Origin of the sequence: Enterococcus sp. HY326 (assembly GCF_026157065.1) — a bacterium.
Classification (GTDB): Bacteria; Bacillota; Bacilli; order Lactobacillales; family Enterococcaceae; genus HY326.
In genome coordinates this window covers 861,541-918,863 of record NZ_JANLGQ010000001.1, presented here as the reverse complement: position 1 = coordinate 918,863, position 57,323 = coordinate 861,541, and the positions used below count along the sequence as shown (strand labels likewise).

56 protein-coding genes and 1 other annotated feature are annotated in these 57,323 nt (G+C 40.6%); of the genes, 44 read left to right on the top strand and 12 right to left on the bottom strand.

Going from position 1 to position 57,323, the window contains the following annotated elements; translation table 11 throughout:
* Positions 1 to 90: 90 nt before the first annotated feature.
* Positions 91 to 792 (bottom strand): YoaK family protein, encoded by a 702-nt coding sequence (locus tag ORH16_RS04400; protein ID WP_265456569.1) that lies wholly within the window; start codon positions 790 to 792, stop codon positions 91 to 93.
* Between the two features lie 430 nt (positions 793 to 1,222).
* Between ORH16_RS04400 and ORH16_RS04395 the strand changes: the two genes are divergently transcribed.
* From ORH16_RS04395 to ORH16_RS04320, 16 genes are all read left to right on the top strand, one after another.
* Positions 1,223 to 2,053 (top strand): aldo/keto reductase, encoded by an 831-nt coding sequence (locus ORH16_RS04395; protein WP_265456567.1) that lies wholly within the window; start codon positions 1,223 to 1,225, stop codon positions 2,051 to 2,053.
* 285 nt (positions 2,054 to 2,338) lie between these two features.
* Entirely contained in the window at positions 2,339 to 3,850 is a 1,512-nt protein-coding gene (gene glpK, locus ORH16_RS04390; RefSeq protein WP_265456565.1) for a glycerol kinase GlpK, read from the top strand.
* Positions 3,851 to 3,868: 18 nt separating this feature from the next.
* A complete protein-coding gene (locus ORH16_RS04385; protein ID WP_265456563.1) occupies positions 3,869 to 4,975 on the top strand; it encodes an Ldh family oxidoreductase in 1,107 nt (368 codons plus the stop codon).
* A gap of 185 nt (positions 4,976 to 5,160) precedes the next feature.
* Entirely contained in the window at positions 5,161 to 6,144 is a 984-nt protein-coding gene (gene dhaK / locus ORH16_RS04380; protein WP_265456561.1) for a dihydroxyacetone kinase subunit DhaK, read from the top strand.
* A 33-nt stretch (positions 6,145 to 6,177) separates the two neighbouring features.
* Complete coding sequence (gene dhaL, locus ORH16_RS04375; RefSeq protein WP_265456559.1) at positions 6,178 to 6,759, top strand: dihydroxyacetone kinase subunit DhaL; 582 nt, start codon at positions 6,178 to 6,180, stop codon at positions 6,757 to 6,759.
* Entirely contained in the window at positions 6,752 to 7,120 is a 369-nt protein-coding gene (gene dhaM / locus ORH16_RS04370) for a dihydroxyacetone kinase phosphoryl donor subunit DhaM (RefSeq protein WP_265456558.1), read from the top strand. The genes dhaL and dhaM overlap by 8 nt, the downstream gene beginning before the upstream one ends.
* Positions 7,121 to 7,275: 155 nt before the next feature.
* Entirely contained in the window at positions 7,276 to 7,836 is a 561-nt protein-coding gene (locus ORH16_RS04365) for a nucleotidyltransferase family protein (protein ID WP_265456556.1), read from the top strand.
* Positions 7,837 to 7,941: 105 nt separating this feature from the next.
* Entirely contained in the window at positions 7,942 to 8,505 is a 564-nt protein-coding gene (gene efp, locus ORH16_RS04360; RefSeq protein ID WP_265456555.1) for an elongation factor P, read from the top strand.
* Between the two features lie 290 nt (positions 8,506 to 8,795).
* Positions 8,796 to 10,289: a phytoene desaturase family protein gene (locus ORH16_RS04355; protein WP_265456554.1), complete on the top strand. Its 1,494-nt coding sequence runs from the start codon at positions 8,796 to 8,798 to the stop codon at positions 10,287 to 10,289.
* Positions 10,273 to 11,139: a phytoene/squalene synthase family protein gene (locus ORH16_RS04350; RefSeq protein WP_265456553.1), complete on the top strand. Its 867-nt coding sequence runs from the start codon at positions 10,273 to 10,275 to the stop codon at positions 11,137 to 11,139. Before ORH16_RS04355 ends, ORH16_RS04350 begins: the two co-directional genes overlap by 17 nt.
* 330 nt (positions 11,140 to 11,469) lie before the next feature.
* Positions 11,470 to 12,537, top strand: a complete 1,068-nt coding sequence (locus ORH16_RS04345; protein WP_265456551.1) for an ABC transporter permease — start codon at positions 11,470 to 11,472, stop codon at positions 12,535 to 12,537.
* A 239-nt stretch (positions 12,538 to 12,776) separates the two neighbouring features.
* Complete coding sequence (locus tag ORH16_RS04340) at positions 12,777 to 13,442, top strand: ABC transporter ATP-binding protein (RefSeq protein WP_265456549.1); 666 nt, start codon at positions 12,777 to 12,779, stop codon at positions 13,440 to 13,442.
* 17 nt (positions 13,443 to 13,459) lie between these two features.
* Positions 13,460 to 14,038 carry a TetR/AcrR family transcriptional regulator gene (locus ORH16_RS04335; RefSeq protein ID WP_265456547.1) on the top strand — a complete coding sequence of 193 codons (579 nt, stop codon included), beginning with the start codon at positions 13,460 to 13,462 and terminating at the stop codon, positions 14,036 to 14,038.
* 114 nt (positions 14,039 to 14,152) lie between these two features.
* Positions 14,153 to 14,596, top strand: a complete 444-nt coding sequence (locus ORH16_RS04330; RefSeq protein ID WP_265456545.1) for a DUF3290 domain-containing protein — start codon at positions 14,153 to 14,155, stop codon at positions 14,594 to 14,596.
* Between the two features lie 31 nt (positions 14,597 to 14,627).
* Positions 14,628 to 15,257, top strand: a complete 630-nt coding sequence (locus tag ORH16_RS04325; protein ID WP_265456544.1) for a DUF421 domain-containing protein — start codon at positions 14,628 to 14,630, stop codon at positions 15,255 to 15,257.
* Positions 15,258 to 15,464: 207 nt separating this feature from the next.
* A complete protein-coding gene (locus ORH16_RS04320) occupies positions 15,465 to 17,234 on the top strand; it encodes a glycerophosphodiester phosphodiesterase (protein WP_265456542.1) in 1,770 nt (589 codons plus the stop codon).
* A 167-nt stretch (positions 17,235 to 17,401) separates the two neighbouring features.
* On the opposite strand, the gene ORH16_RS04315 is transcribed toward ORH16_RS04320, so the two are convergent.
* Positions 17,402 to 18,373: a VOC family protein gene (locus ORH16_RS04315; protein ID WP_265456540.1), complete on the bottom strand. Its 972-nt coding sequence runs from the start codon at positions 18,371 to 18,373 to the stop codon at positions 17,402 to 17,404.
* A gap of 45 nt (positions 18,374 to 18,418) precedes the next feature.
* On the opposite strand from ORH16_RS04315, the gene ORH16_RS04310 reads away from it, so the two are divergent.
* On the top strand, positions 18,419 to 18,994 hold the full coding sequence (locus ORH16_RS04310; protein WP_265456538.1) for an alpha/beta hydrolase: 576 nt from the start codon (positions 18,419 to 18,421) through the stop codon (positions 18,992 to 18,994).
* A 38-nt stretch (positions 18,995 to 19,032) separates the two neighbouring features.
* Positions 19,033 to 19,650 carry a TMEM175 family protein gene (locus ORH16_RS04305; RefSeq protein ID WP_265456536.1) on the top strand — a complete coding sequence of 206 codons (618 nt, stop codon included), beginning with the start codon at positions 19,033 to 19,035 and terminating at the stop codon, positions 19,648 to 19,650.
* A gap of 91 nt (positions 19,651 to 19,741) precedes the next feature.
* Here the strand turns inward: ORH16_RS04305 and ORH16_RS04300 are convergent, their stop codons facing one another.
* A complete protein-coding gene (locus ORH16_RS04300; RefSeq protein WP_265456534.1) occupies positions 19,742 to 20,179 on the bottom strand; it encodes a helix-turn-helix domain-containing protein in 438 nt (145 codons plus the stop codon).
* Positions 20,180 to 20,342: 163 nt separating this feature from the next.
* On the opposite strand from ORH16_RS04300, the gene ORH16_RS04295 reads away from it, so the two are divergent.
* The 3 genes from ORH16_RS04295 to ORH16_RS04285 all read left to right on the top strand — a co-directional run bounded on the left by ORH16_RS04295 (position 20,343) and on the right by ORH16_RS04285 (position 22,917).
* The gene (locus ORH16_RS04295) at positions 20,343 to 20,537 is read left to right on the top strand and encodes a hypothetical protein (RefSeq protein ID WP_265456533.1); all 195 of its coding nucleotides are present in this window, start codon (positions 20,343 to 20,345) and stop codon (positions 20,535 to 20,537) included.
* Positions 20,538 to 20,778: 241 nt separating this feature from the next.
* Entirely contained in the window at positions 20,779 to 22,161 is a 1,383-nt protein-coding gene (locus tag ORH16_RS04290; protein WP_265456532.1) for an FtsX-like permease family protein, read from the top strand.
* A 48-nt stretch (positions 22,162 to 22,209) separates the two neighbouring features.
* A complete protein-coding gene (locus tag ORH16_RS04285; RefSeq protein ID WP_265456530.1) occupies positions 22,210 to 22,917 on the top strand; it encodes an ABC transporter ATP-binding protein in 708 nt (235 codons plus the stop codon).
* 133 nt (positions 22,918 to 23,050) lie between these two features.
* Here ORH16_RS04285 and uxuA read toward each other — a convergent pair whose 3' ends face one another.
* The 4 genes from uxuA to uxaC all read right to left on the bottom strand — a co-directional run bounded on the left by uxuA (position 23,051) and on the right by uxaC (position 28,919).
* On the bottom strand, positions 23,051 to 24,118 hold the full coding sequence (gene uxuA, locus ORH16_RS04280; RefSeq protein WP_265456528.1) for a mannonate dehydratase: 1,068 nt from the start codon (positions 24,116 to 24,118) through the stop codon (positions 23,051 to 23,053).
* Positions 24,109 to 25,731 (bottom strand): mannitol dehydrogenase family protein, encoded by a 1,623-nt coding sequence (locus ORH16_RS04275; protein WP_265456526.1) that lies wholly within the window; start codon positions 25,729 to 25,731, stop codon positions 24,109 to 24,111. The genes uxuA and ORH16_RS04275 overlap by 10 nt, the downstream gene beginning before the upstream one ends.
* Positions 25,732 to 26,045: 314 nt before the next feature.
* A complete protein-coding gene (locus tag ORH16_RS04270; protein WP_265456525.1) occupies positions 26,046 to 27,296 on the bottom strand; it encodes a PTS sugar transporter subunit IIC in 1,251 nt (416 codons plus the stop codon).
* Positions 27,297 to 27,503: 207 nt separating this feature from the next.
* On the bottom strand, positions 27,504 to 28,919 hold the full coding sequence (uxaC, locus tag ORH16_RS04265) for a glucuronate isomerase (RefSeq protein ID WP_265456523.1): 1,416 nt from the start codon (positions 28,917 to 28,919) through the stop codon (positions 27,504 to 27,506).
* A gap of 150 nt (positions 28,920 to 29,069) precedes the next feature.
* Here uxaC and ORH16_RS04260 point away from each other — a divergent pair, with 150 nt between their 5' ends.
* From ORH16_RS04260 to ORH16_RS04215, 10 genes are all read left to right on the top strand, one after another.
* Positions 29,070 to 30,161 carry a DUF871 domain-containing protein gene (locus ORH16_RS04260; RefSeq protein WP_265456522.1) on the top strand — a complete coding sequence of 364 codons (1,092 nt, stop codon included), beginning with the start codon at positions 29,070 to 29,072 and terminating at the stop codon, positions 30,159 to 30,161.
* Positions 30,162 to 30,179: 18 nt separating this feature from the next.
* Positions 30,180 to 30,860 (top strand): GntR family transcriptional regulator, encoded by a 681-nt coding sequence (locus tag ORH16_RS04255; protein ID WP_265456520.1) that lies wholly within the window; start codon positions 30,180 to 30,182, stop codon positions 30,858 to 30,860.
* A gap of 237 nt (positions 30,861 to 31,097) precedes the next feature.
* Entirely contained in the window at positions 31,098 to 31,655 is a 558-nt protein-coding gene (locus tag ORH16_RS04250; protein WP_265456519.1) for a GNAT family N-acetyltransferase, read from the top strand.
* A 12-nt stretch (positions 31,656 to 31,667) separates the two neighbouring features.
* Complete coding sequence (arr, locus tag ORH16_RS04245; RefSeq protein ID WP_265456517.1) at positions 31,668 to 32,081, top strand: NAD(+)--rifampin ADP-ribosyltransferase; 414 nt, start codon at positions 31,668 to 31,670, stop codon at positions 32,079 to 32,081.
* 115 nt (positions 32,082 to 32,196) lie between these two features.
* Positions 32,197 to 32,532 (top strand): PadR family transcriptional regulator, encoded by a 336-nt coding sequence (locus ORH16_RS04240; RefSeq protein ID WP_265456515.1) that lies wholly within the window; start codon positions 32,197 to 32,199, stop codon positions 32,530 to 32,532.
* 2 nt (positions 32,533 to 32,534) lie between these two features.
* Positions 32,535 to 33,575 carry a hypothetical protein gene (locus tag ORH16_RS04235; protein WP_265456513.1) on the top strand — a complete coding sequence of 347 codons (1,041 nt, stop codon included), beginning with the start codon at positions 32,535 to 32,537 and terminating at the stop codon, positions 33,573 to 33,575.
* Positions 33,576 to 33,710: 135 nt separating this feature from the next.
* Entirely contained in the window at positions 33,711 to 34,607 is an 897-nt protein-coding gene (locus ORH16_RS04230) for an ABC transporter ATP-binding protein (RefSeq protein ID WP_265456511.1), read from the top strand.
* A complete protein-coding gene (locus ORH16_RS04225; RefSeq protein WP_265456509.1) occupies positions 34,600 to 35,361 on the top strand; it encodes an ABC transporter permease in 762 nt (253 codons plus the stop codon). Before ORH16_RS04230 ends, ORH16_RS04225 begins: the two co-directional genes overlap by 8 nt.
* Positions 35,358 to 36,524 carry a sensor histidine kinase gene (locus tag ORH16_RS04220; protein WP_265456507.1) on the top strand — a complete coding sequence of 389 codons (1,167 nt, stop codon included), beginning with the start codon at positions 35,358 to 35,360 and terminating at the stop codon, positions 36,522 to 36,524. Before ORH16_RS04225 ends, ORH16_RS04220 begins: the two co-directional genes overlap by 4 nt.
* A gap of 84 nt (positions 36,525 to 36,608) precedes the next feature.
* Positions 36,609 to 37,217, top strand: a complete 609-nt coding sequence (locus tag ORH16_RS04215) for a response regulator transcription factor (RefSeq protein WP_265456506.1) — start codon at positions 36,609 to 36,611, stop codon at positions 37,215 to 37,217.
* 55 nt (positions 37,218 to 37,272) lie between these two features.
* Here the strand turns inward: ORH16_RS04215 and ORH16_RS04210 are convergent, their stop codons facing one another.
* The 4 genes from ORH16_RS04210 to ORH16_RS04195 form a co-directional block, all read right to left on the bottom strand.
* Positions 37,273 to 38,259 (bottom strand): polyprenyl synthetase family protein, encoded by a 987-nt coding sequence (locus ORH16_RS04210; protein ID WP_265456505.1) that lies wholly within the window; start codon positions 38,257 to 38,259, stop codon positions 37,273 to 37,275.
* A 150-nt stretch (positions 38,260 to 38,409) separates the two neighbouring features.
* The gene (locus ORH16_RS04205) at positions 38,410 to 38,958 is read right to left on the bottom strand and encodes a Gx transporter family protein (RefSeq protein ID WP_265456504.1); all 549 of its coding nucleotides are present in this window, start codon (positions 38,956 to 38,958) and stop codon (positions 38,410 to 38,412) included.
* A 9-nt stretch (positions 38,959 to 38,967) separates the two neighbouring features.
* Positions 38,968 to 39,399 carry a NusG domain II-containing protein gene (locus ORH16_RS04200; protein ID WP_265456503.1) on the bottom strand — a complete coding sequence of 144 codons (432 nt, stop codon included), beginning with the start codon at positions 39,397 to 39,399 and terminating at the stop codon, positions 38,968 to 38,970.
* A 109-nt stretch (positions 39,400 to 39,508) separates the two neighbouring features.
* Positions 39,509 to 41,479: an NAD(P)/FAD-dependent oxidoreductase gene (locus ORH16_RS04195; protein ID WP_265456501.1), complete on the bottom strand. Its 1,971-nt coding sequence runs from the start codon at positions 41,477 to 41,479 to the stop codon at positions 39,509 to 39,511.
* A 462-nt stretch (positions 41,480 to 41,941) separates the two neighbouring features.
* Between ORH16_RS04195 and pplA the strand changes: the two genes are divergently transcribed.
* From pplA to ORH16_RS04140, 11 genes are all read left to right on the top strand, one after another.
* Complete coding sequence (gene pplA, locus ORH16_RS04190; RefSeq protein WP_265456499.1) at positions 41,942 to 42,877, top strand: extracellular electron transfer flavoprotein PplA; 936 nt, start codon at positions 41,942 to 41,944, stop codon at positions 42,875 to 42,877.
* A gap of 289 nt (positions 42,878 to 43,166) precedes the next feature.
* Positions 43,167 to 44,279, top strand: coding sequence for an FAD:protein FMN transferase (locus ORH16_RS04185; RefSeq protein WP_265456497.1), 1,113 nt, complete (start codon positions 43,167 to 43,169; stop codon positions 44,277 to 44,279).
* Positions 44,280 to 44,302: 23 nt separating this feature from the next.
* The gene (gene menA, locus ORH16_RS04180; protein WP_265456495.1) at positions 44,303 to 45,259 is read left to right on the top strand and encodes a 1,4-dihydroxy-2-naphthoate polyprenyltransferase; all 957 of its coding nucleotides are present in this window, start codon (positions 44,303 to 44,305) and stop codon (positions 45,257 to 45,259) included.
* Positions 45,260 to 45,387: 128 nt separating this feature from the next.
* Positions 45,388 to 47,316 carry a BglG family transcription antiterminator gene (locus tag ORH16_RS04175; RefSeq protein WP_265456493.1) on the top strand — a complete coding sequence of 643 codons (1,929 nt, stop codon included), beginning with the start codon at positions 45,388 to 45,390 and terminating at the stop codon, positions 47,314 to 47,316.
* 14 nt (positions 47,317 to 47,330) lie between these two features.
* A complete protein-coding gene (locus ORH16_RS04170; RefSeq protein WP_265456491.1) occupies positions 47,331 to 47,801 on the top strand; it encodes a PTS sugar transporter subunit IIA in 471 nt (156 codons plus the stop codon).
* Complete coding sequence (locus tag ORH16_RS04165) at positions 47,789 to 48,097, top strand: PTS fructose transporter subunit IIB (protein WP_265456489.1); 309 nt, start codon at positions 47,789 to 47,791, stop codon at positions 48,095 to 48,097. Before ORH16_RS04170 ends, ORH16_RS04165 begins: the two co-directional genes overlap by 13 nt.
* Positions 48,097 to 49,254: a PTS fructose transporter subunit IIC gene (locus ORH16_RS04160; RefSeq protein ID WP_265456487.1), complete on the top strand. Its 1,158-nt coding sequence runs from the start codon at positions 48,097 to 48,099 to the stop codon at positions 49,252 to 49,254. The genes ORH16_RS04165 and ORH16_RS04160 overlap by 1 nt, the downstream gene beginning before the upstream one ends.
* Before the next feature lie 8 nt (positions 49,255 to 49,262).
* Positions 49,263 to 50,225 carry a Gfo/Idh/MocA family protein gene (locus tag ORH16_RS04155; RefSeq protein ID WP_265456485.1) on the top strand — a complete coding sequence of 321 codons (963 nt, stop codon included), beginning with the start codon at positions 49,263 to 49,265 and terminating at the stop codon, positions 50,223 to 50,225.
* Entirely contained in the window at positions 50,222 to 51,634 is a 1,413-nt protein-coding gene (gene gndA, locus ORH16_RS04150) for an NADP-dependent phosphogluconate dehydrogenase (protein ID WP_265456484.1), read from the top strand. Before ORH16_RS04155 ends, gndA begins: the two co-directional genes overlap by 4 nt.
* Before the next feature lie 185 nt (positions 51,635 to 51,819).
* Complete coding sequence (locus ORH16_RS04145) at positions 51,820 to 52,206, top strand: HsmA family protein (protein WP_265456482.1); 387 nt, start codon at positions 51,820 to 51,822, stop codon at positions 52,204 to 52,206.
* An 18-nt stretch (positions 52,207 to 52,224) separates the two neighbouring features.
* Positions 52,225 to 53,739 carry an MFS transporter gene (locus ORH16_RS04140; protein WP_265456481.1) on the top strand — a complete coding sequence of 505 codons (1,515 nt, stop codon included), beginning with the start codon at positions 52,225 to 52,227 and terminating at the stop codon, positions 53,737 to 53,739.
* On the opposite strand, the gene ORH16_RS04135 is transcribed toward ORH16_RS04140, so the two are convergent.
* On the bottom strand, positions 53,734 to 53,907 hold the full coding sequence (locus ORH16_RS04135; RefSeq protein ID WP_265456479.1) for a hypothetical protein: 174 nt from the start codon (positions 53,905 to 53,907) through the stop codon (positions 53,734 to 53,736). The genes ORH16_RS04140 and ORH16_RS04135 overlap by 6 nt on opposite strands.
* A gap of 266 nt (positions 53,908 to 54,173) precedes the next feature.
* Positions 54,174 to 54,429: a binding site (T-box leader), on the top strand.
* Positions 54,430 to 54,540: 111 nt separating this feature from the next.
* Between ORH16_RS04135 and ORH16_RS04130 the strand changes: the two genes are divergently transcribed.
* Positions 54,541 to 55,812 carry an O-acetylhomoserine aminocarboxypropyltransferase/cysteine synthase family protein gene (locus ORH16_RS04130; protein WP_265456477.1) on the top strand — a complete coding sequence of 424 codons (1,272 nt, stop codon included), beginning with the start codon at positions 54,541 to 54,543 and terminating at the stop codon, positions 55,810 to 55,812.
* Between the two features lie 27 nt (positions 55,813 to 55,839).
* Complete coding sequence (locus ORH16_RS04125) at positions 55,840 to 56,742, top strand: homoserine O-succinyltransferase (RefSeq protein WP_265456476.1); 903 nt, start codon at positions 55,840 to 55,842, stop codon at positions 56,740 to 56,742.
* Positions 56,743 to 57,323: the final 581 nt, after the last annotated feature.

Genomic DNA, 57,323 nt, shown 5'->3' with positions numbered 1-57,323 from the left:
ATAAAAATCCTACTAGAAGTCCTGATAGTCAGGCTATTTTCTAGCAGGATTTTTTAATTAATTGAGATTAACCGTGATTACCTAGATTTCTCAAACCTTCGGCACAATATTTTTAAGCTTTTGATTACTGCGGACTCTTAAGAGAATAAAGATGCCAATCAGCAACGTGACAGCTGCCAGCAACACGGCTTTTTCATTGAGAATAGGTACTAATAGGCTGGTGAAAACAGCACCTAAAAAGAAGCTGAGAATGATGACTAAAATATCGCAGCCCTTTTCTAAGGCTTTTTTGTTTTTTTGGGTAATCCCGTCGTAAAAACTTTCAGCCAAAGTGCGGACATTACCGGTCATCATCAAAGAAGTGAAGGGAGCACCTTTTAGTTTGCGGAATTCTTGTAATTGAATGGCAGCTGTAATTGAAATCAAGGCACTTGCTAACCGGTCAGATAAATATGGCGACAAAAAGGCCGTCAAAATAATCAAAATAATTTCAAAAATCATCAGACAAACTGGCCGCAGACTTTCATCGTGATGTTCTGCATAACGTTGCTGAAACAGCCGGGTTAAAATAACCCCTAGCATAAATGCAAATAACGGAATGAGATAGTGAACCAAATCTGCAAAATTACTATTTAAAATATGAATACCCATTAAAATTAAATTGCCGGTCTGCAAACCGGCAAAGACTTCGCCGTGGACCAAATACGTATATGCATCTAAAATGCCTGCAGTTACTGCCAAGAGGGCACCGATTTTTAAAGTTTCGTGGGGTGAAACATCGTTGTTCATCATGATTACCTGCCTTTTCCTCCGCTATTATACTCTGGGAGAAATCATTTTGAAAGTTTTCTCACCTTATTTTTTCAAAAAAGTTAGCCAACTAGATTTTTATGGATTTTGACTGGCATTTTGACGAATCAAAAAACTTCGCTAACAAGTTTGTTTCAAACCTCCGTTTGGTATTTTGATAGGAAAAATCGCAGAAATTGAATCTCAAAGGATATCTGCTAAAATTAAACTAACAGAGATGGTGTCAGGTTTTATTTTTAGACGAGCTTTGAATCAGATTTTTTTGTGATTGAACAGGAACTAATCGCAATTTCACAACATTAGTATCCTTCACCAGACGAGCATTTGGAAACCTTATTTCGTCTTTAATTTTAACCTAAGTTACACTCTCAAAACGGATTCGCAAACTAATTGCAAGGAGGAATTATTGACAATGGAAATGTATCAATTGAATGATGGCTTTGATTTACCAAAGGTTGGTTTTGGGACCTATCGCTTAAATGGAACAGCCGGGGCCCGCAGAATTGGATCTGCTTTAAACATTGGCTATCGCTTAATCGACAGTGCCTTCAATTATGAAAACGAAGGGGTTGTCGGTCAGGCAATCAAAAACAGCAGCGTGCCACGAGATCAAATTACAGTGACTTCAAAACTTCCTGGACGGCATCATCACTACCAAGAAGCCTTGGAAACAATTCAAGAATCAGTCACACGAATGGGTCTCGACTATTTAGATTTGTATTTGATTCATTGGCCAAATCCTCAGAAAGATTTGTACGTCGAAGCCTGGCAGGCCTTGATTGATGCCCAACGTTGGGGCTGGATTCGTTCCATCGGGGTGAGTAATTTTTTACCGGAACACATCGAACGTTTAGAAAAAGAGACAGGCGTTCTGCCAGCTGTCAATCAAGTTGAGCTGCATCCATTTTTCAATCAAGCAGAGCAGCGGAAATTTGATGCCTCGAAAAAAATTATCACGGAGGCTTGGAGTCCTCTAGGCCGAGCCAACGATCTTCTACAAAATGAAACAATTAAAGAAATTGCGACTACTCATCATAAGTCAATTGTTCAAATTATTTTGCGTTGGCATCTGCAGCTAGGGGTTGTACCGATTCCTAAAGCTAGTCATGTTAGTCGCCAGCAGGACAACTTAGCAATTTTTGATTTTACTTTATCAAATGAAGAAATTGCGACTATTAATCAGTTGTCGCGTGCAGATGGCCGTACTTTTGATCAAGACCCAGCTCGTTATGAAGAATTTTAACTGGACATCAGCAAAAAAATAAGCCGGCAGTTATAGAAATAAGTAAACAAATGGACTGCCTAAAAAAAACAAAATTTGATGAAATAAATGAGCAGCTTTTTTGGCTAATTTCTTACTCATTTATTTCATTTTGTGTTAGACTTATAAAGGAACCTCTTTTTTTAACTGGTTTTGTAAGCGCTTAAAATCGAAGTAAGGGAAAATGCGAAATAAGGGTGGTGACTGGTGATTTCAATCCATTTTCCAAGGTTTAGTTTACTAATATTTTAGAAAGAAGGGTATTGAATGTCAGAAGAAAAGTATATTATGGCTATTGACCAAGGAACAACGAGTTCGAGAGCAATTGTTTTTAATAAAGCAGGTAAACCGGTCGGGAGTTCGCAAAAAGAATTTCCGCAATATTTCCCACATGACGGATGGGTGGAACATAATGCCAATGAAATTTGGAATTCTGTGCAATCAGTTATCGCAGGAGCTTTGATTGAAAGTGGTTTGCAACCGACACAGATTGCTGCTTTAGGTATCACGAACCAGCGGGAAACGACAGTTGTTTGGGAAAAAGACACTGGCAAGCCGATTTACAATGCAATTGTCTGGCAATCAAAACAAACTAGTGATATCGCAGAAGATTTAAAACAAAAAGGGTATCAAGAAAAAATTCAAAAGAAAACTGGTTTGATTATTGATTCTTACTTCTCTGGAACCAAGGTGAAATGGATTTTAGACCATGTTGATGGCGCTCGTGAGCGGGCGAAAAAAGGCGAGTTATTATTTGGTACGATTGACACTTGGCTTGTTTGGAAACTGACCGGCGGCAAATCCCACGTCACCGATTATACCAATGCCAGTCGGACAATGATGTATAACATTTTTGATTTGAAATGGGATGAAGAAATTCTGGAAATTCTGGATGTTCCCAAAGAAATGCTTCCAGAGGTGCGTTCAAATTCAGAAGTTTACGGTAAAACTGAAAGCTATCATTTCTATGGCGAAAATGTGCCAATCGCCGGCATGGCTGGTGACCAACAAGCGGCTTTATTCGGCCAAACAGCCTTTGAAGCGGGCTCAGTGAAAAATACTTACGGTACCGGAGCCTTTATCGTAATGAATACCGGTGAAGAAGCCATTCATTCTGACAATGGTCTGTTGACGACAATTGGTTATGGCATTAACGGTAAAGTAACGTATGCATTAGAAGGCAGTATTTTCGTTGCGGGTTCTGCGATTCAGTGGTTGAGAGATGGGTTAAGAATGTTTAAATCCTCACCAGAATCTGAAGAATATGCAACCCGTGTTGAAAATAGCTTGAATGTCTATGTAGTGCCGGCCTTCACAGGTCTTGGTGCGCCATATTGGGACCAAGATGCGCGGGGAGCAGTCTTTGGCTTGACCCGAGGTACGCAAAAAGAACATTTCATTCGGGCAACTTTAGAATCCATGGCCTATCAAACAGCCGACGTGGTGAAGACCATGAATAAAGATTCCGGTGTGGAGATTAAAGAGCTGCGGGTTGATGGAGGGGCTTCAAATAATGACTTCCTGATGAAATTCCAAGCAGACATTTTGCAAACTCCGGTTGAACGGGCCCATTATTTAGAAACAACGGCTTTAGGGGCAGCCTACTTGGCTGGTCTAGCAGTTGGCTTCTGGAAAGATTTAGATGAATTGAAGGCTTTCAACCAAGCCGGCGTGCGCTTTGATCCGACAATGGAGCCTGCCTTGGCAGATAATTTATATGAAGGCTGGCAAGAGGCAGTTGAAGCAACGATGAAATACAAACATCGGCCATTAAAATAAAGAAAGCTGGGAGGCTCAATGACGGATATTTCCTATGAAAGTTTTGAACGCTTAGAAAAATTTATGGATTTAGGCTTTGAAGCAGTCGGGGTACCTAAAGAAGATGCTGCAATCTGCGCAAAAGTCCTAATCGAATCAGATAAGCGGGGCATTGATTCTCACGGTGTTGGCCGCTTTAAACCGATTTATATTGATCGGATTGAAGAAGGCATTCAACATACAACAACTAATCTGCAAATCATTCGGGAAACGAAAACCACCGCCGTGTTAGACGGCGGTGACGGCATGGGTCATGTGATTGGCGTTAAAGCGATGGAAATGGCGCTAGCGAAAGCCAAAGAGTACGGCATGGGTATGGTAGCTGTGCGCAATTCCACCCATTATGGCATTGCCGGCTATTATCCGCTAATGGCGGCTGAAGCAGGCATGATTGGTATCACTGGGACGAATGCTCGACCTTCGATTGCGCCAACTTTTGGTGTTGAAAATATGCTAGGCACCAATCCATTAACCATCGGCTTTCCCACGGATGAAGATTTTCCATTTGTAATTGATTGTGCGACGTCAATTACGCAACGGGGAAAAATTGAACACTATGCCAGAATCGGTAAAACGATGCCTTATGGCTGGGTTATCGATGAAAAAGGTGAAGCCGTCACTGATCCTGATGTTGCTTTAGAAGGATTAGTGAAAGGAACTTGTGCCTTAACACCCCTTGGCGGTATCGGTGAAGAATTGGCTGGTTATAAAGGTTATGGCTATGCGACTGTTGTTGAGGTTCTTTCAGCAGCATTACAGGGCGGTTCATTCTTGCATCAGTTAACAGGAGTTGGTGCACAGGGCGAAAAGCAGCCTTATCATCTCGGGCATTTCTTTATGGCCATTGATATCAATGCCTTCACTGATCCGGCAGCTTTCAAAAAAACTGCCGGCGATATTCTCAGAGACTTGCGGGCTTCCAAAAAAGCTGAAGGAGCCGAACGAATTTATACGGCTGGCGAAAAAGAATATCTAGCTTATTTGGAGCGTAAAGAACACGGGGTACCGTTGAATCCAGCTGTCAAAAAATCATTGGTGGCTGTGCGGGACAAATACCACGTTGACTTCAAATTCAATTGGGAGTAAATGAAAAATTTTAACAGGAGGGATAGGTCCGTCGACAAAAGTTGATGCTCTTATCCCTTTTTTAGTGAAGAGGAACCGACAAATTTTTGCTTATTTTTTTAAGAAAGCGTATGCTTTTACTGTAGAGAAGTAGAAATTATTTTTCTAACAGCAGAAGCAATATTAACCTATTGGAGGCTTTGATGATGAAGAAAATTATTAACGATCCGAAAAATATTGTTGCAGAAATGGTTACTGGTTTGACAAAGGCTTACAGCAGTAAAATCGAATTAGTGCCGGATACTTATGTTGTCAAACGGCTAAAAAATGCCGATCAAGTTGCTTTAGTCAGCGGCGGTGGTAGCGGCCATGAGCCGGCTCATGCTGGTTTTGTCGGCGATGGCATGTTAAGCGCTGCGGTTTGCGGGCAAGTCTTTACCTCGCCAACACCTGACCAAGTACAGGCGGCTATCAACGCTACCCAGACTGGTAAAGGGGTCTTATTGATTGTCAAAAATTATTCCGGTGATGTCATGAATTTTGAAATGGCGAAGGATTTAGCGGAAATGGATGACATCGAAGTTGGCTATGTATTAGTTGACGATGACATCTCTGTTGAAAACAGCACCTATACGCAAGGGCGCCGTGGTGTTGCTGGAACAGTTTTAGTGCATAAAATTTTAGGTGCCTTAGCTCGTAGCGGTCAAAGTGTCAAAGAGTTGGAAAACTATGGCAATGAATTAGTTAAACAAATTAAGACCATCGGCATCGCACTATCTGGCGCAACTGTTCCAGAAGTGGGCAAGCCTGGTTTCGTATTAGCTGAAGATGAAATGGAATACGGTGTTGGTATTCACGGGGAACCCGGCTATCGTCGTGAAAAATTAAAAGCTTCAAAAGAGATGGCCAAAGAAATTGTCGGCAAATTAAAAGAAGAATTTAACTGGCAAGCTGGCGATGAATACGGCGTCTTAGTCAATGGCATGGGAGCGACTCCTTTGATGGAGCAATATGTTTTCTACAATGACGTTGAAGAACTATTGCGGGCGGACGGCATTAACATCACCTTCAGTAAGGTCGGTAACTACATGACTTCCCTTGATATGGCCGGTCTATCGTTGACCTTGATTAAAACCGATGAAAAAATTGTGGCTGCTTTAAATGAACCGGTTGATGTAATCGGCTGGTAAAATTTTCGCAGTTGTTGAAAGGAATTGTTGCAGATGTTTACACCTGAAAAATTAACCAAAGCCATCAGTCTGTTCGATGAAAAAATTGAAACCAATAAAGCCTACTTAAGCGAGCTAGATACGCCAATTGGCGATGGTGACCACGGCAACAACATGGCCCGTGGCATGGAAGCGATTCGCCAGCAGGATTTAAGCGGCAGTGTTTTTGACCAGTTAAAATTAGTTGCGATGCAGCTGATTAGTAAAGTCGGTGGTGCCTCAGGTCCGCTTTACGGTACGGCCTTCATGGAAATGGCCAAAGCCAGTAAAGACACTGAAGATCCCACCACCATTTTAACTGCCGGAATTGCTGGAATTGAAAAACGCGGCAAAGCAACACTCGGTGAAAAGACAATGCTAGACCTATGGATTCCTGCAGTGGCGGCAGTCAAAGCTGGTGATTTAACAGAAGCAAAACTGACAGAATTTGTTGATGCCACCAAAGATTTAGTCGCGACGAAAGGACGAGCATCCTATGTAGGAGAGCGCTCCAAAGGCCACATTGACCCCGGTGCAATGTCCTCAAAATATTTATTTGAAGCCTTCATGGAAGCTGGGGTGTTGGACCATGATTAGCGGTATCGTGTTAGTTTCCCATGTGAAGGAAGTCGCCGAGGGCTTAGAAAAATTGATTCGTGAAGTCGCTAAAGAAGTCTCCATCACCACAGCTGGTGGAACAGAAGACGGCGATATCGGTACCTCTTTTGATAAAATTTCTACGGCATTTGAGTCCAACACAGCTGATGAACTCTTTGCCTTTTATGATTTAGGTTCAGCTAAAATGAATTTAGAGATGGCCATGGAAATGACCGAGAAAAAAATTCTCTTACAGGATGTTGCCTTCATCGAAGGAGCCTATACAGCCGCCGCCTTATTACAGGCGGGCACAAGCCAAAAGGATATTCTCGAACAATTAGCTCCGTTAAAAATTAAATAAACTAGAAAACTAGTAGTTGAATCTTGTGAGGGAGATCCGGCTGCTAGTTTTTTTAGTAGAAGAGCGAAAACATTAAAGAAAAGTTTGATATGCATTCTGAATAAGGTAGTATATGTAAGAGAGATACTAGAATAAAAGTAAAGAGGACTGAGTCTATGACCCACCACCAAATCCAACAGCTAATCCTGCAAAATGAAAGATTACTCGACATCTTGACCATCATAAAAAACTTGGAGTTAGAAGACTGCTGGTTAGCGGCCGGCACCTTGCGAAATTTTCTTTGGAATTATCTGAGTGACCAGCCTTTAATGGCCCATCAGCAGGATGTCGATGTGGTCTTTTTTGACCCTAAGATTAGCTATCAAGAAACGTTGGAGCTGGAGGCCAAGCTCAAAAGGAATTATCCTGAGTATCCGTGGGAATTAAAAAATGAGGTCTATATGCACCAGCACAATCCTGGTGCTGAACCATATCTAAATAGCCAAGAAGCTATCAGTAAATTTCCTGAGACCTGTACAGCGATTGCCGCTCGTTTGTTGGCTGAGGGAGAGCTGGAATTATTTTTACCGTATGGAGCTGTTGATTTACTAAATTTTGAAGTTCGGCCGACGCCTTTTTTTAAAGAGACGCCTGAGCGAATGGCTGTTTATCGTGAGAGAGTGGCGAAAAAAGACTGGCAGAGCTCTTGGACAGCGCTAAAAATCTTTGAAAGTTAGCTGAAAAGCCGGTTTTAACGATTTTTACTAGAATAAATAGCGCTACTTTGCTACAATAGGATAGGATAATTTTGCGTGTAACTCAGCATTGGAGGAGAAAACAACATGATTTCAGTTAGTGATTTAAAAGCAGGGATGACCTTTATCTTAGATGGTAAATTAATTAAAGTTTTGGAAATTAGCCACCACAAACCAGGTAAAGGCAATACCGTTATGCGAATGAAACTGCGGGATGTCCGCACTGGCGCAACGTTTGATACAACCATGCGTCCGGAAGAAAAAGTTGAACGGGCTCATATTGATACGAAAACCGTACAATATTTATATAGCCAAGACGACGTGGCAGTTTTCATGGATATGGAAAGCTACGAACAATATGAAGTGCCTTTAACTTCGATTGAAAATGAAATGAAGTATGTTTTAGAAAATTCAGAATTGAAAATTCAATTTTACGGCACAGAAGTAATTGGTGTTGAATTGCCAACAACTGTTGTTCTGCGTGTCGTGGAAACTCAGCCTTCTATTAAAGGCGCAACTGTAACAGGCTCTGGTAAACCAGCAACTATGGAAACAGGCTTAGTTGTCAATGTACCGGACTTTGTTGAAACAGATGAGCTATTGGAAATCAATACCCAAGAAGGCACTTACGTAAAACGTGCCGGCAAATAATTTCTAAAAACTGCGGTCTCAGCTATTTAGCTGGGGCTTTTTTTGTATTCTCAATTTATTTGCTGTTTTGGAAAAAAATGACAATCATTTATGCTTGGCAGGCTAAAGTCTTTGTTTGTAAGGTTTTAGGATAAAAAATATTGCCAAGCTAAAACAATTTTTCTAGCTGAACAAAATAATTTTGGAAAAGTGAAGCGGTTCTTTTGCTTCTAATAAATAACCCCTCTATAATAAAATTTATCAAGTGATAAAAAAGTAAAAATTGTTTTTTTTAGAATAGGAGAGTCAAAATGAAAAAGGTTATCGTGGTTGGTGCTGGAGTTGCGGGGATTGCGGCAGCAATTCGGTTGCAATATCTAGGTTATGAAGTTGAGATTTACGAAAAAAATGACAAAATCGGCGGCAAGATGAATCAGATTAGCCGAGATGGGTTTCAATTTGATGTAGGGCCGACAATTGTCATGATGAAGGATATTTACGAGGAGGTGTTTACTTTTTGCAATCGTGATCCAAAAGATTATTTTACGATGGAAAAAGTCGATCCGATGCTTCATTTGTATTTTTCTAAAAATGAACCGCTGTCGTTGTCCTCTGACTTGAGTCAGCTGGTGCCAACTTTGGAGTCAATTTCAGAGGCAGATGCTGAAGGCTTTATGGCATTTCTCAGCGATATTTATAAAAGATATTTAATTGCTAAAGAAGCTTTTATTACCAAATCCTTCCGCAGTTTTTGGGATTTTTATAATCCCAAATCGCTGATTGCCGGCTTGAAGCTGAAAACCTTCAATGATGCCTATTCTTCGATTTCAAAATTTGTTGAGGATGAACGCTTAAGAAAAGCCTTAGCATTTCAAACCTTGTACATCGGTGTCTCCCCTTATCAAGGACCATCTTTGTACACGATTATTCCGATGATTGAGCTCTTTTACGGTGTTTATTTTATTAAAGGCGGAATGTACGGTTTTGCTAAAGGTATGGAAAAATTGTTTTTGGAATTAGGCGGCCAGCTACATTTGAATACAGAAGTAGAAGAAATTTTGATTGAGGATGGTTTAACCCGGGGAATTCGTGTGGCTGGTGAGGAAATTTATAGCTCGTCAGTTGTCGTGGGGGCGGATTTTCCCTATGCGATGACCCAGCTGATACCTGATGAAAAAAAGCGGGGCAAATATACCAATCGTAAAATTGATCAGATGGAATACTCTTGCTCTTGTTTCTTGCTTTATCTGGGAGTAGACAAAAAGTATCCAGTGGAGGCAATGCATTCGATTTATTTTGCCGATGATTTTAAGAAAAACGTCGACCAATTGTTTGAAACAGGTGAGTTTCCTGATGACCCGTCCTTTTATATTTATGTTCCCACTAAGATGGATGAGAGTCTGGCGCCGGCTGGTCACGAGGCCGTATATGTGCTAGTGCCGGTACCGGAATTATCTAAATACGACGACTGGTCTGCTGAAAAAGTTGCCCAATATCGTCAACAGATTTTAAACAAGATGAAGGAAGAAACGATTTTTTCTGATATTGATGAACACATTGTTTTTGAAGAACATTTTACGCCGGTTCGTTTTGAAAAAGAGTTTAACGCCTATAATGGCGCTACTTTTGGCTTGAAACCAACCTTGAAACAAAGCAATTATTATCGTCCCCATAACAAATTTGCTTATGCAGACAATTTATATTTTTGCGGTAGTAGCACCCATCCCGGGGCAGGGGTGCCGATTGTGATGCAAAGCGCCAAACTAGCAGTAGAGGAGCTGATGAAAGATGATCCATCAATTTGAGATTCACCAAAAAGATTTTCTGTACTGTGAAGAAATAATAAAGAAGGCCTCCAAAACTTTTTATGCGGCTTTTTCGCAATTACCGGAGCAACAGGCTTGGAGTATTTATGCGGTTTATGCTTTTTGTCGGGAAGCCGATGATTTAATCGACGAGGCTCATGATATTGAAGGCCTCTATCGTTTGGAAGCTGAACTAAAGGATTTTGAAGCTAATAAAGTCCCTGACCGTCCTCTTTGGCGGGCGCTTTCTGTGGTTTTTCTAAATTATGATATGGATATTCAGGCATTTTATGATATGTTGGCGGGGCAAAAACAGGATGCCGATTTCAAACAGCCGCAAACGCAAGCCGAGCTTTCCCAATATGCCTACAATGTAGCTGGCTCAGTTGGCCTGATGCTACTGCCGATTCTTTCAGATAATTGGCGGGAAATCATCCCTCAAGGTAAAAAACTTGGCGAAGCACTACAGATTACCAATATTTTAAGAGATATTGGCGAGGATTATGAAAACGGCCGGATTTATTTACCGGCGGCAGTCATGAAAAGATATGGTCTAACAGAAGAAATGTTAGCCGCCAAAATAATTGGGGCTGAATTAATTTCCGTCTGGGAAGACCAAGCGGCGATTGCGGAAAAATTATATGTTGATAGCCTGAAAATGATGCCAAATATCAATCCAGAAGCCCGTTCTGCCTTATTAGCAGCCAGCTATTACTATCGGGAAATTTTGGTGGTCGTGCGCAATAGTCACTATCAAGTTTTTTCAGAGAAGCCAAAGGTCAGTCATCTACGAAAGTTGTCACTGTTGGCTAAAATTCACCAAGAAGTCACCGAGATTGTCGAGTATTAAGTGACAAACTGCAGCATCAGTTTGCTGAAATCAAAAAAAGTTGGATTGCCTAAGTCTTTTGAAAGAGGCAGTTTAAATTTGATTGTTTCACTGACTGATGCTGTTTTTTCTTTACTTCAAAAATAAACCGCCTACTAAAAATTTTGAAACATAACGGAACTGCTGCTTCAATAGCCTTGAGAGTGTTATTCCAGTGAGGTTTTATAAAATGGTTTCATCAATTACACTATTGGAAATATCAATCGTGAGCAATTGATTAACGCTAAAAAACAGAAGCTGTTAGAATAAATTTATCACTTGATAAATTTTTAATTTTAGGAGCTGGATTCAATGTTTTTAGCCATCAATGAAATTTTACATTCAAAGCTGCGCTATGCTTTGGTAGTTGGGGTGATGTTTTTAATTGCCTATCTGGTGTTTTTTTTAACCGGGTTAGCTTACGGCTTGGCCCAGGATAATCGGACGGCTGTCGACAAGTGGGATGCTGAGTACATTTTACTTTCCGAGGATGCCAATTCAAATTTAAATATGTCAATGATTCCCCTGAGTGAGGTGGATGAATTAGATCAAGAGCAAATTGGTGTTTTAGCGCAAACTGCTGGCGTGATTGCTAAAGTTGGTGACAGCGATGAAAAAATCAATGCAAGCTTTTTTGGCATTGACGCCGAGCAATTCTTAGCCCCGAATTTAATTGAAGGGGAAATGTTTGCAAACGATCAGGAGGCAGTGGCCGACAGCAGTTTAAAAGAGCAATATGGTATTCAACTTGGTGATGAAATTCAATTGGCAGGCAATGATCAGCAGTTTAAAATTGTTGGCTTCACCGACAATGCTAAGTTTAATGTTGCCCCCGTTTTATATACGACCATTGGTGCCTATCAAGCAATCCGCTTTGAGCAGCAGGGGACAGAAGGCCAGTCCCGAATTAACGGAATTGTCCTTAAAGATGATTTGACCGACGTTCCGGAGGGCTTAGAAAAAATTGCCATTAAAGATTTTATTAATGATCTACCGGGCTATAGTGCTCAGGTCTTGACCTTCGGCTTTATGATTGGCTTTTTGATTGTGATTGCGGCGATTGTTATTGGTATTTTTATCTATGTGTTAACGATGCAAAAAATAACTATTTTCGGTGTGATGAAAGCACAAGGGATTTCTGGGCGCTACATTGCTAATTCAGTGGTGGCACAAACTTTTCTTTTAGCAGTTATCGGTGTCGTTTTAGGTCTTTTAGGAACCGTTGCGACGGCTTTGGTTTTACCGGAGGCAGTACCTTTTGAAAGTAATTGGCTGTTCTTTGGCGTCATCAGTCTTTTAATGATTGTGATTGCTGTACTGGGAGCTTTCTTCTCAGTCAGAACGATTGTTAAAATTGATCCGTTGCGGGCCATTGGTTAAATTGATTGCAATTTTTTGTCTTGGCGGCTTCAAACAGGAGGGCAGCCAAGCAGAAATGATTCTATAAAGTGTGAAATGCAAAGCACAGCAAACCAGCTACTCTTTCGCTACTGCGGTTAAAAACAGGAAGCCCCAGCAGCGAAAGTGTGGCGATGTAAACAAAATGACATACGGATGAGGCTAAAACTAAATTTTTGGAAAAAATTTATTACATTAATATGAAGCAGGAGGGATTTTCAATGGAAGCCATTCAGTTTAAAGGCGTCACCAAAAATTTTAAGGATGGCGATGCGACGATAGAGGCGTTGAAGGAGACGGATTTTTCTGTTAACCAAGGGGAGCTGGTGGCTGTGATTGGGCCTTCTGGTTCTGGGAAGAGTACATTTTTGACCATTGCGGGGGGCTTGCAGACGCCGACTAGCGGTGAGGTTTTTATTAATGAAGAAAGCTTTAGTGAGCTTTCGGAAAAGAAACGGGCGAAAACTAGGTTTAAAGAAATTGGCTTTATTTTACAGGCGTCAAATTTGGTTCCATTTTTAACTGTCCAAAAGCAATTTTCTTTGGTGGATCAGGTGAATCATCAACAAAATCGCGAGTTTCGTGATCAGCTGTTGAATCAACTGGGCATCATTGAATTGAAAAATAAATATCCAGAGGAATTATCCGGCGGTGAGCGGCAGCGGGTGGCGATTGCCCGAGCGTTATATAATCAACCGGCAATTATTTTGGCGGATGAACCGACTGCTAGTCTGGATACAGAGCGGGCTTTTGAGGTCGTGGATATTTTAGCGAAGGAAACCAAAGAGAAAAATAAAGCGACGATTATGGTGACCCATGATACACGGCTGATTGATAAATGTGATAAAGTCTATATAATGAAGGATGGACAGTTAAAAGCCAAATAAGTCAGGAGGCGATTTAAGTGGTTCATCGGTATGACAAAGATACTCAAGAACGAATTTTAACTGAGGCCAATCGCTTATTTATGAGTCAAGGCTACCTCGGAACATCGACACGGGAAATTGCGAAATCGGTGGGAATTACGCAGCCGAATCTTTATCATTATTACAAGGATAAAGAAACGCTTTATCGAGCGGTTGTTGAAAAATTATTGCAAACTGTTGGTGTTTCGCTGCGGGAAATTGTTGACAACCCGGGTCAGAATTTTCAGGAAAAATTGACAGAGATGGCGGAATATTTGATTGCCACTCATTTTGTCGATTTATTTATGATGCTTCATGATATGGAAACACAAATGTCTCCAGAAATCAGAAGCGAAATGTTTGTCCTCTGGAATAAATTTTATCGTCAACCCTTTGAGGATTTATTTATCAGCAATCAAAGTGAATTGCGGCCAAATGTTTCACCGAAACTGGCAGCCCGCCACTTTTTCTTAATTTTGGCACCTTATATCAATCAAAAGCGTTCTCCAATGGAGGCCTCGATTGCCACAAATCAGCTGATTGATTTGTATTTACATGGTGTTAGTCAAGAGAGCTGACAACTTTTGAACCAGCGTTTAAAGACGCTGGTTTTTTGCTGCATCAAAGGATTCGTTTTATTGTGCAAAAAGGGGTAATTTCAGTACACTTAAAGATAAAGTGAGGACGACCAGATGACATTTTATGGAATTCATTATTTAGAGAGCCAAGGGAACCTTAGCAATTTGGTAAAATACGGTATTATTTTTGCGGTACTGATTTTTTTCTTAATTGTCTTTATTCGCTATTTAAAATCGCGAATTAATACTAAATATCGCGACTTGAGTTTAATTTTATTTCTCTGTCTGTTTTTTGTGGCCGGCACACAATACAATCAATATGTTCAAACAGAAACTCAGACAGCAAATACTAGCCAAATGGTCAGCTTTATAAAATCAGTAGCTGAACAGCTAGGAAAAGAAGAAGATTCCGTGTATGTGAACAGTACCAATCTGCAAGATCAGCTGGTTTTGGCAATTGATGATAATTATTATGTAGTGGAGCTCAGCACTGATCGCAATTCATTTCGAATTGAGCCGACCTATCTGACGAATACAGAAGTTACCAAGATTGATTAAACAAGTAAGAATAATTTAAAAGGAGATTTCGATGAGTATTTTTAGTCCAGTGATTATCAAATTGGCTTTGGGATTAATTTGTCTAATCCTGCAAATAAATATGTTCGGCAAGGGCAATCTGGCGCCTGCCTCGGCTGTTGACCAGGTGCAAAACTATGTGCTGGGGGGCATTATCGGCGGTGTGATTTACAATGACCAAATCACGATTTTACAATTCGTGCTAGTGCTGGTAGTCTGGACAACGCTAGTGCTGAGTTTGAAATTCGGCAAAGAGCACAATCGCTACATTAAAAATTTTGTCGATGGTCGCCCAACTGTCGTGATTACCAATGGCAAAATTGATGTCGAGGCCTGCTTGCGCCACGGGATTTCTGCCAATGACTTAATGTTTAAGCTGCGCAATGACGGTGTTTATGAAATCAGCAAAATTAAACGGGCTATTTTAGAGCAGAACGGGCAGCTGACTGTGATTGAGCAGGGCGACCCCAACGCCAAGTACCCGATTATCGCCGATGGTCAAATCAATTTGGATGTTTTGGAAATTATCGGCAAAGACAGCGACTGGTTGGAAAAAGAAGTCAGCGAACTTGTCGGCAAAAGCATCGATCAAATTTATTTAGGGGAATATGTCTCGGGGCAGTTAAAGCTTTATGAATATTAGCTTTGGTAAGTGCTCAATAAACGGGGCTCGAATTTTTTTGATTGAAGGCTGAGATAAGATTTTTGAAAACAGAAATTTCAGCAATTGAACTGAAAGAAAGCGAACATAGTGACAAAATCGTTAGCCTTTTCGATTAAACGAATTGGGAAGTGAAAAATAGAGTTTGCTATACTGATAACGAGAAAAATCAGGAGACGGGGTGAACAAATGGCTTTAGGGAAATTTTTTAGACAATCATGGCATATTTATCGTCAAGGCTTTGGGCGGATTATTTTGCTGAATGTGAGTATCCAGCTCTTTTTGGTTATTGGCGTTTCCCCGCTATTGAATTGGATGTTAGAGGAGCTACTGCGACTAAACGGTATCGACTATGTGTCGTTTAATAATGTAATGACAATTCTCGAACAGCCCCTCTTGGTTAGTGGGCTGCTAGTTTTATTTTTTGCATTTATCAGCGTGGTTTACTGTCAGTTTGCTTTTATGTTTTTATATTTCCAAAATATGTTGGAAGATGGCGGAAAAACATGGGGTCAGCTATTATGGCTGGCGGTCAAACGCTTGAAAAAAATTCGGCTGGGGGCTTTTTTCTTTTTGACTGGCTATTTTATTCTGATTTTTCCCTTTGGTAATTTATTTTTGCGCTCATCGCTGTTATCAAAGGTAGTAATTCCCACTTTTATCTTCGAGTATCTCTTGAATAATCTACTCTATATGGCAATACTGGCGCTATTTTTCCTGATTGTCTTTTTTATCGGACTGCGGCTGTTGTTTATTTTACCGGAATTTATTTTGACTGATAGCTCATTAAGACAAGCTATCAAAGCCAGTTTTCAGAAGACGAAAAAACGTGAGCTTACATTGATTGCCCGGGGATTATTGGTGGTGCTGTTTATTTCGGTGGTCACTATTCCAATTTTTTTAGGGGCCTATTACCTGCAAAATTATCTTGATAAATTTGTAGCGATTTCTTTTTATGCAGCATTAGTCAATCTGCTGGTATTGCAATTACTCAGCCAATTTTTATCTGGTTGGGGTCTGACCTGTTACTTGATGATTGTTATGGATGTGGATGTGACTGAAAAAATTCAGTTTTCTGCCGGCAAGCGTCGTTGGCTCAGCGTGGGAATTTTAGTGTTGTTTATGAGTATTTCGACAATTAGTTACAATGCTTCCTATCTGCTGGGCATCACGCTGAAAAGTCCTGTGATGATTTCCCATCGAGGAGTCAATGGTAATAATGGTGTGCAAAATACGATTCCAGCGCTGTTGGATACAATAAAAAGTCAGCCGGATTTTGTGGAGATGGATATCCATGAAACCAAGGATTTAAATTTTGTAGTGATGCATGATGAAAATCTGCGGGCCTTGACTGGCGTCAATCAACCGCCGCATAATCTGACATTGGAGCAGCTGACGGCCTTAACCGCCAGTGAAAATGGTCATTCCGCTAAAGTTGCCAGCTTCGCCGACTATTTTGCGGCGGCTTTAGCGCATAATCAAAAATTGCTAATTGAAATCAAAACCACAAAGATGGATTCACCAGATTATGTTGCCAATTTTTTAGCGGCCTATGGCGATGGGATTGCAGCAAGCGGCAGTGAGATTCATTCATTGGATTACGCAGTTGTGCAAAAGGTCAAAGAGTTGCGGCCGGATATTTTTGTCAGCTTTATTTTGCCCTTCAATCTCTCCTTCCCAAATACAGATGCAGATGCTTACACCATGGAGGAGACAACCTTGACTGATAGTTTTATCCAAAAAGCAGCTTTGCGCCAGAAAAAAGTGTACGCATGGACTGTCAACGAAAGTGATGAGATGGAGAGCATGCTCTTCTTAGGCGTCGATGGCATGATTACCGATGATTTGACGACCTTAAAGCAAGTCGTCAAAGATAATTTAGATGAGCCGTCTTATGCTACCAGAATTTTATCTTATTTGAATCAATTGAATCCAAATAATAGTCACCCAGAAAATTAAAAAAAACTGGCAAGCGCTCCTGATAATATGATGATTTCAAAAAAGTTTTTTGAAAAATCATTTTGTCGAAGCACTTGTCAGTTTTTTGTAGCAGCCAAAATTTATAGTCTCAGTTACGTAAATATCATTTGGTATAAATTGAGCTGATTTTGAAATAGATAGCTTAGTTATTCGTGCTGTTGTTTGGCCAAAATCTGCTCAGTTTCCTCGCGAATATCGCTAAGGTACTGGGGCAGATATAACGGAATATCTTCAAAGGTGTCGCTTTGATTGCTGTAAGCCTCTGGGTCTAGCGAGCCTTCTTTGGTGGCAATCTCAATTAATAGCTGATTAGGCTCCCGATAATAAAGGGATTTAAAAAATTCTCGGTCTTTAATGCCAGAATTTTTGAAATTCCGCTCGTTAATAGCTGCGTCAACTTTTTCTAAATCCGCTAAATTTTCAACGCCAAAGGCAACGTGATGAATCCCACCAACGCCTTGTTGAGCGGGCGGATTTTTCAAATCTTGAATAATGTGAACCTCTTGATAAAAGTCATTATCCAAATTTTCCAGCACTAGCACGTCATTGGGGCTGGTGAAAAAAGTTGTCGTCGTTTTCTTTTGCCAGCCCAATGGCAAAAGCTCCCGGGCAGAAGCTTCTGCATACTGGACCCGCATTTGAATGGCGGAAATGCCTAAAATAGCATGCTCAAGGGGGATTTGCGGCGCTTCATACGGAAAATAATCCTGACGATTTTCAAATTCCTTTAAAGGAACAAGCGCCATCTGGGTATTATCCGGCGCATCAAACCGCAAAATCGGCTGACCCGCAAATTCTTCAATCCCATATTGGCAGACGCCCTGTTCCTCTAAATATTTTTCCCAGAAGTGTAGCGACTCCAAAGTGGGAACCTTCAGAATAGTTCGCTCTAAAGTATTGGTGCCAAAACCTTGTTCTTCCCCCTCCTGCATTTCAAAAAAAGTAATTTCGGTGCCGATGCGCTGTTGATTATCCGAGAAAAAAAGGTGATACATGCTATGATCATCTTGATTGATGGTTTTCATTAGCAGTTTCAGTCCGAGTATATTATGATAAAACTCGAAGGTTGGTTTAACATAACGATTTAAAATGGAAATGTGGTGAATCCTAGCTGACATGGGAAACATCCTTTCTGATGGGAAATTTTTAGGAGGCCGAAATTTATGGAATCATTTTTTCAACAGGGGAAAAATAAGCAACTGGTGGTCGCCTTTCACGGCACCGGCGGCAATGAATATCAATTATTAACCACGCTAGCGACTCTTTATCCTGAAGCCAGTGTCTTAACCTATTTAGGTACTGTCGGAGTAGGCAGCGAGCGCCGATTTTTTGCCCCATTACGTAACGGTCAACTCAAGCGAGCTGATTTTGAAGCGCAGGTCACTGCTTTTTTAATGGAGACTTGGCCAGCTGTTGCCCATGAGGAATATCAAGAAATTATTTTAATCGGCTATTCCAATGGGGCTAACTTTGCCTTAGGATTATTAGAAAAAAATCCTAAGCTAGCTACTACTGCCATTTTACTTCATCCTAGTAATTTAGACTATCATTTTGCCGGCAAGTCTGAGACCAAAGTAATTTTAACCACGGGAGCGCAGGATAGCCAGAGTTTGCCAGGCGATATTGTCCAGCTGAAAAATCAGTTGAGCGGCCATTTCACTGACGTCTATTTAGTCATTGCAGATGGCGGTCACCAATTGACGGAACAGGAATTAACTGAAATTCAAGAGCTAATATGATTTTGTCCGCTGTTTATAAATAAAGGAAGTGATAGCAAATGACAAAATCTCGTTTAGAGGCTTTTACCGATGGCGTCGTCGCCATTGTCCTGACGATTTTGGTTTTAGATATTACAATTCCCGATGACCCCAGCCTGCAAACTCTTTGGGATTTGCGGAATACTTTTTTAGCCTACGCAATTAGTTTTATTTTTGTGGCGGTTATCTGGGTGACGCATCACCGGGTTTTTCAAATGACCACTAAGATTGATTACAGCGTTGTCTGGGCCAATATTTTTTGGCTCTTTTGGCTAACGCTGTGTCCAGCTGTCACTAGTTGGGTTGGCCGCAATCCTGATGCATTTTGGCCAGAATTTTCTTATCTTGTTGTCTATACGATGTGGAGTTTTTCCTTTGGCATTTTGTCAAAACGAATCATAAAAGCCAATGACCCGAATTCCCATGTAGCCAGAGTCCTCACAAGAGATAAACGCAGCCGCTTGTCTTTAGGCATCAGCCTGATTTTACTTGTGGCAGTCTTTTTCTGGCCGCTCGCTGGTCTGCTAGGTCGCTTTCTTGTTTCAGGACTGTGGATTGTGTCTTATCGCAAAGCAGACTATTATTACCACAAACTTTTCGGTGGGGTACACACTGATATTCCTCAAGACGGCACCTAATTTTTTCATAATGCACAAAACAGAGAGCCGGTGAAGGGCAAAAATTTCACCGGCTCTCTGTTTTGTAGAAGACGTGAGTTAAAACTCATCACTATTTGGATAAATAGTTTTTGATGATGTAGTAAATAAGTAGGCAGGACATAAGAAAAATAATGATAATTGTCCCGAAAAAAATTATTGGTACTTTAGCTCTTGCGGGCAAGCGGGCAATTAACGTCAAAATGACTACCAGTACCAATATGTAAGGAGTAGCCTCCTGAAGTACTTCATCACGGGAGACTTTTTTGCTAGGTTTGTCAGAATTTGGTAGTTCTGCTGAATTTGTCTCAGTAATCGTTTCATCTGAAAAGAAATCTAAAGGGATATTGAAAAATTTAGCAATGGCAATCAGCGTTGTCAAATCAGGTAGAGAAGTGTTATTTTCCCATCTGGAAATTGCTTGTCGAGAAATATTCAAGTAGTCTGCCAGAGCTTGTTGTGAAATATTTTGTGTAGTTCTCAGGCTCTTTATTTTTTCGCCAACAGTCATGGGTAAGCCTCCTTGAAAAGTAAGTTTAGCTTTATGATAAAGCATTTATACTGCTATCGCAATCAAGTATTGCACTGGTGCACCAGATGATTGCTAGTTGTTGCTATCCAAACTGGCTAAACTATTCTTAGCAACAAACTGAAAAAATTTTGGAGGCTGACCTATGAAATATTTTAAAAAAGGAATTATTGGATTTGTTATAGTAATAATTGTTTTACTGCTATTTTCTTTTGGGATGAGTGAGGAAACACGGGGGACAATCCTCTTTTTTGGGGGGATAATGCTGATTGTTCTCTTAGCAGCCTTACTGACCGTTTGGGCGTTAAAATCCTTGTTCAAAGATTTGAATCAAAAATAATTTTAAAATCAGCGGGTGGAAACATTTGCTGATTTTTTTGTGAAGGAGATACAGTCGTAACTTAATGAATCAATTCTCTAGCTTGAACCAATCACTTCGTAAAAAAATCCCACGTCGAGATTAAAATCAACTCAACAAGTTTTTCATTCCCCTAAGTCCTAGCTTTCCGCCAGACTAAAGTCCAATTGTTGGTGCTTCTTTTCCGTGGTAATTTTTAAGTAACAAGAAGTGGGGGATTAACATGATAAGTTTGATCAGCAAGCAGTTTCTTAAAAATTGGCAGGTGTGGGGAGCAATTCTACCGATTTTTTTGGTTTCGGGATTGATTTTCAGCACCTCGCTGACAATTTTGGCGGCAATCAATCAGACTGGTACGAGCTCGGCGGTGGATTATGGAGTGTTTTTACAGATGCCGCTAATCATTGGCGGGATTGTCTTAGGGATTTTGACAAACAATGCCATGAAGCAATGCATTGATTTGTTTGACGAGAGCAACGATATTTTGTTGCTTTTAGGGGCATCACCATGGCAGTTGAGCATTCTGATGACTGGACAATTATTAGTGGTGGGAATAATGGGAGCGGTTGCCGGCAGTTTATTTTCTCTGCCAGCGGCTCAGATTTTCTTAGCGATTTTACCGGAGGGGCCGACTAGTCAAGGGCTGGCCAATCTGCCCTTGGAATTTTCGGGACAAGCCGTGTTGCTTGCGTCGCTTATTCAAGTGGGGCTGATTATTTTTATCAGCATGCGTTACTGCCTTAAAAATTATCGTCAACAAAAGGGTGGTTTATCTGCCTATAAATCTTCAAACAGAAAAAAATTCAAAGGTGCTTTTATCGGTCTACTAGGAATTTTGACGAGTCTTGTGGTGACAGTGCTATTGCTGATTAAAGAAGCGCCTAATCCCAATAATACATTGGACTATAACAGCAGTATGAATGACTCAATGAGTTTATTGTTGTTGATCTGGTTGGCGTTAATCGTCGGGATGAATTTTTTGATGGGACCGCTGTTTAAAGCGATTGTCAAAAAAGTCGTTAACTTGCCATCAATCAGTCGTACACCAACAATCCGCTCAGCTTTTTGCAATTTGAAATACAACGAAGAGGGACTGATTAAATTAAGTCGGCCGCTAGTTGTGATTATTTTACTGGTGGGCAACTTTATCGCTCTATTTCTTAATACTAAACTGCTGATTGATGGTGGCGACAATAGCACCAACCTCTCTGATTTATTGATTAGTTTGATTTTTCTCTTTGGTGCCCCAATTATTATCAGTTTGGCCAATATTATTACCTCCACTTGTCTGTTTAAAATCAAAACGAAAGATCAGGCGGGCCGCTACTTTTTCTCTGGCTGTACGCCCCAATGGATTTTTAATTTGAAGGTCATAGAAATTGGGCTGGCCGCTGGAATTTCGATTTTGATAACCTTTTTGGGTACGTTCTTTTTTTCAATTCCATTACTGCGGGTAGCCGCTTTGGGAGGCGGCGAAATTTTTAAAGCCGATTGGAGTTTTAATATATTGATTACCTTTGGTGTTTTCCTGCTGTTTTTTATTTTCTTAGTCTTTTTAAATTTTATCGAAAAAAAATCAACCAAGGCATATCTGAAAACAGCTTAGAACAAGAAAAGATAAATTTATATATTCAGTAGAAAAGGAGCGATTATGATGCATCAGACAGTTATTGAGATTAGTAATTTAGCAAAGGAAATAGAGCTGGCCAAAGGGAATTTATTACAGGTGTTGGCGGATATCTCTTTTGAAGTAAAAGCCGGCGAGTTTATTTCAATCGTGGGTCCCTCGGGTTCAGGAAAAACAACCTTGCTATATTGTATTTCTAGTTTATTACCGCCGACCAATGGCGAAGTTTTAATAAACGGCAAATCACCTTACCAATGGAACCCAACCAAATTAGCAAAATTCCGCCGTAAAGAAATTGGCTTTATCTTCCAAGATTTTCAGTTGATTCCCTCGTTATCGGCTTATGATAATCTAGTTTTGCCAGGTACGCTCAACAGACGCAAAGTTAAAAAACAAGCTGTCGAGGAATTGGCTGCTCGTTTAGAATTGCATGCCGAACTACATCAGTCCATCGACGCCTTGTCCGGTGGCGAGCAGCAGAAGGTAGCGATTGGTCGGACAATTTTGGCAGATCCAGACATTTTATTCTTAGATGAACCCACCAGTGCCCTAGATACCCATTCCCGAAAGTTGGTGATGGCGTTACTGCAGGAATTAGTTGCTCAAGGTAAGACTGTCGTTATGGTCACCCACGATTTGGAATTAGCTGCTCAATCTTCACGGGCGCTGGTTATGAAGGACGGGCAGATGCTGCGAATGGTGGAGGCGCCGAGTTTGGAGACGTTGGTGTTTTAGTAGAAAATGGAAAAAAGCAAGCTGTTGATAAGAGGACGTCCCATAAATCATTTAGGCGTTCTTGTGCAACTGCATGCTTTTTTATTGAATAATTTTATTGTGATTCGGGCAACTTTACGACATTTTTTTGATGCTATCCTTTTTCAAGGGCTTCCCAAATACCCAACAAATAAGCAGCACCCAATGCGCGATCATATAGACCATAACCTGGGCGCCCTGTTTCACCCCAAATCATACGGCCGTGATCAGGTCGGATATAACCGTTGAAACCATTGCTGTGCATGGTTTTCAAAATTTTGTGCATATCCAGAGAGCCTTCACTAGAGAGATGCGGAGATTCATAAAAATCCTTATCATTTCCTAGATATTTTATATTGCGAACGTGGGCAAAAGGAATACGGTCCCGCTGGCAAAATTCTGCTAAAATCTCGTAAAGATTATTTGTCGGGTCTTCACCAATGGAACCAGTGCAAAGGGTAATAGCGTTGGCAGGGCTGTCTACCACATTGCAAATCCAATCTAAGTCCTCTCGGTTTTTCACTATTCTTGGCAAATTGAAAATTGAGTAGGGAGGATCATCCGGATGAATTGCCATTTTAATTCCAACTTCTTCACAGGTGGGGATGATAGCTTTAATAAAATAAGCGAAATTTTCCCGTAGCTTATCTTCATTTACATCTTTGTAAGCATCAAACAGTTCCTTTATATGGGCTAGACGTTCTGGTTCCCAGCCAGGTAAAGAATAATCACCGCTGCTTTCCTCAACTTCTTTAACGATTTCTTCAGGGGATTTTTCGATTCCTGCTTTCTCAAAGGCCATTGTAATTGAACCATCCGGTAAAGCATAATTCAAATCGGTTTTAATCCAATCAAAAATAGGCATGAAATTATAGCAAATCACTTCAACACCAAACTCAGCTAAATTACGAATCGATTCTTTATAATTGGCAATGTATTGGTCTCGTGTGGGTAAACCGATTTTTATATCATCGTGTACGTTGACGCTCTCTATTACTTTCAGAGAGAGTCCAGCCGCATTAATCTGTTGCTTTAAAGCAGAAATTCTTTCTTTTGGCCAGACAGCACCAGCAGGAATATCAAAAAGGGTACCAACGATACCCTTCATACCGGGGATTTGTCGGATTTCTTGGAGCGTAATTTTATCAAATTCTTGTCCATACCAGCGAAATGTCATGTCCATGATTGTTCACCATTTTCCTTAATTAGTTTGTGTAAAGCTTCTTTGACCGCTCCGTGACCTTTAAGGAGCTCTTCCAGATACAATTCAATCTTTTCACCAAGGGAGGCTTGATACAAGTCGATTCCGAAAATTTGCGGATTGTTCAAAATGTTTTTCACGCAGTTGTGAATTTCTACTTGTTTTGAACCAAATTTCAGTGGTGCCAATTGTTCTTGTAATTCTTTTAATAATGGATCAGGACTCAGCTTAAAGGGTTGTCCAGTATCATCAAGGCCAATTAGTAATCTCAGCCAGCCGGCAATTGTAAAAGGAATAAACTTTAATTTTGTCACGTCTAAATTATCAGATTGTAAATATTTTATGATAGTTTCGCCAAAACGTACAGCTAATTTTTGTGAAGTATCGGTGGCAATTCTCTGGGGTGTATCAGGAATCATTGGGTTTGGTAGGCGTTTGGTAATGACCTCATCGATAAAAGCCTTTGGTCGGATAATTTGCGGGTCCTCAACTACGGGAAGCCCTTCTTGATATCCGATCCCCTTAATTAAGTCAACTAAGTCAAGGTTTTTCATTTCTTCAGCAATGGAAGTATAGTGTAATAATTGGCCAAAAATAGCTAAAGCAGTATGCAATGGGTTTAAACAGGTGGTCACCTTCATTGCATCTGCTTTTTCAACAGTCGCCCGGTCTGTGAAAATCACCGCTGCTTTCTCTAAATGAGGTCGGCCGTTAGGAAAATTATCTTCCACAACTAAATAATGGACCTCTTCAGTGTTGGAAAAAGAAGCAATCCGCGTAGCTTTGCTTGTCTCAACAATCAATACATCTGTTATGCCAATTTGTTTTAATTGATTGGCAACTAGTTCAGAAGGATTAGGAGTAATTCGATCAATCATTGTCCAAGGAAAGCTGACTTGCTGTTCATCGGATAAATAACACAAAAATTCTTTGGATACAAAACCATTTTTGACCCACTGTTCAGCAATTTTTAGAACCGCTTGTTGAAATCTTTCTCCATTTCTGGAAAAGTTATCCGTCGAGACCATAGCTATCGGCTGAGCTCCCGCTAAAAACCTTTCTAGTAATAAAGCGGTGATGATTGACATCGTATGAGTAGCATTTTGTGGTCCGTTTGCTATATCTTGTTCAATTACTGGAAGGAACTCATTTTTTGAATTCCGAATATTATAGCCCTTTTCTGTGATGGTCAAGGTTACTAGTTGGACGTTTTTTTCTTTGAAATAGTTGCTGAAGCCCTGTGATTCTTTCAAACCTGGTTGGATAAAGAAACTTTCTATGGTTGAGTTTAAAAGATTTTTTTCCAAATTACCGTTTTCATGCATAACGACTTGAAGAAGATGATTATTGAAACCATGATAAATTTTTTCAATTACTTCTTTATCAAAGGTTTCACCGACAACAATGCCAGCAGACAATTCTTGCTGTTCTAGTAAATCTTGAGCAAGTTTTGCGTGAAATCCACGATAGAGATTGCCGCCACCGATGTGCAACCAGACGGGTGAGCTTGTGGTAGCCTTTTGATAATCAGGTAGTTTCACTCCTTGAGCAATGAATTCCTTTTTAGAATGATAAAAATCACGTATGCTACTCATTCTGTTCCTCCTAGAAATAAGAATTGGATATTGATACGGCCCTTTAATTTGAAAAAAGAACATCCGGATTTTGGCTAACTTCGGGTACACAGTTGCTAAGATAAAAAAAGACTGTGATAGATTGTGGAATTAAAACAAATATCCGACCATTGAACTGAATCAAATAGCGGCTTTAAAGTTGTAAAGCCAAACGATTATGAAATCATTACGTTCAGAACTTTTCTTTAGGCTATAAAAATTCATTTGGCATGGCAGTTTTCCGAATATGTTTTAAATACCTGTCATCACAGTCTTTTTAGTTTCTTATAAGCTAGTTAAGCGTTCATATGTTCTTTCTTTGTTTCTTGATTGACAATGATTTTTACAAACGGCAGATAAATCAAGACGCTTAGTAATAAATTGACAGCCGCTAAGATACCGCCAGTCCAAGACTTAGTTGCCAAAACACCACCAATTATTGGCGGAATATTCCAAGGGATAACAAAAGTTGCTGCGGGTACTAGCCCCATTTTTGTCACGAGATAGGCGACAACACAAAGGATTACCGGTCCGAAAACATAAGGTAAGAATAAAATTGGGTTCAGGACAATTGGGAATCCAAAAATCATTGGTTCATTGATATTAAAGATGGAGGCTGGAGCAGACAATTCAGTCACCGTACGCAAAGTTTTCACGTGACGCCCAACCAAAAGAATGGCAATAATTAACCCGATTGTTGCACCTGCTCCACCAAGATGGACAAATGCAGTCATAAAAGGTTTATTAATTAAGTAAGGAGCTGGATCACCTGCTGCTAGAGCAGAAATATTTGCATCAATTGCTGGTGTATTAATTGTTTCCATAAACGGAGCTAAAATATTTCCGCCGTGTAGACCGAAAAACCAAAGGATTTGGATAGCAAAAGGAATAATAATTGCAGCACCGAGGTTATTGGATAGTCCCATAAAAGGTTTTTGAACCAATTCGTAAAAAGAGTTGACCACGTCTTCAACACCTAAAAAGGCACAAACTAACGGTACTAAACCAAAAAGGGCTAAAGTAATCATTGAAGGAAAGAGTGCTTCAAATGCACGACCAACTGCTGGTGGCACGCCATCAGGCATTGTAATGACAAGTTTATGATTGTTACTTAGCCGAACAAAAATTTCAGTTGCAATGATACCGCAAATTAACGCAACAAATAATCCTTTTGAGTTCAAACCAGTGAGACCACCAAAGATGAAGAAGGCGCTGACTGATACTACGCCACACATCAAACCATCTGCTTTGTAAGAGCGACCTAAATTATAGCCTAAAGCAAAAACAGTAAGTAAAGAAAGAATGTTGAAGGTGCCGTTATTCAACCCAGTACCAAAGGCCAGCCATTTCTCACCGAATAAGTTCATCATAAAATTTTGGTAGGCAGTGATTGGCAGGGTATTAATTAACGTTCCAAAAGAGCCTAAAATCATTAATGGCATTGAGACAACAAAGGCATCACGAATTGCAACTAGGTGACGTTGATTTCCTAATTTAGAGGCAATTGGGACAAAACTTTTCTCCATTAATTCAACAAATTTGTTCATTTTTTTCCTCCTGTATCATCATTCATTTTTGAAATAATTTAGTGGTAAAAAAATTGCAGAAGTGAATCCAATTGTTTTCTTGTTGGTAGCTTTGAAACGTTTTTAAGCTTTTGATAACTTCTTTAAAGAACCTTGAATGGTACAACTAACCAGTTTTCAATCCTCCTTTTAGGTGCTGCTTAATTCCATAGCTTAATGAGTAGCAAGCTATTGCTTAACTAATGAAAAATTAAAATAATCAAGAGCGTTGCGATAAGCGATACTCTCGATAAATTCCTGAATAAAGTCATCATCATCGGGAACTTCTCCTGCTTCAATCCAATTCCCCAAACAATCACAGAGGATTCTTCGGAAATAATCATGGCGAGCATAGGAGAGAAAACTGCGGGAATCAGTTGTCATGCCGATGAAGTTCATCAGAATTCCCTGCTCAGCTAAATCAGCTAGTTGTCGACGATTTCCTCTCAAAGTATCTTGGAACCACCAAGCGGGACCGTGTTGGATTTTACCTTTGATACCTGCTTCATTGTCCTGAAAACAAGCCATGATGGATTCAAGGACAACGTTTTTAGTTCCATCAATATTATAAAGAATCACCTTTGGTAAGCTGTGTTGGTTATTCACTTCATTAAAAAGATAAAGCAGACTTGAGGCAAGATTGCCTTGGTCAATGATGGAATCAAAACCAGTGCCTTTACCTAACCGTTTGACAGCTTCTTGATTGACACTGGCGGCAGCGCCTATGTGTAGTTGGAGAACCCAATCTACTTGATAAATCATCTTCATGATTTCAATTAACAGATAAGTATTCAGATCCTGTTTCTCAATTTGATTTACTTCTTTTCCCTTACGCATTTTTGTGTAAGTGGAAGCTGGATTAGTTGTGATTGCTTGCCAATTGGTATGTACTAATCCCAAATCGGCAGAGCGACAGCCATTTTTTAAAAAGAAATGAATGCGCTTACCAACGAAAGCTAAATAGTTTTCTAGTGACTCGCATCTAAATCCGGATAGCTGATAAATATCTGCAAAAAAGTTGTTATCGCTAATTTCAAAAAAATTATCTAAACGGAGGGTAGGGACGACAGTAAAAACCTTGGCAGATTCTTGGGCTAGCTTTTGATGATATTCTAGACTGCTTAACGGGTTGTCTGTCGTTCCAATCAAATGGACATTGGATTGATGAATAAAATCTCGTGCGCCGTAGCCAAGTTTTCCAAGTTGGGCATTCGCTTTTTCCCAAATTAGCTCGGCATTTTTTTTGTTGATGCTTAGATTGATACCAAAATACATTTCGAGCTCCATATGCGACCATTGGAAGAGTGGATTGCCTGGAGCGCGTTCGATAGTTTCTACCCAGGCTAAAAATTTTTCCTTATCAGAAGCATTGCCACTGATACACTTTTCAGGGATACCATTCGCTCTCATCAAACGCCATTTATAATGATCTTTCTGAAGCCATAATTCCGTTAAATTTGCGTATTTTCGATTGTTATATATTTCGTTAGGCTTTAAATGACAGTGGTAGTCAATCACAGGTGTTTTTTTTGCGAATTCGTGATATATCCTGATTGAGAAAGGATTTCTCAGTAGAAAATTTTCTGTTTGGTAAGTTGTTTTCATTATTAAACCACCTTTTATACTTGTATATTACATTAATAAATTTAGTATTTCAATAAAAAAATGAAAATACTCAATAAAATATTTCGTTTTTGTGTTAAAATCATAAAAGAAAGCGATTTTAATCGTTAGAAAATCGACGAGGTGAAGAAAATGAAAAAAATAGGAATTTCGATTTATCCTAGCAAATCAGAAAAAACGAGAGATGTCTTGTATATTACGAAGGCTGCTCGTTTTGGTTTTTCTAGGCTTTTTATTAGTTTATTAGAAATAACTGGAAATCAAGAGCAGATTCTTGCAGATTTTAAAGAGATTATCGCGGTAGCTAAGGAAAATCATTTTGAAGTGATTCTGGATGTTAGCCCCGCCATTTTTAAGCAATTGCAAATTTCTTATTCAGACCTCGCTTTTTTTTATGAATTAGGAGCGGATGGCATTCGATTAGATTTGGGATTTAGCGGTGTGGAAGAGGCAGAAATGACCCATAATCCCTATGACTTATTGATTGAAATTAATATGAGTCATGGGACAAACTATTTGGAAAATATTATTTCTCGCCAACCTAGAACGGGATATTTAATTGGGTCCCATAACTTTTATCCCCACGCTTTCACTGGCTTGGATTACGATTATTTTCTATCTTGCAACGATAAATTCCGCAAGCAAAATATTCCGACTGCTGCTTTTATTAATGCTCCCTCTGGCACGTTTGGGCCTTGGCCGATGGAAGAAGGTATCTGTACGGTAGAAGCCCACCGTCCGTTGTCGATTGAAACACAAGCGGCCCATCTTTTATTTTTGAAATCAATTGATTGTGTGATTATTGGCAATGCCTATGCTTCCGATAAAGAACTAGCAGCTGTTTCTAAAATCTTCCAAATGAGGACAATCCCCATCAGAGTGAAACTAGCAAATAAACTTTCTGAAATTGAAAAAGAGATAGTTTTAAATCATACCCACATCTATAGAGGAGAGGTCACACCTTTTGTTTATCGGACAAAATCAGATGGGCGTAAAAGATATGCAGACCAATCTGTTCAGCCCAATAATACCGATAACATTAGAAAAGGTGACATCCTGATTGATAATGATTTATACTTACAATATAAAGGTGAATTGCAAATTGCAAAAAAAGACCGGTTAGCGGATGAAAAAGTGAATGTGGTTGGCAAAGTTCTGGAAGAGGACTGGCTGCTGCTGGAAACCATGCAACCTTGGACATCTTTTCATTTAGAGGAAGTTTAACGGAGGAGAGGGATTTACTTGCTTAAGCATATTCCTAGAAAAAAAGAAAGCACTCGCGAGTTTATTTATCGTACCTTGAAACAGAGTATCATTGAATTTTATTTTATCCCTGGTGATAAAATAAGTGAGCCGTCCATCGCTTCCGAGCTGAACGTCAGTCGGACACCCGTTCGAGAGGCCCTGATTCTTTTAGAAAATGAGGGGCTAGTCGATATTCGATCGAAGCAGGGGACCTTTGTTTCGAAGATTGACGTGGCGGATATCCGAAACTTAGTTTTCATGAGGAAAACAGTGGAACGGGAAATCATTGCGATTGCCTGTGAAAAAAGAACGGAAGAGTCGCTGGCTTCGTTAAAGGAGGAGCTACAAGCTCAAAAGGTTTTCTTAAAAATTAAAGATGGCCGTGTATCGATGTTCCTATTAGATAATTCTTTTCATCGTATTATTTATGAGATTGATGGGCATGGGGATGCGTGGAAGCTTCTTCAAAAAAACGGTGGCGCACTGAATCGCTTGCGTACATTGGAAGTTCTGGATATTAATTATACGGACCGACGTTACCAAGAAAATGTCGAATTAGCTGAAATAATTGAAAAGCAGCAGCTTGAAAAAATTTCGGCATTTGTTGATCGTCATTTAGATGCCCTTGAAAATACTTTACCAAGGTTGATGGAGGCATATCCAAATTATTTTTCTTAAGGTGGTATTATTAGCTAAGAGGAAAGATTATTCTTAAAATAACCAACAGTGTTAAAAGGATTTAAAATAGCCCGAAAAGATAAAACAAGTCCTCTTGCTTAGTCAGGGGGACTTGTTTAAATAGCGTTATTTTTAACCAACGGGCTAAATAGTTAAAGGATATGCTAATTAGAATCTATCCAATCATTTTCTAGTCATGGTATACTGTTGAGAAAAATAATTATTGGAGGAATCGTTATGAAGGATTATCTTTCAATGCCTTTGCGGGAGAGTGAAAATTTATTTTTGCTAGCACCGGAATTTTCGATGGCAGAGGAATTGTTTCAGCTTGTTGATGCTCAAAAAGCGCATCTCCGCACTTTTTTGGATTTTGTGGAGACTGTTGATGGGCCTGAGAATCAAACGGATTTTCTTAAAATGAAACTGACAGGTACCGCTAATGGAACGGATCGACTGTTTATTATTGCAGAGGGTCAGAAAATTATTGGTACGATCGATTTGCATAAAATTAATAAACTGACTAAGAAAGCGGAAATCGGCTACTGGCTTTCGAATGAATATACCAAACGCAATATCGTCACAGATGCGGTCAAAAAGATTTGTGAATTTAGTTTTGACACGTTAGCTTTAAATAAATTAGTTATTTATGCGGATAAAGAAAATGTTGGTAGCAATTTAGTAGCACAAAAAGCCGGTTTCAGTTTAGTCGGTTGTCATAAAGAAGATATTTTCATGTATGGAGAATTTCGTGATATGAACGAATATGAATTGCTGCGTTCAGAATTTCAAGCATAGGAGTAGTGGAAAATGACAGATTCAGTTTTAGATCGTGGCCCTTTTTTGCATGGAACCAAGGCTGAGCTCGCCTTAGGGGATTTATTAATGCCCCGACATGAATCTAATTATGAGGCTCAGCGCATCTCCAATTATATTTATTTTACAGCGACACTGGAAGCTGCCAAATGGGGAGCAGAGTTAGCTCAAGGTGCTGGCCGAGAACGAATTTATTTAGTGGAGCCACAAGGCGCATTTGAAAATGATCCGAATGTCACTGATAAAAAATTTCCCGGCAATCCAACCCGCTCTTATCGGTCAAAAGAGCCGCTAAAGGTTGTGGCGGAATTGGCGACATGGGAGCGCCATCCTGAAGAAATGATTGCAAAAATGCAAGCAGGCCTCGCCCAATTGAAAGCAGAAGGTCGAGCTGAAATTATTGATTAATAATTTTCCTGTAGTTTTTTCTACAGGAATTTTTTTTGTATTCCGCAACAAAAAAAAATTTTTATTCTTGCAATGTTGTGTGTCACACACCATAATAAATTTATGAGGTGATTCGATGGAAAAATCATTATCGCAATCTTTTATTACAGAAATGCGGCGGGGGAATTTAACTTTGCTAGTGCTAGCATCTTTGTATCAGCCCCATTATGGATATGAATTGTTGGAGATTTTACAGGATGTTGGCGTCGCCATTGAAGCCAACACGCTTTATCCATTACTGCGGAGATTAGAAAAACAGGAATTATTATCTAGCACGTGGGACACAACTGAGAGCCGCCCCCGCAAGTATTATCAGATTAGTTCATTAGGGGAAGAAATTTTTCGGGAATTATTAGTGGAGTCAAAAAAAATGTCGGTCAGTTTACAAAGGATTCAAGGAGAGGATGAGTAAAAATGAATTGGGTTGAAGCGTATATTAATCAAGTCATCGGTTATCTGCCTGATGGGGAACAGGCAGAAGTCAAAAAAGAATTGTACAGCAATATCATGGACATGTTGCCGGATGATGCAACGGAAGAAGAAATCAAATCAGTCTTAATGGAGATGGGCAGTCCCCGTAAATTAGCAGAAAAATATCGGCAGCATCCCCGCTATTTAATCGGGCCCGCTGTCTATGATGATTATCTGCGGACCTTAAAAATAATTATTCCGCTAACGGCAGCAGTCGGCGCAATCATCGGCGGTATCGTCACTTATTTTGAACAAATTATCGAAGGCATGAGCATTGCTATTTTTACTGAGGTGCTTTCAGAGGCCATCGGTTCGGGAATATCTTTAGCGTTGCAAGGTCTAGTTTGGACAACTATTGGTTTTGTTATCTTGGAACGAACAGGTATGTTTAAGCCTAAAAAAGATGACTGGCAAGTTGACAGCTTAATCAAGACGCCGGTTGCAAAAAAAATTCCTTTGGGAGATACCATTGCCGAATTGGTCATTCAAATTGGCATTATCGGCTTTTTGCTATTTGCTAACTTTACCAGCTTCACTTTTATTCAAACAAACACTCGCGTTGTCGTACCTGTTTTTGAACAGAGCTTTGCCGACTTTGCCGTGATGGTCATTATTCTGTGCTGTTTAGTCGAAATGTTTGCGATTGTCTGCAAGCTGCGCTATCGCCGCTGGACACTTCTGGTAACCATCAGCAGCATTATTTCATCAGTAGTCAGCGCCTTAGGTTTCATTTGGATTTGCAGCCAAAAGCTGATTTTTTCAACAGAAATCAGTCAGTTTCTGACAACACAAGATTGGGCGGATGGCGATTTGTTACGTTTCTTTAATGAAAACAGCAACGGCCAAGGCTTGCCAGCACCAATTTTCAGCGGGATTGCCACAATTTGTCTTGTGGCCACTGCGATTTCAATTGGCATCTCTTTGTATCGCTATAACAAGCAGCGTCAGGTTGAAAAGAATTTTTCCTTTGGCGTTGAAGTGTAATTACAATAAGTATCCGCCTGCCTAGATTTTTAGGCAGGCTTTTTTATGACACTTGTCATAGTCAAGTTGTGACAGCCATGACTACTGGGCTGTCTGCAAAAGGTTTAAGCTTGGGTTATTGAAGGGGGCAACACAATGAACACACCAATCTTAACCACTAAAAATATTTGTAAAACTTATCGTCAGCAACAGGTTTTAAATCATATTTCTTTTACCTTACAGGCCGGCGAGATTGTTGCTTTAGTGGGCAACAATGGCGCTGGCAAGTCGACTTTGATTAATATCATCAACCAATTGATTCCTGCGGATGAAGGTCAGGTGACTTTTTTTGACGGTAAAGCCAATCAAAAAGTAAATCGACAACGTGTCGGTGTGATGCTGCAAAAAAATATGCAGCTTGCCCGAGTGACAGTGAAAGAAACGCTAAATTTAGCAAGAAGTTACTATCAAGCGCCGTTACCTTATCAAGAATTGCTGGCAATTGCAGATTTGCAAGGAGACGAGCAACAATTTGTCGCTAAGCTATCCGGCGGTCAAAAACGCCGATTGTCATTTGCCATAGCGCTAGCGGGAAATCCCGATATTTTATTTTTAGATGAACCGACAGCCGGTATGGACAGCGGCAGCCGCCAGAAGCTTTGGCGCTTGATTGAAGAATTAAGACAGCAGGGGAAAACTTTTTTCGTGACTAGTCACTATTTAGAAGAGCTGGAAAACTTTGCTGAGAGAATTTTGATTTTAAAAGAAGCGGAAATAATTTTTAATGGCAGTCTAGAGCAGCTGCGGCGACAGACAGCCGCAGCCGAAATTAGTTTCCATTCGCAGCTGTCGCCTAAAATTTTTCAAAGTCTCCCAGAAGTTTCTGAAATGCACACAACTGGCGCTTTTTACCGGTTGACAACCAATGATGTCAATCAGCTGATGCTGCAGCTGACACCCTACTTATCAGGGATTGAGAATTTGAGCATCCAGCAGAATTCTTTGGAATCTTTATTTACGACGATCAATGAAGGAGGAGCTTTCCATGGCTAATTTTTTCTATCAAGTAGCAATCAATTTCAAACGGATTGTCTTTCGCAATCTGCGTTTCTTTCTCTTTAATTTAGCGCTGCCGATTGGCTTTTATTTATTATTTACCAAGGTGATGACCAGTGGCATGCCTCAAGAAATGCTAACAACTTGGAATGCTGATTATTTAGTCAGCATGGTGCTCTACAGCTCGCTCTTAAGCTCTATCTTAACGGTCTCCAGCACGCTTTTGAATGATCAAGAGGATTCCTTTGATTTATTTATTGAGCTGAGTCCAATTCCCAGATGGCGCTATTATGCTTCCATGATGTTAGTCTTTTGGTCTTTAAATATTTTAGGAGTGGTTGCGCTAGGAATCGTGGGGATTTTAGTGAATCAGGTGGCCCTTTCTCTAACGACGTGGTTGATTTTACTGATTGCCGTGCCGCTGACCGCCATTCCCTTAATTTTTTTAGGAATTATGATATCATTAATGGGAACGAGCAATGTGGTCAATTTATTAAGCAATTTAATCGTTTTTCCGATGGCAATTGCCAGCGGACTTTGGTGGCCCCTTTCCATAATGCCAGACTGGCTAAAGACGATTGGTGAAAAATTGCCGACTTATTTCAGTAGCCAATTAATTAGCGGCTTTATCCATCAAGAGCCTTTTGTATGGAGCAATCTCTGGGGTCTTTTGGTTTGGAGTGTGATTGGTCTGGCGGGAATTGGCGTCACATTATATTATCGAAAAGCCAAGGAGCTGCAAACAATATGAAAAAATTTTTCCAAAAGCATATTTTATTTCCACAGCGCTTTGGTTTGATGCCTTATTTTATCCTGACATTTTTAATTCCAACTGTTATTCAGCTACTACCACTTGACCAGCCGGCTAAGTGGTTTTTGGCAATCCTGCTGCTGGTCTTTTTAAAAGCCTATCGGGATGGCTACGAGGTGACAGAAAAATTAAATATTGCGATTCGTCTGCAGCTAACCATTGCACTGATTTTTGGAATTTTTCTGAGTAATGGCTATTTGTTTGTCTTCACTGCTTGGGAAATCGGCTCGCTGCCGATTCAAAAGAGTAGGTACTATCAATTTTTAAAAGAATACTACCTGGCTTGTGCCATCAGTTTGCTGCTAGGATTTTGGTATTTAAATGAGGTTAATAACGCAGCGCTGTATAATATTCTCATTGCCCTGTTGTTTGCTATCAGTTCGCCGATTATTGCCCGCTCGGTGAATGAAAGCAATCGTAAAAATTATCGCCTGCATCAAACCAATCAGCGCTTAGAGGCGATTATTCGCCAAGGAGAAAGAGAACGGATTGCCCGGGATTTACATGACAATCTCGGACAGGTCTTTTCGATTATTACGATGAAAAGTGAAGTCGCCTTAAAGTTACTAGAAAAAAAGCCAGAGCTAGTGGCTCAGGAATTACAGGAGATTGCTGCTACCTCCCGCAACAATCTGACAATGGTCCGCACCATTGTGGAAAATTTACAGGAGCGCAGTATTGCCAAAACCTTAATCGAAGAAGAAAAAAATTTGCAGGTGACAGAAACAACCCTTTTCACGAAGAGAGAGGAACTGGCAGAAAATTGGCCGCTACCTGTGCAGGATGTCTTCTCAGCAATTATTAAAGAAGCCATCACCAATATTATTCGCCATAGTCAAGCCAGTTTTGCCGAAATAACTTTTAACGAAAGTCAAAGGGAATACCAGCTGCAGATTACTGACAATGGTGTTGGCTTTAAAACAGCACGGGCAGGAGCCTTTGGTTTGCAGGGGATGACCAATCGTGTGGAAGCAGCTGGGGGTGAGCTTCAGATTGACAGTGAGACTAGTCAAGGTACCCAGCTGATACTCAGCTTACCGAAGCTATCCGAAGTGGCTGCTGATGGGAAAATCAAAAAAGACAATCAAGATGTTTCGAGTTAGATCCTGCGTAAAAATTTTTCAAGATAAATTTTTCAGATAAACTGCAGCTATTTTTGTAGGCAATCAGGATTTGGAGGGAAATCAATGACAACCATATATCTAGCGGAAGACCAAGAAATGCTCAATACCGCTTTAAAAACTATTTTAAACTTAGAAGACAATTTTGAAGTTATCGGCAGCAGCCTGACGGGAGCGGCTGCCCTACAGGAAATTTTGCAATTAGCACCCGATGTCGCCATTCTTGATATTGAAATGCCTGACATGACTGGTCTAGAGATTGCCGCCCAATTAAGAATCCTCAAACGCCCAGTCAAGATTGTCATTTTAACAACATTTGCCAAAGAAAGTTATTTTCAACAGGCCTTATCTAGTGAGGTTAATGCCTATTTATTGAAGGACAGCCCCAGTGAGGTTTTAATTCAAAGTGTCAATCGAGTGTTAGCAGGCGACACTATTTTTTCTCCGGAGCTAGTCAGAAGTGTCCTTAAAGCCGAAAAAAATCCTCTCACCAAAAGAGAAATGGAGATTCTAAAAGTTATCCAAACAGGAGCCAATACCGCCCAAATTGCCCAGCAAGTCTTTCTATCAGAAGGCACAGTTCGCAATTATATTTCCTCCATCCTCAGTAAAACTGCAACTAAATCGCGAATTGAAGCCATTAATGTGGCGATGGCGAATGGTTGGTTGGGGTAGGGGGATAAAAAACCTCCACATAGCAGTAATCACTACCATGCAGAGGTTGCATCATTTAATTTTCCCGAGTCAAAATAGTTTTGGTAATCGTTTCTAGATTTTCCCGAGTATTGTATTGGTTGGCGGGCAATTTTTTTATCTTGGCGATTGCTTGATTGGTGTATTGCTCAGCATACACCTGCGCGCCGGCAACACCATCATATTGCTGCACCAATTGGAAAATTTCTTGGGCATCTTGGTCGGTCATCTCCGCTTTTTTATTTAAAAGCGGCTTGAAGGCTGCCGGATTTTTTTCAAAGGCAATCAACAGGGGTAAAGAATAAACCCCTTGGCGCACATCTTCTAAGACGGGCTTGCCGATGTCTGTAGCCGATTGACTATAATCTAAAATGTCGTCAATAATTTGGAAGGCCATGCCGATGGCTAAACCGATTTCTCCGCTTTTTTTAGCAAAGGTTTCTTTATTGCCGCTTTCGTAGGCTCCGACAAAGCAGCTCAGTTGAAAGAGTTCAGCGGTTTTTCCAGAGATGTTTTCTAAATACTGCTCAACACCTATTTCATAGTGATAGCGGCTGTCCATCTGACCTAATTCACCGCCGAGGATTTTTTCCATGCTGCGGGAATTGAGTTGCAGGCTCCGCAGAGAACCGGCGTAATCGGATAATAATTTAAAACAGAGGACAAATAAATAATCGCCGGCGTAAACGGCCACTTCGTTACCAAAGCTAGCGTTGATTGCTGTGACACCACGGCGCATGCTAGAACGGTCAACGATATCATCGTGAATTAAAGTGGCAGTATGGAGCATTTCAATTGAGGCGGCCAAAGCGGTGGCTTTTTTTTGATCTCGTTCTGGACCAAACTGGGAAAACAATAGCTGATAAGCAGGGCGCAGCATCTTGCCGCCAGAGTGAATCATTGCCAAAATCGCATCTTCAACCGGTTTATTTTTTAAATTTACCGAGCTTTCCATCAATTTTGATGTCATTTTTAGTTCTTTGGCCAGTTCGGGATAGGTCTGCCACATGCTGTGAAGTTTCATAAGGTTACTCCTTGTTTGATACGTAATAATTTTTGGACCTTCAGTCCGGTTGCTACAAAATTCTCCCGTGGGAAAGTCAGGCTGGCTAAAAGTTTTCATAAAAAGAAAATTCAGTGTGCAAGTGGTCAGTTTAGTCACTATCGAAAAAAACTAATTCCAGACTTGCTTAGTCCTGCGTTCCTGCTCTTTTTGGAATTGGCGAATCGTGCGAACGTGCCGCAATAGATAATTGGCGGCAATGCCAATCGCAATACCCGAGAGAATTCCTAAAAAAGATAAAATTGGCAGGTACATCATCACCGGCCACGACTGGGCAATAAAGGAGGCGGTGACTAATTGGCCGACATTATGGAGAAAACCGCCGGTAGCACTGATACCGATAATGCTGACGCGTTTAGGTCCTAATGATTTCATCAACAGCATTCCAAAATAGCTGAGGATGGCACCACTCATGCTGTAAAGAAAGGTAGAAAGAGTTCCGCCTAGCAGCGTGGTTAAAATTAAGCGCATGCAGACTAAAGTGAAGCTGTCTCGTTTGCGTAAAGTAAAAATCGAAATAATCGTAATTAAGTTAGCCAGTCCCAATTTAGCACCGGGGGCAAAGGCAAAGGGATAGGGAATCATGTTTTCAATCAGGCCAATCACAACGCCTTGTGCAACTAAGAGGGAGATATAGATTGTTTTTTGCAGTTTATTCATAATCAGGCGCTAGTAAATCAAAGCACCGTCTTCACTCCCATCTGATGCTTGAATTTCTAAAACTAAACGATGGGGCAGACAGACGACTGACTGACCGGCTTTGGAAATCCAGCCTTGGCGGACACAAATCTGATCGCCACAATTCGCCTCAGAAATCCGCACCCGTTCGCCATCAATTTCGATAATATTATAATCGCCGTCTTCATCTTCGTAAGTATATGTATAAGAGGCTTGATCAGCGGTCAAGTCAAAGCTGCGAATCTCGACGCCATCGACTTTTAAGACAGCTTGGTAATTGACAGCATCTGCCTGTTGGGCTAATTGATTTTGCTGATAGCCAAAAATGACAATCGGTGTAAAAGATAATAAAAACAAGAAGAAAATAATAATCAGGTCCCAAGGTTTGAGGAAACTTTTGCGGGCGAATTCTTTAAATTTCAAAATACCACCCCTTCTAATTTGTCAGGCTTCATTTTAACATAACCCTAAAAGAAAGTCCTAGGAAACGATAAGCTTCCCAGGACTTTTTCATTATTTTTTTGAGTGGTGCTTAGGACTCGCCATAGCGGGCTTTTTCACTACCGTACCACCATTTTCCAAGGGTTCGTTGCAACCATGGGATTACCCAACGGTCTAACCCAACCGCACGACCTGAACCGTTCATCAAGGCAAAGGCAACTGGAATGAACCAGATGTTTACCCAATAGAACATCCCTGACAGACAGAAGGTGATAACTAAAACAATCGTTGTGGCATTAGCCAACCAAGTGAACAAACCAGCAATTAAAGCAAGAGCTAGTGCAATTTCAAAGAAGACCATGAATTTTTGGAAGAACATTGCCACATCATAGTTAGGCATCATCCAACCCATCAAGTTGTTAAACCAGTTAGGTGCTGAATCGAAAACAGCCATTGGTTCTTCGCCATAAGCGTAGCTCAAACCAAAATGTGGAACGCTGGCAACAACATCAGTTGCTGTGCTAGCAGCGCCAGAAGCGGCAGTTGCGACATCGGCAGCACCAGAGGCAGCCGTTGCAGCATCAGCAGCACCAGAAGCGGCTGATGTTACTTCTGCACCAGGAACTGGATAGCTCCAAGCCCAAGGGAAGACACTTGAACCGGTGAACCAAGAACCTTCGCCAAACCAAGTGCTTGGTTTGAAGTAAGAGCCGTCACCGACAACTTTTTTCATAGATTCCACTAACCAAACAAATCCGTAGAAGACCCGTAAAGGTACACTCCATAAAACATTACCATAGCGAGATGAATGTCCGCGGGTGACATTGCGGTCATCTTTAATATGGAAGAATTCATGCATGATGTATTGGAACATCAAATAGCCTGAACGAATATCAAAGAAGTATTTCAAATTGACGATGTGTTTCATGACGATTGCCATAAAGCCGCTTAGGTGAATCATGTTAAAGAGGTTGGCAACCCCCCATTTAGAACCGATGGAAACCATGAAGCCTTGATAGTTTCCTTTGAATTTATGTTTTTCGCCGCCTTTAATATCAGCAACGATGCTGGCTGCTGCAGTGTGACCTGTTTGTTCAGCTGCCTGCACGATTTGTGGTGTTGGTGTGTTTGGAAATTCTTCGTAGAATACTTGGTCACCGATGATGTAGATATTTTTATCTTCATAACCTTTAGCTTGCATGTATTCATTGGCAACTAAACGTTGGCCACGAGCTGCTTCTAAACCAAAGTCAGCGGCATCAGAAGTTGCTTTTACACCGGCTGTCCAGATTAATGTATGAGTTGGCATTTCAGTGCCATCTTTTAATTTGATATGGTCAGCAGATACTTCAACGATTGGTGAATTTTTCAAGACTTGAACGTTTTTCTTTTCTAAGTAACGTTCTGCTTTGGCTGCATCGTTTCTAGTCAACATGTTTAAGATAGTTGGCATTGCTTCGACAACTGCTAAGCTGATTTCTGAAGGGTCAAGCTTGTAATCCTTTGCTAAACGTTCTTTCCAGTCGATTAATTCCCCAACCATTTCAATCCCAGTAAAGCCAGAACCACAGACCACAAAGGTTAACATTGCTTTGCGTAATTCTGCATCAGGTTCGATGGCCGCTTTAGCAACAATTGTTTCGATGTGTTCGCGAATCTTTAGTGAGTCCTCAAAAGACCATAAAGTAAAGCCGTGTTCTTTAACACCGGGTGTCCCAAAATCATTTGGTTCCCCACCCATACCTAAGATCAAGTGATCAAAAGCATAAGAGCCTTCTTTAGTTGTAACGACTTTATTCTCTTTGTCAATTCCAGTAACGGTATCTGTTACCAGTTGAACATTTTTCTTGCGAGAGAATAAATGTTGTAAGTCATACTGGATAGCGGAAGGTTCCACCCGGCCACCAGCCACTTCGTGTAGTTCTGTCATCATAGTGTGATACGAATGACGATCGATTAAAGTAATATCGACATCGTTCTTTTTAAGTTTCTTAGCTAAAAATTTCGTAGCTGAAACTCCAGCATAACCCGCACCGACAACGACAATTTTTTGATTTGCCATTGAAATCGCTCCTTAGTATAAAAAATAAATTAGATAATAAATACACAAACAACTCTCATTATAGAGAGGTTTAGGTGATTTGTCTAACCTCTTTTACCGTTTTAATTATTTTTTTTGGTAATTCTCATAAAATAGCCATTGTCATTTTCTGAGAAAGCGTTAACCTTATTTTTTGCTGTTTCTGCTAAAAGCGGCAACCATTTTTCGAATTCTGTTGAAAGAAGATTTCACAGAGTTTTGCTAGCTATTCCAAGGGAGAAATGCTGGTTTATCAACCAGAGAACTGAAGATTTTGAAAAAGCAATCAATAAATGTGAATTATTGGATTTGTGTAATTTCTTTATGAGAATACAATGAAAACGATTGACTTCTTTTCTGATATCACTACAATGTATATTGTATCACAATGTTATTTTTGTTAATTAGAGAAATAATTTTGAAGAAAGATAAGGTGGTAGAAAGATGAAAGTAAGCAAGTTTGTAACAGGGGTAGCAGTATTAGCATTTTCAACATTAATCTTAGGAGCGTGTGGCTCAGATGATAGTTCGACTAGCAGCAGCAGTTCTAGCGCAACAACTGAAAGCAGCACAACAGCTTCAAGTGCTACAACAGAAAGTAGCGCAACAATTGTTGCCGGCGCAGCGTTAGAAGATGGTACTTACAATTTAGAAGAACAAAATTATTCAAACGGCTACCGCACTGTTTTCTCTATTACAGTTGTGGATGGCAAAATTACTGAGTCAAACTATGATAACGTCAATGAAGCTGGCGAATCAAAAGCTGATGATACTGAATACAATGAACAAATGAAAGAAGCAGCTGGTTCAGATCCATCTGAATTTATTCCAGCATTAAACGAATCTTTAGTAGCCACTCAAAGTGCTAGTGATGTTGAAGTCGTAACTGGTGCAACACATTCAAGTGAAAGCTTCCAAAACTACGCACAACAATTGATTCAAGCAGCACAAGCTGGCAATACTGAAACAATCGAAATTAACAATGGCGCTGAATTAACAGATGGCACCTATGAATTAGAAGAATTAAACTATTACAATGGTTACCGCACAGTATTCTCAATTACTGTAGCAGGTGGCGTTGTGACTGAATCAAATTATGACAACATCAACGAAGCTGGCGAATCAAAAGCTAACGACGAAGATTACAACACGCAAATGAAAGAAATTTCTGGTACTGATCCATCAGAATTCATTCCTGCATTGAATGAAGCTTTAGTAGCTGCCATGGCTGAAGAAGACGGCACTGCTGCTGATGTTGATGTAGTAACTGGAGCAACTCACAGCACTCATAGCTTCATCATGTATGCTGAACAATTAATCAATGCCGCTGAAAAAGGCGACACTACTAAGATTGAAATTGACAACATTGTCACTGAATAATCTTTAGTTTCTTATTTTGAAACCTATGAGGCGAAAATCACTTTTGATTTTCGCCTTTCTTTTATGCCGTTTTTTTAGTTTCTTTCTATAAATACTAAGAAGGAATCCGCTGTGTTTAACGCTAGCTAGACAACGTTGAAAAACAATTGTCGAAAAGCGAAATCCTTCTAAAAAAATTTTCATGGAATTATTATTTTTAGTGACAAATGACACAGAGAGGTATATAAAAGACTAAGAAACTTTTTTCTGACCGAGTATTCGGTCTGTTAGGATAGAGAGGGCAAGTAAAATGCAGAAAATTTTCAAACAGAAGTGGCTTTTAGCGATTTTATTATTGGGCGTAGTCGGTGTCGTTGGTGCCTGCAGCTCAGATAGCAGCACCCAAGAGAGCAGCAGTACGACTAGCTCCAATACCATTAATTCTGATCCTTATTCAGATGAGCAGTTTCTTTTAGGAACCTACGTGCAAATCCGAATTTACGATGACGGCAAAGAAGCTGTTTTAGACCAAGCTTTTGCACGAGTGAGAGAGCTGGGAGACGAAATCACGATTAACGAAGAAGGCTCTGAGGTGGATGAAATCAATGCCAATGCTGGCATTCAACCGGTGGTGGTTTCAGAAGACGTTTATTCCCTGATTAAAAAAGCCTATGAGTATAGCGAAGATTCTGAAGGCGGTTTTGATTTAGCAATTGGCGCCATCACACAGCTGTGGCGCATTGGTTTTGACGATGCCCGCAAGCCTTCGCAAGAAGAAATTGATGCGGCGGTACCATTGGTGGATTATACGAAAGTCATCCTAAATGACGAGGATCATTCTGTTTATTTAGAAGAACCGGGAATGATTATTGACTTAGGGGCCATTGCTAAAGGTTACATTACTGATGAAGTTGTCAAAGTATTAAAAGACAATGGCGTAACAACGGCCATCGTCGATTTAGGTGGGAATGTTTATGTTCTTGGTCATAGTCCTAGAGGAGAAGATCAACCTTGGACTGTGGGAATTCAAGATCCCAATCAATCCCGTGGCACTGTCTTAGGCACGATTCCAGAAACGGATAAGTCATTGGTGACATCTGGAATTTATGAACGCTATTTAGAAGTAGATGGCGTGACCTATTCCCATTTATTTGATAAAGATACCGGCTATCCCTTTGACAATGATATTGCTGGAGTGACAATCGTTACTGACAATTCCATCGATGGAGATGGTCTGTCGACAGCAGTCTTTTCAATGGGAGTTAAAGATGGCTTGGACTATGTGGAAGGCTTAGGCGATGGGACAAGCGCAATCTTTGTTACGAAGGAAGATAAAGTCTATGTTACTTCAGATATTGAAGACCAATTTGTTCTATCTGAGGATTCTGGTTATGTGATGGGTGATCGCAGCGAGCTGGAATAATTTTATAAAAGAGGAGTACCTGTATGAGTGTGTCGGTTTTTTTAGAGGTTGTTGAGATTCGCACAAAAGTAGCCAGTATTTTTCCGTTTTTAGCGGGAGTCTTCTTTTCCTTAAGCTACTTTGGGCAAGTCAATTGGTTGAACACGATTATTTTCTTTATCGGCATGATTGTCTTTGATATGATGACGACTGCCATCAATAATTATATGGACTTTCAAAAAGCCCATTCCCAGCAATATAAATTTGAACAAAATGTGATTGGCAGAGAGCAGGTCAATCCAAAATTAGTTCGCAATATGATTTTAGGCATGCTGGCCTTTGCTGCGGTCATTGGTTGTTATTTGGCTTGGCAAACTGGCTGGCTGCTATTGGCTCTTGGTGGTGTGTGTTGTTTTATCGGGATTTTTTATACCTATGGACCGATTCCCTTATCGAGAATGCCGTTAGGTGAAATCTTCAGCGGCGTAACGATGGGCTTAGGCATTTTTTCGATGGTGGTTTATATCAACACCTATACCCTTCAGTCATTTTTCTTGGCGGTGGATTTACAAGCGGGGACGTTTGCTTTGACGGGAAATATCTGGTCGGTTGTTGCGCTAGCGTGGGCATCATTGCCGATGATTTTCACCATCGCTAATATTATGCTGGCAAATAATTTACGGGATTTAGATACGGATATTGAAAATCACCGCTACACTTTGGTCTACTACATTGGTCGGCCGGTGGGGAAAGTTTTATTTCAAGCTTTAATGTATAGCTGTTACCTAGTAGTTTTACTTGGCTTGCCCTTCAAAGTTTTTTCTTGGCCGATGCTGGTGGTCTTTTTGACCCTGCCGATTATTTATAAAAATCTGCAGGAATACAAAGAAATTCTACCCCAGCCCCGCAGCTTTGGCTACGCAATTAAAAATATGGTGCTCTTTAATAGCAGCTATGTTATCGGACTAGCACTGACAGCTTTATGGAACTGGTTTAATTAATCGAATACTCAATTAAAAGATACAATTCATTTTCAGCGACTTCCCTTGTCAGAAGAAGGAAATGGATTGTATCTTTTTTTGTTTTGATGGCATACTATATTTGTAATTACAAGAAAAAAGGTGATCACATGCTGCAGCTACGTGAAAAAAAACTTGTACAACTTTTAATGGCTAACCAAACCAAGCAGACGTCGGAAACTTTAGCTGATGCTTTGGCGGTCAGCTCAAAAACAATTAAAAATGATGTCAAACGAATCAACCAAGAATTTGCCGATAAGCCCTATCAGATTGTCAGTCAAAAGGGCAAAGGCATCTGGCTGGAATTTGCTGAAGACGAGCGCAATGAATTGCAATTACTGACGGCTTTTCAACAGGAAAATTCTCCTGAAGAAACGGAATTGCGTCGCTTTGAAATTCTACACCTGCTGTTAGATCAACAAAATTATCTGTCAGTTGGCGCTATTTCAGAAGCAGTCTTTGCCAGCAGCAGCACTATTTTGCGGGACTTAGATTCTTTAGCAGACTATCTGCGGGAATTCAATCTGGAAATTGAGCGGGCTCCAAGAAAAGGCATCCGCCTGTTAGGGAGTGAGATTGCTCTGCGGATTATTAAAGCGGAATTACTAAAGCAGGAGACTAGCGTGGAGGCAGCGTTATTGGATTTTGTCGAAATTCAAAAGACCTTCCCTGAAATTTCGTTGGCGGCGATTAAAGCCATCTTGTTTGATTTTCAACAGGAGCAGGCCTTCAAACTTTCAGATGTAGCCTTAAAGGGTTTGATTATCCATATTGCCATCTCACTGCAACGTCTACAAAATAATCAGTTTATTGAGATGACAGCGGATGAGTTAGCGGTACTAACTGCTAAAAAGGAGTGGCAGCTAGCTAGTCAGCTTTATCAAAAGCTGGCGGAGCATTTTGATTTAGCCTTTGAAAAATCCGAAGTCGGCTATTTAACCATTCACCTTTTAGGCGCCAATTTAGCAAATCAAACTTACCAAGAAACTGAGCTCTCAGGTTATCAACAAATTGATCAAGAACTTTTAAGTAAGCTGATTGTTTGGACAACAGCAATTGATAACACATTTCAAACACAATTGGCGCAAGATCAGCAATTTCTGACAGCCTTTTTACTTCATTTGAAACCATTGTTAAACCGCTTGAGCTATGGCATCAACATTAAAAATCCTTGGAGCCGAGAATTGAAACAGAAATATCCGCGGGCCTATGAGATTGGGGTCGCCTATGCAGAGCTGATTTATCAGGAGACCAACTTATTATTAAATGAAGACGAAATTTGCTATCTCGTCTTGCATATTGAAACGGCCTTAGATCGACAACAGCAAGCTGTCAACAATTCTGTAACCGCTATTATCGTTTGTGCTACCGGGATGGGGACCAGCTACTTTTTAAAAACAAAATTGCAACAGGCTTTTCCTGAACTGGAAATTATTGGAATCTCCTCAGCGATGGATCAAAGCTTGCCTCAGACTACAGCTGACTTAATTATCAGCACCGTGCCAATACAAGTGCCACAAAAAAAGGTAGTCTATGTATCACCGGTACTGAATGCTACTGAAACGGCTGGTTTGCAACAGCAAATTCAACAAGTTGGGCAAAAAGAATCGAGTCTGACAAGTTTACTGACAGAAGATTTAATAAATCTTCATGTAGAGCTAGATTCTGTTGAGAAAATTATCCAATTCGGCGCGGCTTCACTAGCAAAAGCTGGCTATGTCACTGCCGATTTTGCAAAATCAGCTTTACAGCGGGAGAAATTATCAGCCACCGCCATCGGCAATCTGGTGGCAATTCCCCATGCTTATCAAGGGAATGTCCAACAACAAGGTATCGCTGTTTTACAATTAGCTAAACCAATTGATTGGTCAGGAGAACAGGTGCAATTAGTTTTTCTGCTGGCAATTGACAGTCAAATTCAACAGCAGTTTGCCAGTATTTTTGAAGAATTAGCCCTGTTTACGCAAGATCTACATAAGGTCAAGCAAGTAATTCAGGCACCAACAAAGAAAGAAGTCAGACATCTTTTACTGACATGATAGGAAGTGAAAAAATGAAATTAAGTGAATCAATTAATCAAAATTTGATTGAGTTTAAATTAGAGGCCAACGAAAAAAATGAAGTCATTGACCAAGTAATTCAACTGTTGGCAGAGAATCAAGTCTTAACCGATCCAGAGCAATACCGTCAAGACGTCTTGGCTCGAGAATCACAAAGTACCACTGGGATTGGCATGGGTATCGCCATACCCCATGCTAAAAGTAGCGGTGTGAAAGAAACCAGTTTTACTTTGGTGAGGTTAGCCCGTGAAGTCGAATGGCAGTCCTTAGATGAAAAGCCAGTCAATTATGTAATCATGCTGGCGGTGCCGGATTCTGCTAAACAAGAGTTTTTGAAATTATTATCGCAATTATCGACTCTGCTGATGGAGGATGACTTTAGAGAAGGCTTGCAGCAGGCAGAAAGCGTCAAAGAAATTATTGAGTTATTTAAAACCGAGGAGGAAAAATTATGTTTATCATAGCGATTACAAGTTGTCCCGTAGGAATTGCCCACACGTATATGGCGGCAGCCAATTTAAAAAAAGCTGCGGCAAAAAAAGGCGTTGAAATTAAAGTGGAAACGCAAGGTGCCCAAGGTCCAGAAAATCAAATTACAGATGCCGATATTCAACGGGCCAATGGCATGATTATCGCGTCAGATATTACGATTAGAAATGTTGAGCGTTTTGAAGACGTTCCAACGCTGGAATGTGGGGTGCAGGAAGCCGTTAAAGACGCGGATGGATTAATTGAAGAATTAATGGAGGCGATTGCATAATGGCGAAAATCGAGCGGAAGAAAAAAGTCAAAAAGTTAACCATTAAAGACCAGATTAAAGCTTCTTTTATGACCGGTGTTTCTTACATGATTCCAGTAATTGTTGCCGGCGGAATTATTCAAGCGATTGGTAAAGCGCTTGGAGGCTACGATATTGCCACCAATCCAGATATGGTGGGTACATTTGCTTATTTAATCAACCAAATTGGGGTTTCGGCCTTTGTTTTTGCCACGCCGGTTTTATGTGCGGGGATTGCCTACACAATTGGCGACCGTCCAGCAATTGCCCCAGCGTTAGCAATTGGTTTATTATCCAATGAAATTAATGCTGGCTTTATCGGTGGCTTACTCGGTGGTTTCTTAGTCGGCTATTTAGTGAAGTGGATTAAAACTTGGAAGGTGCCTTCTTGGTTGAACGGCATGATTCCGATTTTAGTAATTCCCGTTTTAGCAACGCTAGCAGTCGGCTGTGCGTTTCAATTTTTATTAGGCGAACCGATTGCCTGGATTACCAACACGATTGAATCCTTCTTAAATTCTTTACAAGGTGGCTCACGGTTTGTTTTCGGAGCAGTTTTAGGCGGCTTCTGGGGTGTCGATTTCGGCGGACCGATTACCAAAATTGCTTCTTCCTTTGCGACAGCCCTCAATGCTCAGGGAAATTTTGCCTCAACTGCAGCAAAAATGGCAGCGGGTATGACACCGCCATTAGGAATGGCTTTAGCTGTCTTGTTTAGAAAACGCAAATTTACCCGTGGTGATATTGAAAACGCCAAAGCCGCAGTACCTTTATCTTTTTGCTATATCACTGAAGCAGCTATTCCTTTTGCGCTGCAAGATCCGATTCGTGTTTTATGTGCGACGATTCCCGGGGCAGCCTTAGCTGGCGGTCTAGGCATGGTCTTTGGAACCGAATCACCAGCAGTCCACGGGGGTGTGTTCGTGATTCCGATGATGACGAATCCATTAGGTTTTGTCGGGGCGTGGCTGATTGGTTCGCTGGCAACGGCGCTGATTTATTCCACCATAAAAAAACCATTATCAGTTGAAGAAATTCAAATTGAAGAAACAGCGGCTGATGAAGGCATGTTGATTTCAACTAAAAATCGTTTGTGGGATCGTTTCTTGAAAAAAACCGCAAAAGAAAATGAAGTCTAGGTGGTCCTATGAAAAAAATTCGTTATGGCATTGTCAGCACCGCTACGATTGTCACTCGTTTTGTCGAAGGCATCAATCAAAGTGAAGCCGGCGAAGTAATCGCAATTGCCGGTCGGGATTTAATGAAAGCCAAAGCACTGGCTGATGAATTAGCAATTCCTCATCATTACGGCAGCTATCAAGAGCTGTACCAAGATGAGCAAGTCGATTTGGTTTATATCGCCAATTACAATGGTGGGCATTATCAATGTATCAAAGCCGCTTTAGAACAAAATAAACCTGTCCTGTGTGAAAAACCAATGTGTTTAACAAAAGCTCAATCGGAAGAAGTCTTTCAGTTAGCTGCCAGCAAAAATCTCTTTTTAATGGAGGCGCAAAAAGCCGTTTTTCTGCCGGCTCAGGTTCAAGCCCGACAGTTGATACAAGCCGGGGCATTAGGAGAAATCCGGTGGGTCAATATTATCAGCAGTCACACGGGAGCCAAGCGGGGAGAATGGTTTAAAGAAGTTCAAAAGGGCGGCGGCATTCTCAGAGGTGCCGGTACTTATGCGTTGGAATTTTTATTGACAGCCTTTGATGGACCCTTGGAAAATTATACCGGCAACTGTAGTATGCAGCCGCCGATTTCTGATGATAGCTGGGTGATTAATTTGGCTTTACCTAAGCAAATCTTAGCCAGCTTACTCATCACCAAAGATATTCACGACCAAAGCCGCATCGAAGTTTATGGTACAAAAGGGAAAATTACGATTCCTAATTTTTGGAAGACTAATCGTTTGATTAGTGAGATTGCTGGTGAGACAAAAGAATATGTGTTTGAGATACAATCAGAATTTGTTTATGAAATCAATCATGTCAATCAATGTCTGCAGGCCGGCCAGCTGACTAGTCCGCTGATGACACCAGAGGTCACAATAGCCGCAATTCAAGTGATTGATGATTTATATCGCAGAGTGGGAGTTGACGTATGAAAAATCAAATTGGCGTTGTCGGGATGGCAGTGATGGGAAAAAATCTCGCCTTAAATATTGAAAGCCGGGGCTACTCGGTTGCTGTTTATAATCGCAGCCGGGAAAAAACCGATACAGTTATTGCTGAAAACCCAACCAAAAAACTACATCCTTGCTATTCAGTAGCCGATTTTACGGCTTCATTAGAAAAGCCGCGGCAAATTATTTTGATGGTCCAAGCTGGCGCTGGAACGGATGCGACAATTCAAGCGTTATTGCCGCATTTAGAAGCCGGCGATATCTTAATTGATGGCGGCAATACTTTTTTTAAAGATACCATTCGTCGCAATCAAGAATTGGCCGATTCCAGAATTAATTTTATTGGAACCGGCGTCTCTGGTGGTGAAAAGGGCGCACTGTTAGGTCCTTCGATTATGCCGGGAGGTCAGAAAGCCGCCTATGATTTGGTGGCGCCCATCTTAGAAGAAATCTCAGCCAAGGCAGAAGATGGCACACCTTGCGTCACCTATATCGGTCCAGACGGTGCCGGTCATTATGTCAAAATGGTTCATAATGGAATTGAATATGGCGATATGCAGCTGATTGCTGAAGCCTATGATTTAATGCAAAATATTTTAGGGCTTTCAGTGGAGCAGATGGCTGAAATTTTCAAAGAGTGGAACCAAGGCGAACTGGACAGCTATCTGATTGAAATTACTGCCGATATTTTAACCCGAAAGGATGATTTAGGAACGGGGCGGCCGCTTGTAGATGTAATTCTTGATGCGGCCGGTAATAAAGGGACAGGTAAGTGGACTAGCCAAGATGCACTGGATTTAGGTGTTCCGCTGTCCTTGATTACGGAATCTGTTTTCGCCCGCTATATTTCTGCTTATAAAGAAGAGCGAGTAGCGGCTAGTCAAAGATTGCCAAAACCAGCGGACTATCAGTTTGACGGAGAACAATCTGAATTGTTAGAAAAAATCCGGCAGGCTTTATACTTTAGTAAAATTATGAGCTATGCTCAAGGCTTTGCTCAATTGAGAATGGCCTCAGATGAATATGAATGGGAACTACCCTTCGGCGAGATTGCCAAAATTTGGCGGGCTGGTTGTATTATTCGAGCCCAATTTTTACAAAGAATTACTGATGCCTATGACAAAGACCCTCAGTTGAAAAATCTTTTATTAGATGATTATTTTGTCGAGATTAGCGCCAAATATCAACAGGCAGTTCGGGATGTTGTCGGCATTGCTTTGCAGGCAGGTGTGCCAGCACCGACTTTTTCAGCAGCGATTGCCTACTTTGATTCTTACCGAGCTGAACGTTTACCCGCCAATTTAATCCAAGCACAACGGGATTACTTTGGCGCCCATACCTATCAAAGAACCGATCGAGAGGGCACCTTTCATTACGATTGGTATCAATAAGAATCAAGTTTCCCTACGCCATGAAGAATTTTCTTCATGGTTTTTTTGATTGCTCAGCTCAAGAATCAATTTCTCAAAAACTGTTCACTTCTAATCGGCTTTTGGTGACATCGTGTCACAATCGGCCTATACTCGTCATCAGTGAGAAGGAAGTCCTTCAATAATTTAAAAAGGGGAAATAAAAAATGGATACAAAATTAGTATTTGCGATTATCACAATTAGTCTGGCCTTGGTCTTTTATACAATCGGGGTCTTTTCAGAAAGACGGTCTGGAGTCTTACAACCAAAACATTTGCTTTTCTTTGGTTTAGGATTAGTCTTTGATACAACAGGAACCACGATAATGTCCTCGATTGCCAATGCAGAAGCTGCAACTAGCGGATTGTCTTTGCATCAGGTGACCGGTGTGATTGCAATCTTACTGATGGCCTTTCATTTTATCTGGGCAATTTATGTCTTAGTTAAAGGGAACGCCAAAGCAAAACAAACATTCCACAAATTCAGCTTAGTTGTCTGGCTCTTTTGGTTAATTCCTTACGTAGCCGGCATCGTTATCGGCATGGGACATTAAGAAAGAAGGCGCAGTCAAGTGACACAAAAAGCAAAAACCAGCACATTCGCATTAATTATTTTTATTGTCGGAGTTTTTATGTCAGCTCTGGACAACGGAATCATTTCCAGTGCATTAACAACTATTACGTATTCATTTAATATCAGCGAAGTTCAAGGGACTTGGGGAATTACCCTGTACACCTTAGGTATGGCTGTCTCAACGCCGATCATCGGTAAATTAGCCGATAAATTCGGCCGCAGAAAACTATTTCTCATTGAAGTCAGTGTCTTTGCGCTAGGTTCTTTATTAGTCGCTTTAAGTCCCTCCTTTGTCTTTTTCTTAGCAGCACGGGTCTTGCAATCTCTTGGCGGCGGCGGTTTATTTATTATCGCCTCCAGCCATATCTTATCGACTTATCCTAAAGAAAAACAAGGTGCTCTGCTAGGAGCATTAGGTGCAATCAACGGGATTGCCTCAGTTGTCGGCCCAAATCTCGGCAGTTTAATTTTAAATGTAACAGGTCATTGGAGTTGGTTATTTTTAATCAATTTGCCAATTGCCGTCTTTGTTTTAATTGCCGGTTTCATTGCCATTCCTGAAACCAAAAATGCCAGCAGCAACGGTTTGGATTATAAAGGCTTGAGCTTGTTAACATTAGGTATCCTAAGCTTTATGTTGGCTATTACGAATTTACAAAGTGGCGCCTTATTGGCTAGCTTGCTAACTGTTTCTGTTTGGGGCTTTATTTTACTCGGCATGGCTTTATTCGCAGCTTTTGTAATGGTGGAAAAGAAAGTCTCAGCTAAGGTTGATCCGTTTCTACCATATAATCTAATTCGCAGCCGGGGTTTTCTTTTGACTCTTTTAATGGGTTTATTGTCCGGAACACTAATTGCGATTTTTGTCTTTATTCCAAGTTTTGTGGAACATCGCTATGGGATTGCGGCTAACAGCAGTGGTGTTTGGATGAGCGGTATCGGTTTAGGCTCGATTCTAGGGGCAGGTCTTGGCGGGATGTTGGTTTCTAAATTAGGGGCCACCCGGACAATTCAAATTTCCGGTTTGATTTCAGTCGTCGGCTTTGGCTTCATTGCGCTGTATACACCAACGACCATTTGGTTTTTAATCGCCTCAACTATTGCTGGCTTTGGCTTCGGGATGCTAATGGGGGCACCATTCTCTGTCTTGATGTCAGAAATTGCCGGCACCAAAGAAAATGGCGTAGCCTTGGGTACTCTTTCTGTTAGCCGTCAAGTGGGGATTACGATTGCACCGACGATTTATGCGACGCTAGTCCAAAGCAGCTTCGCCAATTTTGTTTCAACTAAATTAGACACAGTTTCCGGTGTGAATATCAAAGACAGCCAACAATCTGTCGAAGATTTGTATGTCCAAATTCAAAACATCGGCGACAGCAGTCTGCGGGAACAAGCCGTCAAACTCTTTCAAACAACAGCTGCAACGGCCTACCAACATTTATTTTTAGCAGCAGTTGGAGCCGCAGCAATCATCTTTGTCGGCGGCTGGTATCTGCGGCGCAAGAAATTATAATTGCTTGCGCTTGTAAAATTTGCTTGCTAAAAAACGACAGCTGGGAAATGTTAAAGCAGCCAGTACAAGGCCAATGGCAATCTCATTGAAAATCAAAGTAAAGGCCAATAAAACCAAGGCAGCTAAAAAGCAGCTGAGGGCATCAATTTTTTCTTTGGTAATATTCATAAATTGTTCCTCCTATTTTTGCAACAGTTTATTTAGTCTACCACAAGCAAGGTGACAAAAACTTAAAATGATGGGAGCTAGAACACAAGTGAGTTGTGAAGGCTGTGAAATTTTCTGCCAAATTTTTGATGACAATGAGGACGGCAAGGATTTTACACCAGTCTTATAGCTAAAAACTATCACGAAAGATAAAAACTAACTATAGGCGATGGTCAAAAGAAGGTTTGCTTTTTAAAGATAACTACCGTAATATTGTAAAAAAATAACCAAACGCGTTGAGAAAGAAAGTAAAATCTCGCCAACTGACCAAAAGAGAGCCTCGGTAGCTGAAAAGAGGTGTGAGCGAGCAGATTTGAAAATGGCTTTTGAGCGGGTGCTCTGAATTAATTTAAGAGCGCACGGATATTCCCGTTAGCTGAAATCCCAATATCACACTTAGCCAAACAAGTGTTGCATTGGAGCAGAGGTAAAAGGCAACTTTTACAAAATAAGGTGGTACCATGTAGCAACTACATCCTTAGAAGAGCAAAGACTCTTCTAAGGATTTTTTTGTTTCAGGGCTTGGGATTTAACAGGCGGAAAAAGGTATGTCGCAATTTTTAAATAAAATAATTATTCTTGGAGGAATGACAAATGACAGAACAAAAATTTGAAACAATTCAATTACACGGCGGCCAAACCGTCGACGAAACCGGTAGCCGAGCAGTACCGCTACATCAAACAACTTCCTATGTTTTCAAAGACGCCGAAGAAGCAGCTGGCCGCTTTGCTTTAACCGACGCCGGCAATATCTATACAAGAATTACTAATCCAACCAGCAGTGTTTTAGAAGAACGCTTGGCCTTATTAGAAGGCGGAGTAGGAGCTTTAGTGACAGCTTCTGGCTCAGCAGCAATTGCCTATGCGATTCAAAATATCGCAATTGCCGGCGATCATATTATTTCCGCCGCCAGTGTCTATGGCGGCACCCACAATTTATTCGCTAATACTTTGCCGGATTTTGGTATCGAAACAACCTTCGTTGACTCAGATGATTCAGAAAATTTCAAAAGGGCTTTGCAGGAAAACACGAAAGCGATTTTTGTCGAATCCCTCGGCAATCCTGACATCACGATTGCGGAAATCGAAAAAATTGCCGACATCGCCCACGCTGCTGGCATTCCTTTAATAGTAGATAACACCTTTGCCACGGCTTATCTTTTCCGTCCGTTTGACTACGGTGCAGACATTGTCGTTTACTCAACGACAAAATTTATCGGCGGTCACGGCGTAGCGATTGGCGGATCCATCATTGATTCCGGAAAATTCGATTGGCAAAACGGCAAATTTCCTCGCCTAGTGGAACCCGATGCCAGCTACCATGGCATCTCTTGGGTCGAGGCTGCTGGGCCGGCCGCATATATCACGCGGGCCCGCACGATTTTATTGCGGGACACAGGGGCAGCTGCGTCACCATTTAATTCATGGCTGATTTTATTAGGCGTGGAAACTCTGTCTTTACGTTTAGAGCGCCATGTGGAAAATGCCCAAAAAGTTGCGGAATATCTTGCAGCGCATCCAAAAGTTGCGTGGGTCAATTATCCCGGCCTAAAAACCAGCCAATATTATGCCCTCGGCCAAAAATATTTTCCTAAAGGCGCCGGCTCGATTTTTACCTGCGGCTTAAAAGGTGGCAGCCAGGCTGGTCAGAAGCTGATTGATAGTGTAGAATTATTTTCATTATTAGCCAATGTCGGCGATGCCAAGTCCTTAATTATTCATCCTGCTTCTACAACGCATTCGCAATTGAGCGAAGAGCAGCTGCTAGAAGCCGGTGTTAAGCCGGAAACACTGCGCTTATCTATCGGATTAGAAAATATTGACGATATTTTAGCGGACTTGGAACAAGCTCTGGCCAAAATTTAATTAAAGGAAACAGAAAGAGGGAAAAAGATGCCTGTCAAAGTTGTCGAAGATTTGCCGGTAATCCAATTGTTAGAGCAGGAGGAAATTTTTACGATGGGCTCCAAGCGAGCGGTGACTCAAGACATCCGTCCGCTGAAAATCGCCATCGTTAATTTAATGCCGAATAAAATCGCAACCGAACTGCAGCTTTTACGCCTGCTGTCTCAAAGTCCTTTGCAAATTGAGGTCGATTTTATTCAGACCTCCAGCCATCAAGCCAAGCATACCAGCACTACTTATTTGAATGATTTTTATCTATCATATGAAGATATCAAAAATAACTACTATGATGGCTTGATTATCACAGGTGCACCGGTAGAAAAAATGAACTTTGAGGAAGTCGATTATTGGCGGGAATTACAAGCCATCATGGATTGGAGCCAAAGCCATGTCACCTCCAATCTGCACATCTGCTGGGGAGCACAGGCTGGACTTTACCATTTTTATGGTGTCGAAAAAATTCTTTACGATGAAAAAATCTTCGGCATTTTTGAAAATCGAATTGTCGCCCATCATCCTTATATCAGAGGCTTTAACGATTATTTTTATTCGCCGCAGTCCCGTTATACTGGTATCAATGAAGCTCAGATGCAGCAAGCACCTATCAAAATTATTGCCGATAATCCTGAGCTAGGCACTCTAGTCGCAGTTTCTAATGACCAGCGGAATCTCTTTGTCCTCGGCCATATGGAATACGATACCGATACTCTGGCAACCGAATACCAACGAGATCTCGAGCGGGGCCTTACGACAGCCCCGCCACAAAATTATTATTACGGCGACCCACAAAAAAACATTATTCGCAATACTTGGCGCTCAGAAGCCTTTCTTCTTTACCAAAATTGGTTGAATGATGTTTACCAACGAACACCTTATCAGTTAGGAAAATAAAAGAAAATTATCTAAATCTAAAATACCCCGATTTTTGCTAAAGAATCCTATAGTCAATTGAAGACTTAGGAAATAGCAGAAATCGGGGTATTTGGGCTTTCAAGATTTTGAGAAAGTAGCAAAGGGAGTGGCTGAGAAAGCTTTTTGTGATAACTTTGGCCCCTCATCTTTTGGTAGTTAAATAGTCTTGGATAGCATAAATTTTCGCTAGTGCTTTATATTTTCCATCTAAAAATAAAAATCTTACGATTAAATACAAGGGAAATATAACAAAAAGACTTCGTATAACTGTCTCTTATGCGAAAATAATATTTAAAGGTTATTCTATTATTAACAATTTAATTCTAAATGTAATTAATTTTATTGTCAATCCTATTTCAAATAAAAAATTATATTTTTTGAGTAAAAACAAATGAAAATGAAACAAAATAACTATTTTCTATTATTTATTTAACGAACGAAAATAAGGTATCGCAGTTATGAATCGGCGACCATTTTTAAGAGGAAAGGCAAGCCAACACAAGCTTTTTAAGTTTCTAATTGACCCATCCGCCGTCATGAAATCGTCAAATATAAAATGT

What these genes read in the sequence shown, in the direction of transcription:
- menA (WP_265456495.1), top strand. Translation starts at nt 44,303, where the DNA reads ATGAGTGTGTCGGTTTTTTTAGAGGTTGTTGAGATTCGCACAAAAGTA.
- ORH16_RS04350 (WP_265456553.1), top strand. Translation starts at nt 10,273, where the DNA reads ATGATCCATCAATTTGAGATTCACCAAAAAGATTTTCTGTACTGTGAA.
- ORH16_RS04340 (WP_265456549.1), top strand. Translation starts at nt 12,777, where the DNA reads ATGGAAGCCATTCAGTTTAAAGGCGTCACCAAAAATTTTAAGGATGGC.
- ORH16_RS04315 (WP_265456540.1), bottom strand. Translation starts at nt 18,373, where the DNA reads ATGTCAGCTAGGATTCACCACATTTCCATTTTAAATCGTTATGTTAAA.
- ORH16_RS04160 (WP_265456487.1), top strand. Translation starts at nt 48,097, where the DNA reads ATGGCGAAAATCGAGCGGAAGAAAAAAGTCAAAAAGTTAACCATTAAA.
- ORH16_RS04260 (WP_265456522.1), top strand. Translation starts at nt 29,070, where the DNA reads ATGAAAAAAATAGGAATTTCGATTTATCCTAGCAAATCAGAAAAAACG.
- ORH16_RS04330 (WP_265456545.1), top strand. Translation starts at nt 14,153, where the DNA reads ATGACATTTTATGGAATTCATTATTTAGAGAGCCAAGGGAACCTTAGC.
- ORH16_RS04365 (WP_265456556.1), top strand. Translation starts at nt 7,276, where the DNA reads ATGACCCACCACCAAATCCAACAGCTAATCCTGCAAAATGAAAGATTA.
- ORH16_RS04155 (WP_265456485.1), top strand. Translation starts at nt 49,263, where the DNA reads ATGAAAAAAATTCGTTATGGCATTGTCAGCACCGCTACGATTGTCACT.
- ORH16_RS04295 (WP_265456533.1), top strand. Translation starts at nt 20,343, where the DNA reads ATGAAATATTTTAAAAAAGGAATTATTGGATTTGTTATAGTAATAATT.
- ORH16_RS04215 (WP_265456506.1), top strand. Translation starts at nt 36,609, where the DNA reads ATGACAACCATATATCTAGCGGAAGACCAAGAAATGCTCAATACCGCT.
- dhaK (WP_265456561.1), top strand. Translation starts at nt 5,161, where the DNA reads ATGAAGAAAATTATTAACGATCCGAAAAATATTGTTGCAGAAATGGTT.
- ORH16_RS04230 (WP_265456511.1), top strand. Translation starts at nt 33,711, where the DNA reads ATGAACACACCAATCTTAACCACTAAAAATATTTGTAAAACTTATCGT.
- ORH16_RS04345 (WP_265456551.1), top strand. Translation starts at nt 11,470, where the DNA reads ATGTTTTTAGCCATCAATGAAATTTTACATTCAAAGCTGCGCTATGCT.
- gndA (WP_265456484.1), top strand. Translation starts at nt 50,222, where the DNA reads ATGAAAAATCAAATTGGCGTTGTCGGGATGGCAGTGATGGGAAAAAAT.
- ORH16_RS04240 (WP_265456515.1), top strand. Translation starts at nt 32,197, where the DNA reads ATGGAAAAATCATTATCGCAATCTTTTATTACAGAAATGCGGCGGGGG.
- ORH16_RS04270 (WP_265456525.1), bottom strand. Translation starts at nt 27,296, where the DNA reads ATGAACAAATTTGTTGAATTAATGGAGAAAAGTTTTGTCCCAATTGCC.
- dhaL (WP_265456559.1), top strand. Translation starts at nt 6,178, where the DNA reads ATGTTTACACCTGAAAAATTAACCAAAGCCATCAGTCTGTTCGATGAA.
- ORH16_RS04250 (WP_265456519.1), top strand. Translation starts at nt 31,098, where the DNA reads ATGAAGGATTATCTTTCAATGCCTTTGCGGGAGAGTGAAAATTTATTT.
- ORH16_RS04165 (WP_265456489.1), top strand. Translation starts at nt 47,789, where the DNA reads ATGTTTATCATAGCGATTACAAGTTGTCCCGTAGGAATTGCCCACACG.
- ORH16_RS04225 (WP_265456509.1), top strand. Translation starts at nt 34,600, where the DNA reads ATGGCTAATTTTTTCTATCAAGTAGCAATCAATTTCAAACGGATTGTC.
- uxuA (WP_265456528.1), bottom strand. Translation starts at nt 24,118, where the DNA reads ATGGACATGACATTTCGCTGGTATGGACAAGAATTTGATAAAATTACG.
- ORH16_RS04185 (WP_265456497.1), top strand. Translation starts at nt 43,167, where the DNA reads ATGCAGAAAATTTTCAAACAGAAGTGGCTTTTAGCGATTTTATTATTG.
- ORH16_RS04125 (WP_265456476.1), top strand. Translation starts at nt 55,840, where the DNA reads ATGCCTGTCAAAGTTGTCGAAGATTTGCCGGTAATCCAATTGTTAGAG.
- ORH16_RS04320 (WP_265456542.1), top strand. Translation starts at nt 15,465, where the DNA reads ATGGCTTTAGGGAAATTTTTTAGACAATCATGGCATATTTATCGTCAA.
- ORH16_RS04400 (WP_265456569.1), bottom strand. Translation starts at nt 792, where the DNA reads ATGATGAACAACGATGTTTCACCCCACGAAACTTTAAAAATCGGTGCC.
- ORH16_RS04300 (WP_265456534.1), bottom strand. Translation starts at nt 20,179, where the DNA reads ATGACTGTTGGCGAAAAAATAAAGAGCCTGAGAACTACACAAAATATT.
- ORH16_RS04290 (WP_265456532.1), top strand. Translation starts at nt 20,779, where the DNA reads ATGATAAGTTTGATCAGCAAGCAGTTTCTTAAAAATTGGCAGGTGTGG.
- glpK (WP_265456565.1), top strand. Translation starts at nt 2,339, where the DNA reads ATGTCAGAAGAAAAGTATATTATGGCTATTGACCAAGGAACAACGAGT.
- ORH16_RS04285 (WP_265456530.1), top strand. Translation starts at nt 22,210, where the DNA reads ATGCATCAGACAGTTATTGAGATTAGTAATTTAGCAAAGGAAATAGAG.
- ORH16_RS04145 (WP_265456482.1), top strand. Translation starts at nt 51,820, where the DNA reads ATGGATACAAAATTAGTATTTGCGATTATCACAATTAGTCTGGCCTTG.
- uxaC (WP_265456523.1), bottom strand. Translation starts at nt 28,919, where the DNA reads ATGAAAACAACTTACCAAACAGAAAATTTTCTACTGAGAAATCCTTTC.
- pplA (WP_265456499.1), top strand. Translation starts at nt 41,942, where the DNA reads ATGAAAGTAAGCAAGTTTGTAACAGGGGTAGCAGTATTAGCATTTTCA.
- ORH16_RS04325 (WP_265456544.1), top strand. Translation starts at nt 14,628, where the DNA reads ATGAGTATTTTTAGTCCAGTGATTATCAAATTGGCTTTGGGATTAATT.
- efp (WP_265456555.1), top strand. Translation starts at nt 7,942, where the DNA reads ATGATTTCAGTTAGTGATTTAAAAGCAGGGATGACCTTTATCTTAGAT.
- ORH16_RS04395 (WP_265456567.1), top strand. Translation starts at nt 1,223, where the DNA reads ATGGAAATGTATCAATTGAATGATGGCTTTGATTTACCAAAGGTTGGT.
- arr (WP_265456517.1), top strand. Translation starts at nt 31,668, where the DNA reads ATGACAGATTCAGTTTTAGATCGTGGCCCTTTTTTGCATGGAACCAAG.
- ORH16_RS04135 (WP_265456479.1), bottom strand. Translation starts at nt 53,907, where the DNA reads ATGAATATTACCAAAGAAAAAATTGATGCCCTCAGCTGCTTTTTAGCT.
- ORH16_RS04205 (WP_265456504.1), bottom strand. Translation starts at nt 38,958, where the DNA reads ATGAATAAACTGCAAAAAACAATCTATATCTCCCTCTTAGTTGCACAA.
- ORH16_RS04310 (WP_265456538.1), top strand. Translation starts at nt 18,419, where the DNA reads ATGGAATCATTTTTTCAACAGGGGAAAAATAAGCAACTGGTGGTCGCC.
- ORH16_RS04220 (WP_265456507.1), top strand. Translation starts at nt 35,358, where the DNA reads ATGAAAAAATTTTTCCAAAAGCATATTTTATTTCCACAGCGCTTTGGT.
- ORH16_RS04170 (WP_265456491.1), top strand. Translation starts at nt 47,331, where the DNA reads ATGAAATTAAGTGAATCAATTAATCAAAATTTGATTGAGTTTAAATTA.
- ORH16_RS04130 (WP_265456477.1), top strand. Translation starts at nt 54,541, where the DNA reads ATGACAGAACAAAAATTTGAAACAATTCAATTACACGGCGGCCAAACC.
- ORH16_RS04195 (WP_265456501.1), bottom strand. Translation starts at nt 41,479, where the DNA reads ATGGCAAATCAAAAAATTGTCGTTGTCGGTGCGGGTTATGCTGGAGTT.
- ORH16_RS04275 (WP_265456526.1), bottom strand. Translation starts at nt 25,731, where the DNA reads ATGAGTAGCATACGTGATTTTTATCATTCTAAAAAGGAATTCATTGCT.
- ORH16_RS04235 (WP_265456513.1), top strand. Translation starts at nt 32,535, where the DNA reads ATGAATTGGGTTGAAGCGTATATTAATCAAGTCATCGGTTATCTGCCT.
- ORH16_RS04305 (WP_265456536.1), top strand. Translation starts at nt 19,033, where the DNA reads ATGACAAAATCTCGTTTAGAGGCTTTTACCGATGGCGTCGTCGCCATT.
- ORH16_RS04175 (WP_265456493.1), top strand. Translation starts at nt 45,388, where the DNA reads ATGCTGCAGCTACGTGAAAAAAAACTTGTACAACTTTTAATGGCTAAC.
- dhaM (WP_265456558.1), top strand. Translation starts at nt 6,752, where the DNA reads ATGATTAGCGGTATCGTGTTAGTTTCCCATGTGAAGGAAGTCGCCGAG.
- ORH16_RS04355 (WP_265456554.1), top strand. Translation starts at nt 8,796, where the DNA reads ATGAAAAAGGTTATCGTGGTTGGTGCTGGAGTTGCGGGGATTGCGGCA.
- ORH16_RS04210 (WP_265456505.1), bottom strand. Translation starts at nt 38,259, where the DNA reads ATGAAACTTCACAGCATGTGGCAGACCTATCCCGAACTGGCCAAAGAA.
- ORH16_RS04385 (WP_265456563.1), top strand. Translation starts at nt 3,869, where the DNA reads ATGACGGATATTTCCTATGAAAGTTTTGAACGCTTAGAAAAATTTATG.